The 55570-nt window shown below is 65.2% G+C and carries 58 protein-coding genes and 1 tRNA gene (1 of these 59 cut by a window edge); 30 read left to right on the top strand and 29 right to left on the bottom strand.

Annotated elements, in window-relative coordinates; translation table 11 throughout:
- Both AC0QC4_RS08775 and AC0QC4_RS08770 read right to left on the bottom strand, forming a co-directional pair.
- On the bottom strand, positions 1–286 hold the beginning of the coding sequence (locus tag AC0QC4_RS08775; RefSeq protein WP_483659444.1) for an AAA family ATPase. 2642 nt of this gene lie to the left of the window's left edge; the window shows 286 of its 2928 coding nt (coding positions 1–286); it begins with the start codon at positions 284–286; the stop codon falls past the left edge of the window.
- A gap of 8 nt (positions 287–294) precedes the next feature.
- A complete protein-coding gene (locus tag AC0QC4_RS08770) occupies positions 295–987 on the bottom strand; it encodes a Crp/Fnr family transcriptional regulator (RefSeq protein WP_483659442.1) in 693 nt (230 codons plus the stop codon).
- Positions 988–1112: 125 nt separating this feature from the next.
- Here AC0QC4_RS08770 and AC0QC4_RS08765 point away from each other — a divergent pair, with 125 nt between their 5' ends.
- The 4 genes from AC0QC4_RS08765 to AC0QC4_RS08750 are packed head-to-tail and all read left to right on the top strand — an operon-like array spanning position 1113 to position 4866.
- Complete coding sequence (locus AC0QC4_RS08765) at positions 1113–2234, top strand: hypothetical protein (RefSeq protein ID WP_483659440.1); 1122 nt, start codon at positions 1113–1115, stop codon at positions 2232–2234.
- Positions 2235–2236: 2 nt separating this feature from the next.
- Positions 2237–3235 (top strand): HlyD family secretion protein, encoded by a 999-nt coding sequence (locus AC0QC4_RS08760; protein ID WP_483659438.1) that lies wholly within the window; start codon positions 2237–2239, stop codon positions 3233–3235.
- Positions 3232–3894 carry an ABC transporter ATP-binding protein gene (locus AC0QC4_RS08755; RefSeq protein ID WP_483659436.1) on the top strand — a complete coding sequence of 221 codons (663 nt, stop codon included), beginning with the start codon at positions 3232–3234 and terminating at the stop codon, positions 3892–3894. Before AC0QC4_RS08760 ends, AC0QC4_RS08755 begins: the two co-directional genes overlap by 4 nt.
- 39 nt (positions 3895–3933) lie before the next feature.
- Complete coding sequence (locus AC0QC4_RS08750) at positions 3934–4866, top strand: hypothetical protein (protein WP_483659434.1); 933 nt, start codon at positions 3934–3936, stop codon at positions 4864–4866.
- Between the two features lie 32 nt (positions 4867–4898).
- Here the strand turns inward: AC0QC4_RS08750 and AC0QC4_RS08745 are convergent.
- A tRNA-Ser gene (locus AC0QC4_RS08745) sits at positions 4899–4988 on the bottom strand.
- A 146-nt stretch (positions 4989–5134) separates the two neighbouring features.
- Between AC0QC4_RS08745 and hspQ the strand changes: the two genes are divergently transcribed.
- Positions 5135–5506 (top strand): heat shock protein HspQ, encoded by a 372-nt coding sequence (hspQ, locus tag AC0QC4_RS08740; protein ID WP_483659432.1) that lies wholly within the window; start codon positions 5135–5137, stop codon positions 5504–5506.
- A gap of 27 nt (positions 5507–5533) precedes the next feature.
- On the opposite strand, the gene AC0QC4_RS08735 is transcribed toward hspQ, so the two are convergent.
- A complete protein-coding gene (locus tag AC0QC4_RS08735; RefSeq protein ID WP_483659430.1) occupies positions 5534–6397 on the bottom strand; it encodes an ABC transporter permease in 864 nt (287 codons plus the stop codon).
- Positions 6398–6494: 97 nt separating this feature from the next.
- Between AC0QC4_RS08735 and AC0QC4_RS08730 the strand changes: the two genes are divergently transcribed.
- From AC0QC4_RS08730 to AC0QC4_RS08715, 4 genes are read left to right on the top strand one after another with little or no spacing between them, the layout of a single operon-like run.
- Positions 6495–7223, top strand: a complete 729-nt coding sequence (locus tag AC0QC4_RS08730; protein ID WP_483659428.1) for a GcrA family cell cycle regulator — start codon at positions 6495–6497, stop codon at positions 7221–7223.
- Between the two features lie 13 nt (positions 7224–7236).
- Complete coding sequence (locus AC0QC4_RS08725; RefSeq protein WP_483659426.1) at positions 7237–7629, top strand: PaaI family thioesterase; 393 nt, start codon at positions 7237–7239, stop codon at positions 7627–7629.
- A gap of 54 nt (positions 7630–7683) precedes the next feature.
- Entirely contained in the window at positions 7684–9678 is a 1995-nt protein-coding gene (parE, locus tag AC0QC4_RS08720) for a DNA topoisomerase IV subunit B (RefSeq protein WP_483659424.1), read from the top strand.
- Complete coding sequence (locus AC0QC4_RS08715) at positions 9671–10990, top strand: serine hydrolase (protein WP_483659422.1); 1320 nt, start codon at positions 9671–9673, stop codon at positions 10988–10990. The genes parE and AC0QC4_RS08715 overlap by 8 nt, the downstream gene beginning before the upstream one ends.
- 7 nt (positions 10991–10997) lie before the next feature.
- Here AC0QC4_RS08715 and AC0QC4_RS08710 read toward each other — a convergent pair whose 3' ends face one another.
- The 16 genes from AC0QC4_RS08710 to AC0QC4_RS08635 form a co-directional block, all read right to left on the bottom strand.
- A complete protein-coding gene (locus AC0QC4_RS08710) occupies positions 10998–11303 on the bottom strand; it encodes a TM2 domain-containing protein (RefSeq protein ID WP_483659420.1) in 306 nt (101 codons plus the stop codon).
- Positions 11304–11365: 62 nt separating this feature from the next.
- On the bottom strand, positions 11366–12163 hold the full coding sequence (locus tag AC0QC4_RS08705; protein ID WP_483659418.1) for a LysR family transcriptional regulator: 798 nt from the start codon (positions 12161–12163) through the stop codon (positions 11366–11368).
- Complete coding sequence (gene apaG / locus AC0QC4_RS08700; protein WP_483659893.1) at positions 12160–12561, bottom strand: Co2+/Mg2+ efflux protein ApaG; 402 nt, start codon at positions 12559–12561, stop codon at positions 12160–12162. The genes AC0QC4_RS08705 and apaG overlap by 4 nt, the downstream gene beginning before the upstream one ends.
- Before the next feature lie 18 nt (positions 12562–12579).
- Positions 12580–13785 (bottom strand): trans-sulfuration enzyme family protein, encoded by a 1206-nt coding sequence (locus AC0QC4_RS08695; RefSeq protein WP_483659416.1) that lies wholly within the window; start codon positions 13783–13785, stop codon positions 12580–12582.
- The gene (locus tag AC0QC4_RS08690; protein ID WP_483659414.1) at positions 13782–14789 is read right to left on the bottom strand and encodes a threonine dehydratase; all 1008 of its coding nucleotides are present in this window, start codon (positions 14787–14789) and stop codon (positions 13782–13784) included. Before AC0QC4_RS08690 ends, AC0QC4_RS08695 begins: the two co-directional genes overlap by 4 nt.
- The gene (gene leuB / locus AC0QC4_RS08685) at positions 14786–15850 is read right to left on the bottom strand and encodes a 3-isopropylmalate dehydrogenase (protein WP_483659412.1); all 1065 of its coding nucleotides are present in this window, start codon (positions 15848–15850) and stop codon (positions 14786–14788) included. Before leuB ends, AC0QC4_RS08690 begins: the two co-directional genes overlap by 4 nt.
- 148 nt (positions 15851–15998) lie before the next feature.
- A complete protein-coding gene (gene recO / locus AC0QC4_RS08680; protein ID WP_483659410.1) occupies positions 15999–16592 on the bottom strand; it encodes a DNA repair protein RecO in 594 nt (197 codons plus the stop codon).
- A gap of 138 nt (positions 16593–16730) precedes the next feature.
- On the bottom strand, positions 16731–18662 hold the full coding sequence (uvrC, locus tag AC0QC4_RS08675; RefSeq protein ID WP_483659408.1) for an excinuclease ABC subunit UvrC: 1932 nt from the start codon (positions 18660–18662) through the stop codon (positions 16731–16733).
- 66 nt (positions 18663–18728) lie between these two features.
- Entirely contained in the window at positions 18729–19286 is a 558-nt protein-coding gene (locus AC0QC4_RS08670; protein ID WP_483659406.1) for a F0F1 ATP synthase subunit B family protein, read from the bottom strand.
- Positions 19279–19779 carry a F0F1 ATP synthase subunit B family protein gene (locus tag AC0QC4_RS08665; protein WP_483659404.1) on the bottom strand — a complete coding sequence of 167 codons (501 nt, stop codon included), beginning with the start codon at positions 19777–19779 and terminating at the stop codon, positions 19279–19281. The genes AC0QC4_RS08670 and AC0QC4_RS08665 overlap by 8 nt, the downstream gene beginning before the upstream one ends.
- 78 nt (positions 19780–19857) lie before the next feature.
- Positions 19858–20085 carry a F0F1 ATP synthase subunit C gene (locus tag AC0QC4_RS08660; RefSeq protein WP_483659402.1) on the bottom strand — a complete coding sequence of 76 codons (228 nt, stop codon included), beginning with the start codon at positions 20083–20085 and terminating at the stop codon, positions 19858–19860.
- Between the two features lie 39 nt (positions 20086–20124).
- A complete protein-coding gene (locus AC0QC4_RS08655; protein ID WP_483659400.1) occupies positions 20125–20937 on the bottom strand; it encodes a F0F1 ATP synthase subunit A in 813 nt (270 codons plus the stop codon).
- Entirely contained in the window at positions 20924–21271 is a 348-nt protein-coding gene (locus tag AC0QC4_RS08650; protein WP_483659398.1) for an AtpZ/AtpI family protein, read from the bottom strand. The genes AC0QC4_RS08655 and AC0QC4_RS08650 overlap by 14 nt, the downstream gene beginning before the upstream one ends.
- Before the next feature lie 353 nt (positions 21272–21624).
- The gene (locus AC0QC4_RS08645) at positions 21625–21999 is read right to left on the bottom strand and encodes a YdbL family probable chaperone protein (protein WP_483659396.1); all 375 of its coding nucleotides are present in this window, start codon (positions 21997–21999) and stop codon (positions 21625–21627) included.
- 8 nt (positions 22000–22007) lie between these two features.
- Positions 22008–22223, bottom strand: a complete 216-nt coding sequence (locus AC0QC4_RS08640) for a YnbE family lipoprotein (RefSeq protein ID WP_483659394.1) — start codon at positions 22221–22223, stop codon at positions 22008–22010.
- A gap of 17 nt (positions 22224–22240) precedes the next feature.
- On the bottom strand, positions 22241–25393 hold the full coding sequence (locus tag AC0QC4_RS08635) for an intermembrane phospholipid transport protein YdbH family protein (RefSeq protein ID WP_483659392.1): 3153 nt from the start codon (positions 25391–25393) through the stop codon (positions 22241–22243).
- Positions 25394–25503: 110 nt separating this feature from the next.
- On the opposite strand from AC0QC4_RS08635, the gene AC0QC4_RS08630 reads away from it, so the two are divergent.
- The 3 genes from AC0QC4_RS08630 (at position 25504) to AC0QC4_RS08620 (ending at position 27963) form a co-directional block, all read left to right on the top strand.
- Positions 25504–26136 carry a JAB domain-containing protein gene (locus AC0QC4_RS08630; RefSeq protein ID WP_483659390.1) on the top strand — a complete coding sequence of 211 codons (633 nt, stop codon included), beginning with the start codon at positions 25504–25506 and terminating at the stop codon, positions 26134–26136.
- A gap of 164 nt (positions 26137–26300) precedes the next feature.
- On the top strand, positions 26301–27497 hold the full coding sequence (locus tag AC0QC4_RS08625; RefSeq protein ID WP_483659388.1) for a tyrosine-type recombinase/integrase: 1197 nt from the start codon (positions 26301–26303) through the stop codon (positions 27495–27497).
- A 52-nt stretch (positions 27498–27549) separates the two neighbouring features.
- The gene (locus AC0QC4_RS08620; RefSeq protein ID WP_012115026.1) at positions 27550–27963 is read left to right on the top strand and encodes a thermonuclease family protein; all 414 of its coding nucleotides are present in this window, start codon (positions 27550–27552) and stop codon (positions 27961–27963) included.
- A gap of 18 nt (positions 27964–27981) precedes the next feature.
- Here the strand turns inward: AC0QC4_RS08620 and AC0QC4_RS08615 are convergent, their stop codons facing one another.
- The 9 genes from AC0QC4_RS08615 to AC0QC4_RS08575 all read right to left on the bottom strand — a co-directional run bounded on the left by AC0QC4_RS08615 (position 27982) and on the right by AC0QC4_RS08575 (position 37948).
- Positions 27982–28878 carry a 3'-5' exonuclease gene (locus AC0QC4_RS08615; protein WP_012115025.1) on the bottom strand — a complete coding sequence of 299 codons (897 nt, stop codon included), beginning with the start codon at positions 28876–28878 and terminating at the stop codon, positions 27982–27984.
- 22 nt (positions 28879–28900) lie between these two features.
- Positions 28901–30727 (bottom strand): UvrD-helicase domain-containing protein, encoded by a 1827-nt coding sequence (locus AC0QC4_RS08610; protein WP_012115024.1) that lies wholly within the window; start codon positions 30725–30727, stop codon positions 28901–28903.
- A gap of 9 nt (positions 30728–30736) precedes the next feature.
- Positions 30737–32533, bottom strand: coding sequence for an ATP-dependent nuclease (locus tag AC0QC4_RS08605; RefSeq protein ID WP_012115023.1), 1797 nt, complete (start codon positions 32531–32533; stop codon positions 30737–30739).
- A gap of 12 nt (positions 32534–32545) precedes the next feature.
- Entirely contained in the window at positions 32546–33562 is a 1017-nt protein-coding gene (locus AC0QC4_RS08600; RefSeq protein WP_012115022.1) for a nucleotidyl transferase AbiEii/AbiGii toxin family protein, read from the bottom strand.
- Positions 33555–34148 carry a DUF6088 family protein gene (locus AC0QC4_RS08595; RefSeq protein WP_041575670.1) on the bottom strand — a complete coding sequence of 198 codons (594 nt, stop codon included), beginning with the start codon at positions 34146–34148 and terminating at the stop codon, positions 33555–33557. The genes AC0QC4_RS08600 and AC0QC4_RS08595 overlap by 8 nt, the downstream gene beginning before the upstream one ends.
- A gap of 278 nt (positions 34149–34426) precedes the next feature.
- On the bottom strand, positions 34427–36730 hold the full coding sequence (locus AC0QC4_RS08590) for a nitric-oxide reductase large subunit (RefSeq protein ID WP_012115020.1): 2304 nt from the start codon (positions 36728–36730) through the stop codon (positions 34427–34429).
- Between the two features lie 18 nt (positions 36731–36748).
- Positions 36749–37213: a membrane protein gene (locus AC0QC4_RS08585; RefSeq protein WP_041575668.1), complete on the bottom strand. Its 465-nt coding sequence runs from the start codon at positions 37211–37213 to the stop codon at positions 36749–36751.
- Positions 37206–37499, bottom strand: coding sequence for a TehB family protein (locus AC0QC4_RS08580; RefSeq protein ID WP_012115018.1), 294 nt, complete (start codon positions 37497–37499; stop codon positions 37206–37208). The genes AC0QC4_RS08585 and AC0QC4_RS08580 overlap by 8 nt, the downstream gene beginning before the upstream one ends.
- The gene (locus AC0QC4_RS08575; RefSeq protein WP_012115017.1) at positions 37496–37948 is read right to left on the bottom strand and encodes a group III truncated hemoglobin; all 453 of its coding nucleotides are present in this window, start codon (positions 37946–37948) and stop codon (positions 37496–37498) included. Before AC0QC4_RS08575 ends, AC0QC4_RS08580 begins: the two co-directional genes overlap by 4 nt.
- 80 nt (positions 37949–38028) lie before the next feature.
- Here AC0QC4_RS08575 and AC0QC4_RS08570 point away from each other — a divergent pair, with 80 nt between their 5' ends.
- The 18 genes from AC0QC4_RS08570 (at position 38029) to AC0QC4_RS08485 (ending at position 55499) form a co-directional block, all read left to right on the top strand.
- The gene (locus AC0QC4_RS08570) at positions 38029–38478 is read left to right on the top strand and encodes an RrF2 family transcriptional regulator (RefSeq protein ID WP_012115016.1); all 450 of its coding nucleotides are present in this window, start codon (positions 38029–38031) and stop codon (positions 38476–38478) included.
- Between the two features lie 166 nt (positions 38479–38644).
- Entirely contained in the window at positions 38645–40066 is a 1422-nt protein-coding gene (locus AC0QC4_RS08565; protein ID WP_012115015.1) for an IS1182 family transposase, read from the top strand.
- Between the two features lie 157 nt (positions 40067–40223).
- Complete coding sequence (locus tag AC0QC4_RS08560) at positions 40224–41174, top strand: ArdC family protein (protein ID WP_483659382.1); 951 nt, start codon at positions 40224–40226, stop codon at positions 41172–41174.
- Positions 41174–42121: a hypothetical protein gene (locus AC0QC4_RS08555; protein ID WP_012115011.1), complete on the top strand. Its 948-nt coding sequence runs from the start codon at positions 41174–41176 to the stop codon at positions 42119–42121. Before AC0QC4_RS08560 ends, AC0QC4_RS08555 begins: the two co-directional genes overlap by 1 nt.
- A 160-nt stretch (positions 42122–42281) precedes the next feature.
- Positions 42282–44420 (top strand): ParB/RepB/Spo0J family partition protein, encoded by a 2139-nt coding sequence (locus AC0QC4_RS08550; protein WP_012115010.1) that lies wholly within the window; start codon positions 42282–42284, stop codon positions 44418–44420.
- Between the two features lie 60 nt (positions 44421–44480).
- The gene (locus AC0QC4_RS08545) at positions 44481–44702 is read left to right on the top strand and encodes a hypothetical protein (protein ID WP_012115009.1); all 222 of its coding nucleotides are present in this window, start codon (positions 44481–44483) and stop codon (positions 44700–44702) included.
- 66 nt (positions 44703–44768) lie between these two features.
- Positions 44769–45185: a hypothetical protein gene (locus AC0QC4_RS08540; RefSeq protein ID WP_012115008.1), complete on the top strand. Its 417-nt coding sequence runs from the start codon at positions 44769–44771 to the stop codon at positions 45183–45185.
- A complete protein-coding gene (locus AC0QC4_RS08535; protein ID WP_012115007.1) occupies positions 45182–45445 on the top strand; it encodes a DUF6117 family protein in 264 nt (87 codons plus the stop codon). Before AC0QC4_RS08540 ends, AC0QC4_RS08535 begins: the two co-directional genes overlap by 4 nt.
- A complete protein-coding gene (locus AC0QC4_RS08530) occupies positions 45442–45738 on the top strand; it encodes a hypothetical protein (protein ID WP_012115006.1) in 297 nt (98 codons plus the stop codon). The genes AC0QC4_RS08535 and AC0QC4_RS08530 overlap by 4 nt, the downstream gene beginning before the upstream one ends.
- A gap of 153 nt (positions 45739–45891) precedes the next feature.
- The gene (locus tag AC0QC4_RS08525) at positions 45892–50235 is read left to right on the top strand and encodes a strawberry notch family protein (RefSeq protein WP_012115005.1); all 4344 of its coding nucleotides are present in this window, start codon (positions 45892–45894) and stop codon (positions 50233–50235) included.
- Positions 50235–51290, top strand: a complete 1056-nt coding sequence (locus AC0QC4_RS08520) for a DUF7146 domain-containing protein (RefSeq protein WP_012115004.1) — start codon at positions 50235–50237, stop codon at positions 51288–51290. The genes AC0QC4_RS08525 and AC0QC4_RS08520 overlap by 1 nt, the downstream gene beginning before the upstream one ends.
- 326 nt (positions 51291–51616) lie before the next feature.
- Entirely contained in the window at positions 51617–52543 is a 927-nt protein-coding gene (locus tag AC0QC4_RS08515; RefSeq protein WP_012115003.1) for a DUF2493 domain-containing protein, read from the top strand.
- A gap of 282 nt (positions 52544–52825) precedes the next feature.
- Positions 52826–52993, top strand: a complete 168-nt coding sequence (locus AC0QC4_RS08510; RefSeq protein WP_012115002.1) for a hypothetical protein — start codon at positions 52826–52828, stop codon at positions 52991–52993.
- A gap of 142 nt (positions 52994–53135) precedes the next feature.
- The gene (locus AC0QC4_RS08505) at positions 53136–53576 is read left to right on the top strand and encodes a hypothetical protein (protein WP_012115001.1); all 441 of its coding nucleotides are present in this window, start codon (positions 53136–53138) and stop codon (positions 53574–53576) included.
- 570 nt (positions 53577–54146) lie between these two features.
- Entirely contained in the window at positions 54147–54470 is a 324-nt protein-coding gene (locus AC0QC4_RS08500) for a DUF736 domain-containing protein (RefSeq protein WP_012115000.1), read from the top strand.
- A gap of 185 nt (positions 54471–54655) precedes the next feature.
- A complete protein-coding gene (locus tag AC0QC4_RS08495; RefSeq protein ID WP_012114999.1) occupies positions 54656–54910 on the top strand; it encodes an uS8 family ribosomal protein in 255 nt (84 codons plus the stop codon).
- An 82-nt stretch (positions 54911–54992) separates the two neighbouring features.
- Positions 54993–55259, top strand: coding sequence for a DNA -binding domain-containing protein (locus AC0QC4_RS08490; RefSeq protein WP_012114998.1), 267 nt, complete (start codon positions 54993–54995; stop codon positions 55257–55259).
- A 111-nt stretch (positions 55260–55370) separates the two neighbouring features.
- Positions 55371–55499 carry a transcriptional regulator domain-containing protein gene (locus tag AC0QC4_RS08485; RefSeq protein WP_483659377.1) on the top strand — a complete coding sequence of 43 codons (129 nt, stop codon included), beginning with the start codon at positions 55371–55373 and terminating at the stop codon, positions 55497–55499.
- Positions 55500–55570 lie beyond the last annotated feature (71 nt).

Below are 55570 nucleotides of genomic sequence, written 5' to 3'. Positions count from 1 at the left end.
GCGCGATCACCGCCGCGTGCAAGTCCAATGCGGCCTCGGTAGCGCGACGGGCAGCATCTTCGGCGGCAACAGGGTAACCGAATACGCATGTCGCGCCGTCGCCATCGATTCTGACCACCAGCCCGCCATGCCGCTGCACTATCACATCCACCAGTGCGCGTAGCTGTTCGAGCAGCGCCGCAAACTGTTCCGGCTCCAGCGCGCCGGAAATACGGGTCGAGCCACACAAGTCAGCAAATAGGACCGTGAGATTGCGGCGCTGGCTGGCAGTGGCAATCGCGTCCATCCCCGGAGCTACCGCCTAAGGTCGAGCAGATGGGCCTCGACCGCCGCAACCGACGGTATGTCGAGACCGCGGTCGACACGGATGAACAGGCCGCGCTGCACCAATGCACCGAGTTCCTTTGTCACCGTTTCCCGATTGGTGCCGATGCGCGACGCGAGATCGGCATGGGTTGGCACATGGCGGATGTGCACAGCGTCCCCAACGCCATCGTGCGGTTGCCGCAGCAGCTCTGCAGCAAGCCGTCCGCCAATCGGCAGCGTCGCCATCTCGAACAGCCGTCGCGACAGATCACGAACGCGGTGGGTCAGCTGTCGCGCCATCCAGTATCCGGCTGCCGGCACCTCCGAGAGGAATAGCCGGAACTCTCTTGCATTGAGGCAGGCCAAATGGCTGTCGACGACCGAAACCGCACTGGCAGAGCGCTCTTCTCCGTCGATCGCGGCGAGTTCGCCGAGCAACTCGCCCTTCCCCATAGATCGGAACACTGTCTCTGAGCCGCCGAACGACAACACGGAAACGCGCACTTCCCCGTCGATGATGTAGAACACATCGTCGGACGTCGTGCCTTCCGAGATCAGAATCTGCCCGCTGCGCGTGTGGATCTGGCGGGAGCGCGCGAGCAAATCGACCACCAACGGCTCAGGCAGGGTGATGCGCCCCGCCCTGCCCCAGTCTTCCTGCAGCTCTTGATTCGCGCGCATTATGGCCCCTGTCGCTCGGCAAATATCGCAGCATGTGTGAAATGTCACATATTTTTCGTGGGATAGCGCACCGTCACACTCGCTAACCCACACTATTCGGCGGGCATGAATGCTGCGATGCCGTCATGACCCTGCTGAAGGCCTCACCGGTACCGGCTGCCGCGATGCTGGTGCGCGCGATCGTCTTGCAGGACGGCCGGTTTCTGCTGGTCACCCTGCTGTCATGCTCCGTCGCTGCGATTGTCGCGATGTTCCAATATTCGGTGTACACGTCCTTCCTCAATGCGTCGGCGGTGGTTCCGCGGACGTTGGGCGGCGACATCTGGGTCGCGGCGGCTTCGGTCGAGTGCTTCGATTTTCCGACCCCGTTCAGTGAGGATTATGCTGGGGTCCTTGCACGCGTTGCGCCCGGTGCCCGCTATCGCCGTGTGGTCTTCGGTTTTGCGCCTTGGCGATCACCGACGGGACAGCGGGGCAATGTGGCAGTGGTCGGCCTCGACGGCAGCGGCCTGCCGGACAATGGTTTCGCTGCAGACCTCTCCGATCTGAAACGGCTGGACCTTGTCGCAGACCTCTCCACCTATCAGGTCGCGACCATTGCCGACACCAGCCTGCATCTGGCGCAGACAACAGGGAGTCTTCCGACGTTTCTCGGCGCCCCCTATGTGCTGCTGCCGTTCGACAGGGCGCGTTCGTTGCTGCGGATGGATCCCACCAGCACCTCGTTCCTGATCTTCGACACGCCCGGCAGTACGCCCGATGTGCCTGCACTTCGCCAGGCCTATGACCGGGCTTTCCCTGACGTCAGGCTATTGTCCGCAGATGAGTTTGCCGACAGCTCGGCCCGCTATTGGCAGAACAAGACTGGGGCCGGGCTCGCCATTCTGCTCGCTGCCATCTTGGCAGGCCTGCTGATGACCATTTTGATGGCGAATGGCGTGCTGCGCTTCATGCAGCGTTATCATGCCGATATCGTCTCGCTGCTCGGTCATGGTGCAGGGCGCGGTGATGTATTGCTCATCGTCGCCATGGTGGCAGCGATCATTGCCACTTGCACACTGCTGGCCGCGCTTCTGGCAACGCCGCTGATTGTCACTGCGGTGCAGCCGCTACTGCCGTGGGTGGCTTTTCGGGCCGCAGACATTTTGGTGCCGGCGGCTGCGATTATCGGCGCGATGATCGTCGCCTTGCTGGTGGCTCGCCGCTCGGTTGCCGATTTCGCCCCTGACATCGTGTTCAGGAGCTGAACATGCGGCGCGCCATTCTCTTGCCGATCCTGGCCCTACCCGTGATCGCCGGGTGCGACGCGGCATTGGGCGCTGACGAAGGCACGACCGTTTCTTCGCCATGGGTGGCCACCGCAACCGGGCGCATCGACAGCGCCGACGAAGCACGGCAACTCGTCGCGGCTGTCGACGGCGTCATTTCGAGGGTTCTGGTCGAGCGGGGCGATCATGTCTCGGCCGGACAGATCGTGCTGCAGGTCGACTGCCGCCCGCGCGAGGCCGCAGCGCAGGCTAGCCTGGCAGAAGCAAACAGCGCCGCGATGGCGGCACGGGCCGTGTCCAGTGGTACGGCGAACGATCGGCTGGCTTTGCTCGCCGAGATCGATGCCGGCGTCGCCCGCCTCGCCAACGAAGATGCACAATTGCGTCGCGCCGAAGCGATATTGGAGCGCGGCTTCGTCGCGCGTTCGACGCTTGACGAGCGTGTCCAGTCCCGCGCTGCGGCCGAAGCGGCGCTGCGCACCAGCCGGGCGCGGCTGGCCGATCTCGAGGCGGGTCGTCGTCCTGCCGAGACGGACGAGGCCAAGGCAGTTGCCCATGCGGCCAGAAGCCAAGCCCGCACTGCGCGCACTCTGGCCGATCAATGCGCTGTTCGCAGCCCGATCGATGGTACCGTGCTGCAGATCATGCGGCGTGAGGGCGAGCATAGCGGCGCGACCCAGGGCGTGCCGCTGATTGTGGTCGGTGATACATCGCGCCTGCTGGTGCGCGCCGAGGTGATGGAGCAGGATGCCGCTGCCGTCCGGATTGGCCAGCGGGCCGAGGTATGGATCGACGGTTCGTCCCGGCGCTGGTCGGGCAGGGTCAGCGGCGCCGCCAATGTCATGGGTCGGCGGAGCGCCCGGTCGCTGGACCCGACCGACCGGTTCGACCGGGACGTGCGCGAGGTTTTCGTTACCCTCGATAGCGGCAACCCGCCCGAGCTGGTTGGACTGCGCGTCACGGTAGGGTTGCTGCCATGACCATACATGACGGCCTCACCGCCGACGGCATTTCCCAGACGCTGGTCGAAGGCGGAAGCCGCCGCACGACGCTTGCGCCGCTGTCCTGCACCTTTGGCTCCGGCAGCTTCCATGTCGTGCGTGGCCCCTCCGGATCGGGCAAGACGACCCTGCTGTCGATCCTGTCTCTGACCGTGCGTGCGGCCGCGGGACGCGTCTGCTGGGCGGGGCAGGATCTCACCCAGCTCGATCCATCGGCGCAGGCCAACTGGCGACGGCAGCATCTCGGTCTTGTTTTCCAGACCAGCCGGCTGGTTGGCGTGCTGACGCCGGTGGAACATATCCGGCTGGCGGCGGCGATCCGCAACTGCCCCGCTGCCATCGAGCACGGCCTTGCACTGCTCGATACGCTCGGGCTGGGCACCCAATTGGGCCAGCTACCGGCGCAGCTTTCCGGAGGAGAAAAGCAAAGGGTGGCCATCGCGCAGGCGCTGTGCGCTCGCCCGGCTGTACTGCTGGCCGACGAGCCGACGGCGGCGCTCGATCAGCATAATGCTGCGCTGGTGGCGCGCACATTGCGCGATTTCGCGCACCAGAATGGGGCGGTCGTCGTCTGCGTCAGCCACGACCATGTGGTGATCGATGCCGCCGACGAACTGTTGACGCTGGAGAAGGCCTGATGGCTCGCGTCGTCAAGATCGGCATCATCGAGGGGGGCCATGCCGCTGTCCACATCGCCGTACCGCAATCACCCATGCAGACTCGGGAGAAAAGCAATGGTTAGACAAAGGTTTTTCGATCAGGCCCTGGCGCTGATCGAGGCAGGTGACGTGCCTCCGGCCATGTGCATGGTCGCCGGTCAGTTGTTCGAGGCGCAGGGCGATCCGGAACGCTGGGAAAGGACCCGCGCCGCCTTTCGTTCGCACCGTCTGCACGACGTTCTCCTGGAAGACTCCTTTTCGGCCTATGCTGCAGCGAAGCCGAGAGGGTATCCAGGCGATGCCGGGCTGATCGACATGATCTACGACCGCCGGCCGGCCCCTGAAACGACCGAGCGCGGTCATCAGATGTTCGGTGTGTCCATCCAATTCCCGGTAGCCGAGGCCGTTCGGCTGCGATTGCACGCTGCAAGAAACATCGTGGAGACGGCATGGCGCAATGGCCAGCGCATACTGGTTCTGGCCTGCGGTCATTTTCGCGAAGGCGACGGGCTGCGCGGCGAAGATGTCTCCAACATCATGCTCGTCGATCAGGACGCCGAGTCGCTCGATCGCGCGCGCGCGATGCATGATGGCCGCGTCGGCACAGCGCACGCCAATGTCTTCCGTTTCCTGCGACAAGCCGCCAGCACCGGACAACGTTACGATCTTATCTACACGCTGGGCCTCACCGACTATCTCGACGCGCGCGAGATGCGGCTGCTGCACCGGCTTGTTGATGCTGTCATGGCGCCCGGCGGCCGTTTCATTCTCGCCAACTTCCTGCCTGACCATCTGGGCATCGGCTGGATGGATGCGGTCATGGACTGGCATCTCATTTACCGTGACGGCACCGAACTGGCTGAATATGCGCAGGGAGCAGGACTGACGCCGAATTGCTGGACCGACCCCACCAACTCGATCGTATGGTGCAGCATGCTCAAGCCCGAGTGAGCACGGGAGTTCCGTCCGCAGTAGCCGGATATTGGCGGAGAGGGTGGGATTCGAACCCACGGTGAGCTCGCGCCCACGCCGCATTTCGAGTGCGGTGCTTTCGACCTCTCAGCCACCTCTCCGCAGAGGTGCCGTGGTTCCGGGGGAAGCACGGCGGGTCGGGAGCGGGGCCATTAGCGAAAGCCGATGGGCTTGCCAAGTGCTGTTGCGCATGCCGCGGTGCAGCGCCCTTGTTGGATGCGGCCATTCCCCCTACATCGGGGTAACCATGAACAGGCAGCCCCTAACCGCCGTGCAGATTCCCAATTCGCCCCCGATCGTGTCCGCACGCTTCGGGGTGGGCGATGTCGTGCGCCACCGCATGTTCGATTTTCGCGGCGTCATCTTCGACGTCGACCCGGTCTTCGCCAACAGCGAGGAATGGTATGAGGCAATCCCGGCGGAGATCCGCCCGACCAAGGAGCAGCCCTTCTATCACCTGCTCGCCGAAAATGACGAATCCACCTACGTCGCCTATGTCAGCCAGCAGAATCTGGTCGGCGACGCGTCGGGCGGGCCGGTGGACCATCCCGGCATCGACGAGCTGTTCGGTGCGTTCGAGAACGGGCGCTACAACCTCAAGCCGCGCCATCGCCACTGATCGCCGGCGCCCGGCCGCCGGGTGCTATCAGGGCTTGAGCTTCCACCCCGAGCGCAGCAGCGCATAGCAGAACAGGCCCAGCGCGACATTGACGCCGAACAGGCCGAGCGCACCCAGCACGACAGGCGAATCCGCGGCGCCGATGAAGCCGTAACGGAAGCCCGAGATGGCGTAGAAGAAGGGATTGGCATGGCTAATCGCTGCGAACAGCGGGCTCAGGCGGTCGACCGAATAAAAAGTGCCTGAAAGAAGCGCCAGCGGCGCGACCACGAAATTGGTGACCGCGGCCGCATGATCGAACTTTTCCGCCCAGATCGAGGTGAGCACGCCGAGCAGCGCCAGCATCGACGATCCGAGCAGCCCGAACACCGCGACCGCCCAGAAATGGTCGATGCCGACATCGACTCCGGGCCAGAACAGCATGACCAGCCACACGGCCAGACCGACCAATATGGCGCGGGTGACGGCGGCGCCGACCATCGCCGCCAGCAATTCCAGCTCGGACAGCGGCGGCATCAGATAATCGATGATGGTGCCCTGGATCTTGCCGACAAGCAGGCTGAAGCTGGCGTTGGCGAAGCTGTTCTGGATCATCGCCATGGCGATGAGGCCGGGGGCGAGGAAATCGACGAAATGGACGCCAAGCACATCGCGCCGCCCGCTGCCCAGCGCGATGGTGAAAATGATGAGATAGAGCAAGGTGGTGACCGCCGGCGCCCAGATTGTCTGGGTTTGCACCTTGAAGAAGCGACGTACCTCCTTCACATACAGGGCGCGCAGACCTCCCCAGTTTACTTGCTTGATCGCGGCTTGGCCGGGCTCGGCGAGCTGCCGGGGGGCTGCGCTCGCGTCGGTGGACGGGATGACCGGGCTTTGGGGCTGGTTGTTCATGTGCTTTTCGACTATCGGCTTGCCCCGACCGGCGCAAGCCGCAACCTTGCAGGCCTGCACCGCGCGCCTGCCTGCTGCGATGGAATATCAGAGACATATGTCCTGGACTGACGAACGTATCGAGACCCTGCGCAAATTGTGGGAAAAAGGACTGACCGCGAGCCAGATCGCCGACGATCTGGGCGGAGTCAGCCGCAATGCCGTTATCGGCAAGGCACACCGCCTTGGCCTGAAATCGCGCCCTTCGCCGGTAAAGTCGGCCGAGGAGCCGGCGGCGTCGGCCCCTGCCCCCACCCCGCGTCCGGCGCCCGCCGAGCGGGAACCCCGCCCCGCCGCCAAGCCGGTCGCGGCCACACCGCCGGCGCCACGCGCGCCAAGCCGGGTCGAGCCCGCCGCTCCCCCGGTCGAGGCAAGCCAGGCAGCGTCCGACGACGAGGAGGCGGGCAGCACTGCCCCCGCTGAGGCAGCGGCATCGCCCAAGCCCGAAGCGCCGCGCATGGTCTCGATCGGGCCGGGCGGCTTCATCCGGCAGGGCCCGGGCGACCAGCAGGCGCCGATTCCGCCTGCCCCGCCGCGTCGCCGCGTGCCCGCCAAGCCGAGCGCGGAAATCGCCGGTAAGACCAGCCTGCTCGATCTCAACGATCGCATCTGCCGCTGGCCGATGGGCCACCCGGGCGAGGCGGACTTCCACTTCTGCGGTGCGCCGGTGAACCCGGGTTATCCCTATTGCGTCGACCATTGCGGTCGTGCCTTCCAGGCGCAGTTGCCGCGCGGCACGCGCCGTCCGCCGCCGCCGCCGCCGTTCGGCGGACCGCGGGTCCGCTGAGCCAACGGGCGCGATGTCGCCGTTCGATTCGGACTTCGGCTTCGGCTCGCTGCTCGGCCTGACGATGGTCGAGCGGGCGGACGGGCGCTGCCGGATGACCGTCGACATCGTGCGCGACCGCCATTTCAACCCGCAGGGCACGGCACATGGCGGCGTGGCCTATGCGCTGGCGGACACCGCGATGGGGGGAGCGCTGTCGACCCTGATCGACGCGAGCCACTGGTGCGCGACGCTGGAGATCAAGTTCAACTATCATGTCCGCGTGGTCGAAGGGCTGTTGAGCTGCGAAGCGACGGTGCTGCATCTCGGCAAGCGCGTCGCCAATGTCGACGCCCGGCTTTACCAGAATGACCGGCTGGTGAGCAGCGCCAACGGCAATTTTTCGATCTTTCCCGCGCCAGTATAAGCCGGACTGCCGAGGTGCTTGCGCGGGTGACTCCCGCGACCCTATAGCCGTCTCATGTCCAACGATCTTTTCGCTTCGTTGCCCAAGGGCGGGCAGGATTATGACGCTTCGGCAATCGAGGTGCTCGAAGGGCTGGAGCCGGTCCGCCGCCGGCCCGGCATGTATGTCGGCGGCACCGATGAGCGCGCGCTGCACCATCTTGCCGCCGAAGTGCTCGACAACAGCATGGATGAGGCGGTTGCCGGCCATGCCACGCGTATCGAGGTGACGCTGGAAGCGGGCAACCGGCTGACGATCAGCGACAACGGCCGCGGCATTCCCGTCGACCCGCACCCGAAATTCCCGGGCAAATCCGCGCTCGAAGTCATCCTGACGACGCTGCACTCGGGCGGAAAGTTCGAGGGCAAGGCCTATGCGACCTCGGGCGGTCTGCACGGCGTCGGCGTGTCGGTGGTCAACGCGCTGTCCAGCGAGACGCTGGTCGAAGTCGCGCGGGCCAAGCAATTGTTCCGCCAGCGTTTCGCCAAGGGCCATGCACTGGGCCCGGTCGAGCCGCTCGGCGCGACCCCCAACCGGCGCGGCACGACCGTATCCTTCGTGCCCGATGCCGAGATTTTCGGCGAACATGCCCGTTTCAAGCCGCAGCGGCTGTACCGGCTGGCGCGGTCCAAGGCCTATCTGTTCGCCGGCGTCGAAATCCGCTGGAAATGTGCCCCCGAGCTGATCGGGGACGATACGCCGGCCGAGGCGGTGTTCCAGTTCCCCGGCGGGCTTGCCGATCATCTGCGCGAGCAACTGGGCGCGCGCGAGTGCGCCACGGCCGAACCGTTCACTGGCAATCAGGAATTCGCCGACGGACCCAATGGCGAGAAGAACGGCCGGGTCGAATGGGCGGTCGCCTGGCCGCTGTGGTCTGACGGCAGCTACAGCTGGTATTGCAACACCATCCCCACCCCCGACGGCGGCACGCACGAGGCCGGGCTGAGGAGCGCGCTGACCAAGGGATTGCGCGGCTTTGCCGAACTGGTCGGCCAGAAGCGCGGGAAGGACATCACCGCCGATGACGTGCTCAACGGCTGCGAGACGATGCTGTCGGTGTTCATCCGCGACCCGCAATTCCAGAGTCAGACCAAGGACCGGTTGACCTCGCCCGAGGCCGCACGACTGGTGGAAGCGGCGGTGCGCGACCATTTCGACCATTGGCTCTCCGCGAATGTGGAGCGCGGCAAGGCCTTGCTCGGCCTGGTGCTCGAAAGGATGGACGAGCGGCTGCGGCGCAAAGCCGAGCGGGAGGTGAAGCGCAAGACCGCAACTTCCGCCCGCAAGCTGCGCCTGCCAGGCAAGCTGACCGACTGCGCCAGCGACGGGCCTGAGGGCACCGAATTGTTCATCGTCGAAGGCGACAGCGCCGGCGGCAGCGCCAAGCAGGCGCGCGATCGCAAGACGCAGGCCATCCTGCCGATCCGCGGCAAGATCCTCAACGTCGCGTCGGCGAGCGCGGACAAGATCCGCGCCAACAGCGAAATCGCCGATCTGGCGCTGGCTCTGGGCTGCGGCATGCGCAAGGATTGCGATGCGGACCGGCTGCGTTACGAGCGGATCATCATCATGACCGACGCCGACGTCGATGGCGCGCACATCGCCACGCTGCTGATGACCTTCTTCTTCCAGGAGATGCCGGACATCGTGCGGCGCGGCCACGTCTATCTGGCGCAGCCGCCGCTGTATCGGCTCAGCGCCGGCAACAAGAGCGCCTATGCGCGTGACGAGGCCCAGCGTGCCGCGCTGCTAGCGGGCGAGTTCAAGGGCAGGAAGGTCGAGGTCTCCCGCTTCAAGGGGCTGGGCGAGATGATGCCGGCGCAGTTGCGCGAGACGACCATGCATCCCGACAGCCGGGCCCTGCTGCGCGTCACCCTGCCGCAGGAATATGAGGAGCGCGCCAGCGTCAAGGATCTGGTCGACAGGTTGATGGGCAAGAACCCGGAGCATCGCTTCCAGTTCATCCAGGCCAATGCCGCCTCGGTCGATGAGGAAGTGATCGATGCCTAGCCTGCGCGCGGCGCTGCTCGCGATGGCATTGCTGCCACTCGCCGCACCCGCAACGGCGCAGGCACCTGTGGCAGGTGCTGTCACACCCGCCCTCGATTCCGCCCTGAACAGCGCCATAGACAGGCTGCCGGCGATACTGGCTGGAGGGACGGCGCTGGACGCCTATTTCGCGCCATCGTTCCTGCAGGCGATACCGGCGGCGCAGTTCCAGGCGATCACGGCGCAGTTGATCGCGCAGCATTGCGCGGTCGGCGAGGTCACGGCCCGCCGCGCCGGTCCCGTTCCGCTGTCTGCCGAGGTCGTGGTGGCCTTTGCCCGCGCAGACGTCACCATCCTGCTGCAGACCGCAACCGACGGGCAGGTCATCGGCCTGCGCATCGTCAACATCGCCGCGCGCAACGACAGTATCGAGCGGTTGACGGCGGACCTCTCTGCGCTGCCGGGCGTTTCGGGCTGGGGCCTCTATCGTATCGCCGACGACGGTTCGGCAACGCTGCTGCATGGCGCCGGCAACGATCGGCCGATGGCGATCGGATCGGTTTTCAAGCTGACGATCCTCGGCGCGCTCGACGAGGAGATTGCCGCGGGCCGCATGCGCTGGGCCGATGTGGTGACGCTCGACCGGCAATCGGTGCCTTCGGGGATCAGCATCGGCTGGCCCGACGGCGCGCCGGTGACGCTGCACACGCTGGCTGCACTGATGATCAGCCAGAGCGACAACCGCGCCACCGACGTGCTGCTGCACCATCTCGGGCGCGCGCGAGTCGAAGCCTTCGCGCGGGCCCGTGGCGGTTTATCCGGGCCACATGCCTTCCCGATACTCTCGACGCTCGAGGCGACGGTGCTGAAGAATCCGGCGATCGGCGAGCCGCGGCAGCGCTGGCTGCGCGGGACCGAGCAGGAGCGGCGGGCGGTGCTGGCGGGACCGGCGCAGGGCTGGACCCCGGCGCAGGTCGATTATTCGGCCTTCTCGGCAGGACCGGCCGACATCGACAGCATCGAATGGTTCGCCTCCGCCGACAGCATTGCCGCGCTGCTGGGCTGGTTCGGCACGCAGGGCAGCGAACAGGCGCGCGCCATCCTTGCCATCAACCCCGGCATTCCGGCCGCTGCGGCCGCCAATTGGGGCTATGTGGGCTACAAGGGCGGGTCGGAGCCCGGTGTGATCGCGCTAAGTCTGCTGCTCCGGGCGCGTTCGGGCGAGCGCTTTGTTGCCAGCTTCAGCTGGAACAATGCGGCAGCCGCGGTCGATGAGGCGCGCTTTGTCACGCTGGCATCGCGCGGTGCCGAACTGCTGCGCCCCGCCGACTGATCGGCCGTTACACGAAGGTGGTGTAGCGCTGCGCGATCTTCATATTCTCGTCGGCGGCCATTCCGGGGATCAGGAACAGATCGACGAGCAGCCAGACACCCAGCACCAGCCAGCCGAGAAACAGCGGTAGCCAGCCGAGCAGGCCAAGCAACAGTTGCGCAACGCCGGTGCCCGTCTGGTTGAGATAGAAGCGGTGAACGCCGAGACCGCCAAGAAAAAACCAGAGAAGGTAGGAAGCACCCACTGACTTCTTGTTCGCATCATACATCAGATGCGCCCGAACATCGCGGCGACTATGCTCCAACCTGTCCATGCCCCATCAATCCTTTGCCCGGGTTGGTGGCGATGGTGGCAGATTGTACGGCACGGTCAAGCTCAAGCGAGCAAGGCGGCAACCAGCGCGCGGACTTTCTTCTGACGCCATTGCGGCGTAGGCGCGACCAGCCAATAGGCGCTTGCGCGTGGCGCGGTGCCGGTCTTTCGCACCCGTCCGGCAGCAAGGTCGGGCGCGGCGAGCAGGGCTGGAACGCTGGCCGTGCCGAGCCCGTTGGCGACCGCATCGATGGCTAGACCGGCGTCGCCGACCCGCATCAACGGGCGACCGTCATCGCTGACGGCGTTGTCTTCTACGCACCAGACGATGCGGAACGCGCCAGTGCCGTCCAGCGGCGCGATTTGGGTGACCTCCCCTTCCGCCAGCGCCACGCCCTCCAGGCCGTCGGGGCCCTCGCTCCAGCGGATGGCGAGATCGAGGTTGGCCTCGGTAAAGTCGAGCGGCTGGTCCGCGGCGATCAGCGTGAAGCGCAGTTCTGGATCGGCGGCGGCGATGCTGGCCAGCCGGGGCGCCAGCCAGCGTGCGGTGATGTCGCGCGGCGCGGCGATGGTCAGCGACTTGGACGACTGGCCCGCCTGCATTGCCTCGACCGATTCTTCGAACTTGAGGAAACCGGAGCGCAGCGCATCGAGCCCTGCCTCGGCCTCGACCGTCAATTCCAGCCCCTTGGGCGTGCGACGGAACAGCACCACGCCGAGCACGTCCTCGAGCGCCCTGATCTGCTGGCCGACCGCCGCCGGGGTTACGGCCAGCTCGTCCGCGGCGCGCGTGAAGCTCAGATGACGCGCAGCAGCGTCAAACACGCGCAGGGCGTTCAAAGGCAGGTGCGTGCGTCTCACTGGCTGACCGCAGGCCCCATCAACGGAAATTGCGGGACATGGATGGGGAAGCGATGCCCCTCTGCGTCGATCATGCCGAAACTGCCGACCATCCGGCCCGATGGCGTGGTCAACGGGCAACCCGAGACATAGTCGAATGAGCCGCCCGGGGCGATAACCGGCTGTTCGCCGACCACCCCGGCGCCTTCGACGAGGTGGACGCTGCCGCGCGAATCGGTGATCTCCCAACGCCGGTTGATGAGCTGCACATCGGCCTCGCCGTGATTCTCGATCCGGATGTGATAGACCCAGAACCAGCGGCTCGCCGACGGGTCCGATGTTTCCGGTTGGAAGTTGACCGAGACACGCACGGTCAGGTCACCGGTGGTCCGGGAGTAGGGAAACAGGGCATCGAGCATCACGGGGGACAAAATCGCCTAAAGCCCCGCCACCGTCAATGCCCGGTCCAGGTCCTCGATCAGATCGTCGGCGTCCTCCAGCCCGACATTCAGACGCAACATCCCCTCCGTCACGCCCATCTCGGCGCGCGTTTCCGGGCCGACACCATGGTGGGTGGTCGACGCCGGATGGGTCATCAGCGAGCGGGAATCGCCGATATTGTTGGAAATATCGATCAGCTCGAGCGCATCGAGCAGCGCGTGGGCCTGCACCCGATCCGCTACCTCGAATGAAAAGATCGGCCCACACGCCTTCATCTGCGCCATCGCCAGATTGTGCTGCGGGTGGCTGGCAAGGCCGGGGTGGAGGATGCGCGGCACGCGGCCTTCGATGAAGCGCCCGACCCTGAGCGCATTCTCCGACTGGCGCATGATCCTGAGATCGAGCGTTTCCAGCCCTTTCATCACCACCCAGGCGTTGAACGGCGCGCAATTGGGGCCGGTGTTGCGCTGGAATGGCAGCAGCTTCTCTTCCATGAACTGGTTGGACGAGCAGACTGCACCGGCCAGCACCCTGCCCTGCCCGTCCATCATCTTGGTCGCCGAATAAGCCACGACGTCCGCGCCGAAATCCATCGGCCGCTGCAGTGCCGAAGTGGCAAAGGCATTGTCGACCACCGTCGTGATGCCATGCGCCTTGGCCAGATCGCAGACGAAGCGCAGGTCGACGATGTCCATCGTCGGGTTGGCTGGCGTTTCGAAGAAGAAGACTTTGGTATTGGGCTGGATCGCCGCTTTCCACGCGGCATTGTCCCGGCTGTCGATGGTGGTGGTGGTGATCCCCCAGCGCGGCAGCAGATTGTCGGTCAGCCAGCGGCACGACCCGAAAGCGGCGCGTGCAGCGACGACATGGTCGCCCTGGTTGAGCTGGCAGAGCAAGGCTGTGGTCATCGCCGCCATGCCGGTGGCCTGGGCACGGCACGCTTCCGCGCCTTCCATCAGCGCGATGCGTTCTTCCAGCATCTCGACTGTCGGGTTCTGCAGCCGCGAATAGGTCATGCCGGTCGCATCGCCGGCGAAGCGCGCGGCGACGGTGGCGGCATCGTCATAGGTGTAGCCGGACGTCAGGAACAGCGCCTCGCTGGTCTCACCATGTTCGGACCGCCACGTGCCGCCGCGCACCGCCTGCGTCGCAGGGCGCCAGCGGCGGGTGATGTCGCGGTTCATGCCAGTATCGCGCTTCATGCGCTTGCTTCCTCTCTGACTTGCCAGGGTTGAACGGTCGGCGTCCGCCCGGCCAAAATTTCGGCTGCCTGGCTCTGGTCGCAATTGCCGCCGGACAGGATGACCGCGACACGCTTGCCGCGCATTGCCTCGCGCTCCTGGATCAGCGCGGCGAGCGCGACCGCGCCGGCGCCCTCGGCAAGATTGTGGGTATCCTGCCAGAAAATCCGCACCGCCTCTGCAACCTCGTCATCGCTGACCGCGACGAACCGTTCGGCGCGCGGCCCGAAATAATCGAGCGCGGCCTGTACCGGTGTGCACACCGCAACCCCATCGGCAAAGGTGTGCGCGGTCGGGCTCTGCAGCAACTGCCCAGCCTCGAAGCTGCGTTTGGCAGCGTCGACATGCGCGGAGACGACGCCGACCACCTTGGTTGTGAGGCCCAGCGCATCGCGCGCGGCGATGGTGCCGCACAAGCCGGAGCCGCAGCCGACCGGCACATAGACCGTGTCGATGTCTGCCACTGCGTCGAACAGCTCCAGCCCGTAGCTCGCGACGCCACGCACCAGCTCATCATGATAGGCGGGGACCATGAACAGGCCATATTGCGCCGCCCGCGCCATGGCCTCCGCCTTGGCGCTGTCGAAATCATGGCCATGTTCGATCAACTCGGCGCCGAAGGCACGCATCGCCGCATTTTTCTCGCGGGCATTGCCGTGCGGCACGACGATGGTCGCGGACAGCCCGGCGGCCCGGGCCGCGCGCACCTGTGCCTGGCCGTGATTGCCGCGGGTCGCGGTGATGATGCCGGTAGCGTCGGGATGGGTGCGCCGTAGCCAGTCGATGTAGGTGATCGCCCCGCGCACCTTGAAGGCACCGGTCGGCGTGTGGTTCTCATGCTTGACCCACACCTCGCAGCCCAGCCGTTCGGCGAGCAGCGGCCAGGCATATTGCGGCGTCGGCGCCACCTGCTCGGCCACCCGCGCCTGTGCGGCGCGCAGCGAGGCCAGCGTGAAGTCGCTCATGCCGTCACCTGTTGCCGGGCGAGCGCCGCCAGCACCGCATCGCCCATCGCGCGGGTCGACAGCGAGCCGCCAAGATCGCCGGTGCGATGGCCGGCCTCGAGCGTCGCCGCCACGGCCGCCTCTATGCGATCCGCCGCCGCACCCTGCCCGAGCGAGTAGCGCAGCATCATCGCCGCCGACAGGATGGTCGCCAGCGGGTTGGCCTTGCCCTGCCCGGCGATATCGGGCGCGCTGCCATGGATCGGCTCGTACAGCCCGACATTGCTTTCGTTGAGCGCCGCCGAGGCCAGCAGGCCGATCGAACCGACGCACATGCTGGCCTGATCGGACAGGATGTCGCCGAACAGGTTGCCGGTGACGATGACGTCGAAAGCCCCCGGGTTGCGCACCAGCTGCATCGCGGCATTGTCGACGTACATGTGCTCGAGCGCCACGTCTGGATAGTCGCCTGACACATCGATCACCACGTCGCGCCAGAGTTGCGAGGTTTCCAGCACATTGGCCTTGTCGACCGAGCACAGCCGCCCGCGCCGCGCCTGTGCCGCGCGAAAGGCCGAATGGGCGATGCGCCGGACCTCGGCCTCGTCATAGGACATGATGTCATAGCCTTGGCGCAGGCCCGCGGCGGTGGTGCGCATGCCCTTCTCGCCGAAATATACATCGCCGTTGAGCTCGCGGACGATCAGCAGATCGATCTCGCGCGCTACTTCGGGCCGCAGCGCGCTGTGCGAGAGCAGCGCCGGGATGGCCTTGGCCGGGCGCAGGTTCGAGAAGAGGCCCAGTTCGCGCCTGAGGCCGAGAATCGCCTGCTCGGGGCGCAGATGCCGCTCCAGATGGTCGCAGCCGAAATCGCCGACCGCGCCGAACAATATGGCGTCGCTGTCGCGCGCAATCGCCAGCGTCTCGGGCGGCAGAGGGTGGCCGGTCGCCCGCCACGCGGCTGCACCGACCAGCCCCTCGGCAAGCGTCATGCCCGGCAGATCGAGCGCGTGCAGCACCCGCACGGCTTCGGCGGTAACTTCGGGACCGATTCCGTCCCCTGCGAAAACTGCTATTTTCATAACGCTCCGCGCCTAGAGATTATCGCTGCAAAATAGAAGCTCCGTCATTGCGAGCGCAGCGAAGCAATCCAGGATAGCACAGCACCGCTTCTGGGTTGGTTGGCCTGCGTCCGGCTTCGGCCGCGCCGCGTTCGCAATGACGGAGAGGTCAAGAAGCCGCGCGCATCAACCGGTCGACCAGCCGCGCCCGCACGGCGGCGATGCCATCGGCGCGCGGTCCGGAAAGAATGTGGGTGTCGATGGCATCGCGGTTGCGGCGCAGCGCCCGCCACAGGTCCAGAGTCGGCTCCAGTGCATCGCCATAGCCCAATTGTGCAAGCAGCAGCGTTTCGAAGCGTACCAGCGGTGTCGACCATCCACTCGCTGCCGGGGACAGCTCGATGGCGGTCAGAACGCCGTCGAGCGCGGCGTGAATCGCAGGATAGGGCTGGCCTTCGGGCAAGGCGACCGCAGTCAGCACAGTCACCCAGTCGATGGCCGCCGCCGCCAGCGGCTCGCCGAGCAGTTGCGCCCGGCTATGCTGGAGCTCGACGGTCAGCGCAGCCAGTTGATCCTCGGTCCGAGCGCGGAAATCGGCAGCGACGAGATTGCCCGGCACCAGCACCGGCCGCATCCGTCGAGATCGACCACCGCGGACATAGCCGGGCAATAGCCCAGCTTCGGCCGTCATCAACCGCACGACCGTGCCATGCTCACCGTGGGAACGGACTGCGCAGACGATGGCGGTGGTGGCGAGGTGCATCAGCGCTCACAGCCTGAGAAGACGGTAATGCGGCAATCAGCAACCGTAGCCCTGAGCCTGTCGAAGGGCACCTCACCGTCACAATAAGCGCCCTTCGACGAGCTCAGGGCTATGGGTTTACCCCGACACCAGTGCACATTACCCATGGTAGAAATCATACACCGCCTGCGCCGTACTCGCCGACACGCCTGGCGCGCGCTTGATGTCTTCGAGGCTGGCATTCCGGATAGCGCGCGCAGTGCCGAAATGCATCAGCAGCGCCTTTTTACGCGCCGGACCGATACCGGGCACCTCGTCGAGCGGGGATGAGGTCATCGCCTTGGCGCGTTTCTGCCGGTGCGCCCCGATGGCGAAGCGGTGCGCCTCGTCGCGCAGCCGTTGGATGTGGAACAGTGCGGGATGATTCATCGGCAGGGTGAATTCGCGGCCGCCGGGCAGGTAGAAGGTCTCGCGCCCTGCGTTGCGATCAGGCCCCTTGGCGACGCCCGCGATGGCGACGTCCTCGATGCCCAGTTCCTCCAGCGACTCCATGGCAGCGGAAAGCTGCCCCTTTCCGCCATCGACCAGCACCAGATCCGGCCAGTCGCCCTTCTCGCGGTCAGGGTCTTCGGCCTGCGCGCGGGCGAAGCGGCGGGCGAACACTTCGCGCATCATCGCGAAATCGTCCCCCGGCTCGGTCTCCGGCCGCTTGATGTTCCACTTGCGATACTGGCCTTTCTGGAATCCATCGGGGCCGGCGACGATCATCGCCCCGACCGAGTTGGTCCCCTGGATATGGCTGTTGTCATACACTTCGATGCGGCGCGGCGGCTCGCCCAGTTCGAACAGGTCGGCGATGTCCTGCAGCAGCCTGGCCTGCGTCGAGTTCTCGGCCAGGCGCCGGTCGAGCGATTCGGCGGCGTTGCGTTTGGCCTGCGCCATCAGCCTGGCGCGATCGCCGCGCTGGGGCACCGATATCTCGACCTTGCGCCCGGCCAGCTCGGACAGTGCCTGTGCCAGCACCGGGCAGTCGCACGGCTCGCGATCGGTCAGGATCAGCTTCGGCGGCGGCACGCCTTCGTAGAACTGCATCAGGAAGCTGGTCAGCACCTCGTCGACCGGCACATCGGCGGTGTGGGAGGGGAAGAAGCTGCGGTGCCCCCAATTCTGCCCGCCCCGGATGAAGAAGGCATCGATGCCGATGCGGCCCTGCTTCTCCGCCAGCGCGAACACGTCGACGTCGCCCAGGCCCTCGGCGTTGATGGCCTGCGTGCCCTGGATGAAGGTCAGTGCTTTCAGCCGGTCGCGATAGATGGCGGCCAGCTCATAATCCATCCGCTCCGCGGCCTCGGACATGGCAGCGCCGAGCTTGGCCTGCGTCTGGGTAGAGCGCCCTGCCAGAAATGCCTGCGCGTCCTCGACCAGCTCAGCATAGTCCGCCTCTCCGATTCGCCCGACGCATGGCGCACTGCAGCGCTTGATCTGGTAGAGCAGGCACGGCCGATCGCGGTTTGCGAAGAAACTGTCGGTGCAACTGCGCAGCAAAAACAGCTTTTGCAGCGCATTTAACGTCTTGTTAACCGACCCGGCGCTGGCGAATGGCCCGAAATATTGCCCTTTGGCACGGCGCGCGCCGCGATGCTTCTGGATGCGCGGATAGGCGTGGTCTTCGCGCAAGAGAATATAGGGGAAACTTTTGTCGTCGCGCAGCAGGACGTTGTACGCCGGGCGATAGCGCTTGATCAGCTGCGCCTCCAGCAGCAGCGCCTCGGCTTCGCTGTTGGTGGTCACGATCTCCATGCTGCGCGTCTGCGCCACCATGCGCTGCAGCCGCTGCGGCAGCCGTGCGATCTGAGTGTAGGCGGTGACGCGATTCTTGAGCGCGCGTGCCTTGCCGCAATAGAGCACATCGCCGCGCGCATCGATCATGCGATAGACGCCAGGAACCGGCTTCAGGGTCTTGATTACCTGCCGGATGACCGCCACCCCCGCCTCGAAGTCAGGGCGCGCACCGGCGTCGTCGCTCCCCTTGACGGTGTAGGTGGCGCGATCTTCGTTGAATCGGTCCGGAGCGCCGGGCGTGCTGGTCATGCCGCCCATGTAGAAAGGGCCGGGAGATTATCCCAGCCCTTGTTTGTTCTTTTCGATGGGGCAGCGTCAGAGCCGCCCGACGTCGGCGATGGCGCGATCCACGAGCGACTTGTCGGCGCCCGCATCATGACCATCCGCGATCAGCGTGCGCGCTGCGGCAACTGCCGCACGCGTTGCCGTCTCGCGCACCTCGGCAATCGCACTGCGTTCGGCAGCGGCGATGCGGTCTTCGGCCATCTTCTGACGGCGGGCGACCAGCGCAGCGGCATCGGCCTGCGCCTGCGACACAACCAGCGCCGCTTCCTGTTCGGCACGGGCACGCATTGCGGCGCTGTCGGCATCGAGCGCAGCCAGCTTGGTCTGATATTCGTTGCGCAGCGCCTCAGCCTCCGCACGCAGCGCAGAGGCTTCGTCGAGCTGGCTGCGGATGGCGGCGATGCGGCTGTCGAGCATGCCGACGATCATCGCCGGCACCTTCTTCCAGACCATGATGGCAATCAGCACCAGCATCGCCAGCGAGACGATGACGGTCGCGTTGAAAATGCCGGCAATGGCGGGGTCGGCGTGCGCTTCCGCGCCGCCATGCGCCGATTCGGCCACGATGAGCGTCAGCATATCAAGCATTGATCTGGGCCTTCACAGCATTGGCGGCAGCCGCCGGCGTGATGGGATTGCCGGTCAGGCGGGTGACCAGATCGGCGGCAGCCTCGCTGGCCACAGCTTCAATCTCGGTCAGCGCGGAAGAGCGTGCCTGGGCGATTTCCGCCTCGGCCGCCGCAAGACGGGCTTCGTTGGCGGCGTTGACTTCCGCAAGACGAGCTTCGGTGGCCTTGGCGGCGCTGACCTTTGCCGCCGCCAAAACCGCCTGCGCATCGGCGCGGGCGGCGTTGGTGCGGGCGACGAGATCGGCTTCAGCCGCGTCAGCGGCATCGCGCGCCGCCTTGGCAGCGGCGAGATCGCCAGCGATCTTGGCATCACGTGCGTCGACAGTCGCCTCGACCTTGGGCAGCATGCCACGACCGATCACGAGGAAGATCCCGCCGAACACCAGCACCACCCAGAACAACTGGGAGATGAGGTACCAACTGTCTTCGGTTAGCTGACCGATCTGGGGCATGAAACTGAAGTCCTTTACCTATATCGACGTTGCCGCGTTCAGGGCCGGCGGATCGTGATCCGCCGGCCCTGACAGCAATCAGGCAACGAAGATCAGGATCATCGCGACGACGAACGCCAGCAGGCCGAGAAGTTCGGCGGCGGCGAAGCCGATGAAGAGGCGGCCCTGCTGGCCATCGGCAGCGGCCGGGTTACGCAGCGCGCTCTCCAGGAACGAGCCGAAAACGTTACCCACGCCGATGGCGGCCATGCCGGCACCGATAGCGGCCAGACCTGCACCGATCAGCTTTGCTGCTTCTGCTTCCATGTTCTTAACTCCTTGGCGTAACTGGTTGATTGTAGGCGATTAGTGGAGGTTGACCGCATCGTTGATATAGAGCGAGGTCAACAGCGCGAAAACATAGGCCTGAATCCCCGCGACGAGGATTTCCAGCGCCGAGATGCCGGTCATCAGCACGAAGCTCGACAGCCCGACGGTCACGCCGGTGGCGATGCCGGCATTGGTGGCATTGATGACGAACCCGGCCAGCACCTTGAGCAGGATGTGCCCCGCGGTCATCGCCACGAACAGTCGCAGCCCGAGGCTGAAAGGACGGACGAGGAACGACAGCAGTTCGACGATGAAGATGAACGGGATCATCGGCAGCGGCGTGCCATGCGGCACGAACAGGCTGAAGAAGTGCAGCCCATGCCGCCAGAAACCGACGACCAGCACGATCGCAAAGCTGACGATGGCGAGCACGCCGGTCACGGTGAAATGGCTGGTGGTGGTGAAGGGGTGCAGGCCGACCGCGCCGAGCGGCAGCAGGCCGAGGAAGTTGCTGAACAGGATGAACATGAACAGCGAGAAGACATAAGGCGTGTATTTGCGCCCTTCCTGCCCGATGTTGGTGGTCATCATGCTGGAAATGAAGCCGGTGAAGCCTTCCACTGCCGCCTGCCAGCGACCGGGCACCAGCTCGCGCTTCATGCCGCCGAGCATGAACACCCACAGCAGCACGAACGTGGCCAGCATCCAGACGGCGCTGTTCGTCAGATAGACGGTCTGTTCACCGACGTTGAACAGGGGTGCAATTGTCTGCACCTCGAACTGGTGCATGGGGTCGATCTTGCCCGAATCCGCCACGTTATACCCTTCGTCCCTGTCAATCCCTGCCATCGTCATGCGGCTGTGTCGCCGCGCCGCTGGCAAGTCGGAAAATGTTCCTGAACGCCACCACGATCCCCAGCGCGAGGAAGATCATGAAGCCCCAGGGCCCTGTGCCGAAAAGACGGTCGATAACCCAGCCGACCAGCGCACCGCCTGCGATGCCGCCGATCAGATCGGCGATGACGCGATTGCCCAGGCGATAGTTGGGATCGGCCGCTGGCCTGTCCCGCCCGGTTCTCGCGGCCTCGCTGGCTTCCAGCTTGCTCAGACGCTCGTCGAGCGCCGAAATCCGCTGGTCGCCTTCGACCCCTGTCTTTTCCTGCTCGCCGTGCGAATCGCCCATCGTCGCGTCCTATCCTCTCGGGTGCCCGCAAGCAGCGCCGTTACCGGCTTGCCGCATTGCTCGAGTGGGAGGGAAGCGGATCGAAAAGCACCTCGACCGGCAAGGCGCGGCCCCTTTAGAAACGCGCCTTGTCCAAGTCAACCGGCGTTGCTGCAATGCAGCGTGCGTCGGATGCAACTGTGTTTGGGTGCCTCGTCCCCTGGAGCTGCCCTCCGCGCCCATACCTCCGTTGCTTGGCCCGCGATCCAGGGCCAAGTGTCTTCGAACATGGGCCAGAGAGAGCCTTGCCCCGTGTCAAGCACGGGGCGACGAGAGGCGGTTAGTCTGATGCAGCGAACTGCGCGTCAGAGGATCTAGACGCAGCGTGCGTCGCGGATCGGTGCAGCGGCCGTGCGGGTCTGCCATGCGCCGCTGGGGGTCATGTATTTTTCGCCCGGCACGGTGCGCAGGATGAGGTTGCAGCCGGTGGTAAACGCGAACTGTTCGACAGTCGAGCCGGTGAGCGCGGCCTGCCGGGTATATTCCTCCCGCCGGCGGATGTTGATGTCATCCACCAGCGCCTGCAGCGTTGCGTTGCCGGGGGTAACCACGGCGAGATAGCCGTCAGGCTTTTCCCCGACCGTCCCCGCCGCGCGCGCGGCCGCATAGGCGGGGTCACGCTGGGCAAGCGCAGGGGCGCCGATCAGCAATGCGCCGATCAGGGCGGCCGAAGCGAAAGAGCGAGCCATGCGGGTCATCAAAAAATCTCCGTATTCTGTTCGATCAGCTCCTTGGCGGCGCTGTCGAGGCGAACGACGATTTCCTGCCGGATATTGATCGTCAGCACGATTTCGATCGGCTTGTCGGGGGCAGTGACATTGATGCACCCCGAAGTCGCCAGCAGGGCGGCACCCGCCAAGGCGAGCCGACCGGCCTCCTTAAAACCGTTTCTGTCCGACCGTTTGCCGGTCATCGTTCCCATGCCACGCATTATCGCTGATCCTCGCTTTCGCTGGGCTGAACGGGTGGTGGCCCCGTTTCGGCCGACTGTCTTGCTGCCTGCGCTGCCGCCTGCGCATCGCGCTCGGCCCGCAGCAGGGAGTCCAGATTCTGGTCGATGAAGTCGGCGGGATCATAAAGCCCGCGCGCCGATGTGAGCAACTGCCGGAAGGGCGCGTTGATGCGGATGCGGAAGATGAAGGGCAGCCTGGCAATGGCTCGGGTGAAGAAATTGCGCTCCGCACCCTCGCCCTGGGCCAATCCGCTGAAATCGACCTCGGTCAGCATCTCGCCATCGATATTGCCGTTCAGCCGGATGACCAGACTGTCGTAGCGCAGCGATTTGAGCGCGCCATAGGCGAGATTGGCCATGGTCCCGAGATCGCGGTTGCTGAGCTCCCCGACATAGGCGATCGTTCCGCCGCCTTCGCGCGACACGAGCGATCCTCCGACAACACGGCCGCCGTTGGCATCGAAAATCGTCGGCACCACCCCGTCGAAGATGCCGGTCGCGGCGATGTTGTCGAACTCGTAGCGCTGCAGGAACAGCGCGGCGTCGACATTGGACACGTCGAAGGTCAGCCGACGCGGGCGGTCTGCACTGAAATCGAGCAGTGCCGGTTGCAGCAGCAAGCGACCGCCGGAAAATGGCCAGATCCCCTGCTCTATGCGCACGCGCCGTTCGGGCAGCAACTGATAATAGACCCGCCCGTCGCGCACCTCGATGCCGGGATTGACCGAGCCGAGCAGCACTTCCTGCCCCGGAGGGGTGGTCAGCGCCAGCAGATCGTCGAAACGGATCGTGCCCGAAAGGCGCTCGACCGGACCGAAAGCGGCAGCGAGATCGAGCCGGTCGGTCGAGAAGCGCCCTTCGCTGACCAAGCCGTCCGGAGACCAGCGCAGGCTGCCGGCACCATCGACGCGGCCTTCGACGTTGGCGACCACGCCCAGCGCGAGCGGGCTGACATCGACCGGCTGCAGCCCGTCCCGGGCAAAGGCGATGTCCGGCACCGTGAAACGCGCATTGCCAGTGCCGGTGGCAAACCGATGGTCGATCGAAAGGTCGACCACAGGGGTGCGGCTGACCGATTCGAGCAACCGCCCGTCGGCACGCACCACGCCATCGGCAAAGCGCACCATGATCGACTCGCCGATCAACCGCTTGAACCGGTCTTCGGCCGCGGCATCGTCGACCGCCAGGCTGGTTTCGAGTGTCAGGGCATTGTCCGCGAACGACCAGCGGCCGTTGGCCCCGCTGAGGTCGAACGGCACCGGCCCGATGCGTCCGCTGGCATCCCGCAGTTCGCCCGTCAGTCCGTTCGCGCCGCTGCGCCCGGTCAGCGCCGCCGCGACGAGGCGCGTGGCCGATTCGCCGCTGCCGATGCTGGTGTCGATATCGCGCAGGGCGAAGCCCGTGCCCGAAAGGTCGATGGTCGCGCCGGAACTGGCCAGCCGCAACGGGCTGCTGCCGCTGCGTCCGGTGAGCGCGAAGGCCGGCGCTGTGATGCCTCCGGACAGCCTGCCGCCCGACCATGCCAGCATCGGGCCACCGCCCTGCCCGCACAGCCGCAGCGCAGCGGGATCGAGCATGGTGCCGCCGATCGCGACCGCCTGCCAGCGCAGGGTCTGGCAGTCGCCAGCGATGCGCACGTCGCCGTTGGCGCCCAGCGCGCCCGACAGCGGCAGCGACACCCGATCGACCCGGCCGCCAGCGAGCGGGCCGGACAAAGTGACGTCGGTGGAGAAGCGCATGACGCCGTCCGCCGCCGCACGGAAGGCGAGCGGCCCGACATCGAGCGTTGCGCCGCCCGCCGTATAGGGCGCGAATTGTGCGCGGCCCTGCATCAGCCTGCCGCCGCCAGACCGGGCCAGTGCCACCGTCCCTTCGGGCCAGCCGCCGCCACCGACGTCGGCGGTGCCCGACACGGCCAGCCCGTCCTGCGCGTTCCAGCGGATCGCCCGATCACCCGCCAGACGCGCACGGGCGCCCGAGGCGGCGACGAAGCGCAGCGAATCGGCGGCGATGGTCAGCGCATCGAGGCTGCGGCCGGCCAGGGTGACGTTGCCATTCACAGCAAAGTCGCGACCCGCGGCGCGCGACGCAGCCGCGAATTTGCGGGCGAGTGGGCCGAGCGGGGTCGAATCGTCCAGCGCCGCGAGCCGGGCGAGCTGGCGGTCGGCGCCGCTGCCAAGCTCTCCGCCGGCCAGCGCGAAGCGGCCATCCGCAGTCAATGCGCCGGACGCCAGTCGCTTGCCGCGCCCATCGAAGGAGACGCGGGCCGCCCTGACCCACGGTTGCGCGAGTTGCGTTGCGGCCAGTTGCCAGTCGGCATCGAGAACGCCATCGACTGCCCCGCCGAGCGCCAATGTGCCGGTCAGGCCTTCCGCTGCAACGCCCGCGACGGTGCCGCTGCCGCCGCGCACGCCAAGGCGGGTACGAATCGTCGAGAGGTCCGCGTTGGTGCTGGCGTCGAGACCCAATCTGAGATCGGTAAGGGCTATGTCGCCGCGCGCGCACCGCAGTCCGGCGAGCCCGATCGGGCCGCGCAGAGCCGGCGCCCCATCGGATATCTGCACCTCCAGCCCGCCGCTGGCCGCGCTGGCGCGGCAGCCGCCGGCCTCCAGCGCAGGTGCGGCGAGACCGACATGGCCGGAAAAGCCGTCGCGCAGGTGACCCCGGCCGACGGCGCCGAGCGCGACCCGGCCCCACGGCGTTGCCACCCGTGCCGTGGCGTCGTCGATGTCGAGGGCGATGTCTGGCAGGCTGAAGGGGGTGCCGTCGGGCTCGGGCAGCAGCTTGTCGAGCTGGCCCAGCGACAGCCTATCGCCCGTCCAGCGCGCGTTGAGCCGGACGCCCCGCGCCCGCACGGCGGTGACATAGGGGCCGGTCCAGCCTACCCCCATCTTTACATCCACCGCGTCGGCGACGAGATCGGGATTGGCCGGATCGCCGATGACGATGTTGCGCAGCCTCTGCTCGCGCACCCCGATTGAGTCGATGCGGTAGCGCGCCTCGACACCGGCTTCGCGCAGGGCGGAATCGACATAGCGCGCGGTAATCGCCTCGCGGTTGAGCCACGCGACCGTGGCCACGGCGGCAACCGATCCGCCGACCAGCAAAGGGAGGATTACGCGCTTACGCATGGTGTCGATGCATGTCCTGTCACTATGGCGATGAACAGACTCTGTCGAGCAACGATGGTTGCGCAAAAATCTGAACTGCATCTGCCGGGCGGCATGCTAGGCTTCATCGCATGAGCAGCGCGAAACCCGTGAAGCCGACCGCCGAGGTCGATGACAGGGCCGGGCACCGCAGCCGGCTGCGCGACCGCCTCCTCGGCGTCGGCGGGGAGGCACTGGCCGACTATGAGATTGTCGAATTCCTGCTGATGCTGGCGCGTCCGCGCGTCGACACCAAGCCGGTGGCCAAGGCGCTGCTGCGCGAATTCGGGGGCATCGGCCCGTTGCTCGAGGCCGACATCGAGACATTGCGGCGCTTCCCGGAGATGGGGGATAGCAGCATCGCCGCGCTCAAGCTGGTCAAGGAAGCGGTGCAGCGCACGCTGTACGGTGAAATTGCCGAGCGGCCGGTGCTCGGGAGCTGGCAGGGTCTGCTCGATTATCTGCGTGGCGACATGGCGTTCCGCATCAACGAGTGCGTCCATGTCCTCCACCTCGACAACAAGAACCGGCTGATCCGCGACGAGATCGTCAGCGAGGGGACCATCGACGAAGCGGCGATCCATGTCCGCGAGGTGGTTCGCCGCGCGCTCGATTTCGGCTCGGCGGCGATCATCCTCGCCCACAACCATCCCACTTGGCCTTTTCGATCACGTTCAATCACGCCACATCACCTTGAAACACAAGAGCTTTTAGGCTTGTCGTAGAGTCGGTCATTGTGGCATATTGGGGTCGGTTTTAAGGGGATCAAGGCCCTTTTTGACCCCAGTCGCCGACCCCACGAACCCGTCGAGCGACCCCAGTTGGAAGCCGACGGAGAACCCCAGTGCCAAGCCTTACAGATGGAGAAATTCGCCGAGCCCTGAAGCAGGTGGAAACGACCGGCAAGCAGCTCAGCCTTGTCGATGGCGAGGGTCACGGAACCGGCCGGCTGGTCCTCGTGATGAAGCCTATGCCTACCCGTGTGACCGCAGACTGGATGGCGCAGCAATGGCGCGATGAGAAGCGCCTCAAGAAGAAGCTCGGCTCGTATCCCTCGATGCCCCTCAGCAAGGCCCGCGAGATATTCAACCGCGACTTCGCGGAGCTGATCCAGAAAGGCCGTAGCATCAAGGTTGCCGGCGACACGCGACCGGGAACCGTCGCCGACCTCTTCGAGGCGTATGTCGCCTACCTCAAGGAGGGCGGGAAGTCGTCCTGGAAGGAGGCGGAAAAGGGCCTCAACAAGATCGCCGATACGCTCGGACGCAACCGCCCGGCCCGCGACATCGAACCGGATGAGATCACGGCGATCATCCGGCCCATCTATGAACGCGGCAAGCGTTCAATGGCCGATCATGTGCGCAGCTACATTCGATCTGCCTTTAGCTGGGGCCTGAAATCCGAGCACGATTATCGCTCCACCGCTGCGCGCCGCTTCCGGCTGACCTACAACCCCGCTGCGGGCATACCGACGGAACCCAAGACGATCGGAACGCGCTGGTTGAGCGAGGAAGAGTTCGTTCGACTCTATCGCTGGCTCGAATGCCCCGACACGCCGGTTCATCCTTCCTATGCCCGCGCCGTCCAGATCATCATGCTGACTGGCCAGAGGGTCGAGGAAATCGCCCGTCTCCATGTCGATCAATGGGATGCCAAGGAACGGATCATCGACTGGACCAAGACCAAAAACCTTCAGCCGCACGCTGTTCCGGTGCCCTTGTTGGCCGCGGAACTGATCGAGTCGATTATCCCGAACGAACACGGCTGGTTCTTCCCCTCCGCCAAAGACCCGTCAAAGCCCGTCAGCCACGGCACACTCTACAGCTTTATCTGGCGCCAGCGGGATCGCGGCGTGATCCCCCATGCGACCAACCGCGACCTCCGTCGCACCTTCAAAACCTTGGCTGGCAAGGCGGGAGTCCCGAAGGAGATCCGCGACCGTCTCCAGAACCACGCCTTGCAGGATGTCAGCTCGAAGCACTACGACCGCTGGAACTACATGGTTGAGAAGCGTGCCGGCATGGCGAAGTGGGACAAGTTCGTCCGAGCCATGCTCGCCAAGAAGCGCATGAAAGCGGCGGCATGAGCCTCCGGCGCCTATAAAGAGGAAGTGAGAAACGACTATAATCGGCCTGGCGTTGCTGGCGACGCTGACCACGGCGACCGCGGCCAAGGCCGATCCCTGCAAGGCCATTCCCGACCGCGGCCCGATGCCGTCCTATCTCCACCGGGGCGCACACTTCTCCGGTCCCGTGGTCTATGTCGGCGACGGCGACTCGCTGTGCGTGGCCGTGGGCCAAGGGCCAGCCAACTGGGTGGAGATCCGGCTGGAAGATTTCTACGCGCCCGAACTCCACTCCCCCACCGGCCCTGCTGCCAAGGCCGCGCTGGAAAGACTTGCCATGGGTCGGAACGCGGAGTGCGTCGCCAACCATAAGTCCTACGACCGTGTAGTCGGCACCTGCCGGATCGGCGGACGCTCCATCGGGGATTTATTGAAGGCGGCCGGAAACGTCGAGGGCGGCAACGGATACGACCAGCGCAAGAGTTAGCCCGACCCTTGGTGGCGCTTAGATGCGATCTGAAAACCGATCATAGGCATCGATCCGCCGGACGGGGGGATCGACCTCATACCGATAGATCTCCGTGCTCAAGAACCGCACCTCGGCCTCGCGTTGGGCTTCGGGAACGTCGATATACCAAGCGCGGGGATGCGGGCCGGGATCGCCGTTCCAGCGGTATCCCCGCGCCTTGAGAACATCCTTGAGGTCGAAGGGCGAGTTCTCCGCCCAGATGCGCCAGGAGACAGTACGAGCACCATCCAGAAGGCGGCTAAGGCCCGTAACACCAGATCGGGGCAGCTGCATCGCCAACAGCTCGATCGTCGCAAGACAGTCGTGCATCGCGCGGTGGCGGTCATAGAAGAAGCCGGCCGCCTGAGCGAGATAGGCGAGCTTCGCGCCCTGAAATCCTTCCGCCGCCCAGTCGATCTGGCTGAGCGAGCATGCCCACGGCTTCGTCGAGAACACGTCACTGAATCGTTCAAAGAAGCGGCGGTCGAACGCCGCGTTGTGCGCGATGAAGAGTGAAGCCGGCGCCGCGAATGTGGCCACCACGGCGGGATCAATGATCTGGCCGGCCACCATCTCGTTGGTGATGCCCGTGATCGCGGTGATTTCCGGGAGGATAGGCTCGCTCGGCTGACGCAGCCCTTGGAAGCTGTCGCCCACGCTGAAAATGGTGCCATCCAAGCCGTAGCTGAATGGCGTCATGGCGAGTTCTATGATCTCGTCACGCTGGGGATCTAGCCCCGTGGTCTCGACATCCACCACCATGCCGAGTCGGACGGGCGTTGCGGGAGACGGCATATTGGATGGACGCGGCTTAAGACGCCGGATGACGCGATAATCCCCGGTAGCCTCTAGCGTCTGCGCCATGGACTCCAGATGATCAGAAGATGTCGTCATCCTTCATACCCAGAGGCTTGAGTCATGCCGGTACGGGTCTGAGCAAAACACAGACATCATCCCTTGGTGTCATGATCGTCGTGCGTGCCTTTGCGCGCGTGATGCTGACCCGAAAATTCTGACGCGCCTGAGTCATCACCCCGTCGTGGACATTGCCGAAGACGATCCGGTCAGGATTGGCCACGATTTCGCCCTTGAACCGTTTTGGCCATCCTTCAAAGATCACAACCTCGTCGAACTGCTTTCCCTTCGCCTTGTGCATGTTCATCACCACGACGCCGGATTCAGGCTTGTGGGCTGTTGCGAAATGCTCCTGAACAAACGACTGGCGGGTGATCGCAAGGGCGTTGCTATAGCGGCCGACGTCACGCCAGTCCTGCGCCAACCCCTGACGGAGCTGCGTACCGCGCTCAAGCAGACGCACGTTACGGACGTCCTTTGCGACATCCTTCAGTCGCTCACAGGCCCCAGTATCCAGAACGTCGCGCACCGAGACCCAATCTGCATCCGGATCACCTGTGAATGTCAGTGCGGCAGTTGCCTGGTGCACGGCAAAGGTTCCTTGCAAGACGCTGTTACCAGGCGTTGTTCGTCCTTTCGCTAGACATTCGTTCCACTTGGACAGCGCCTTCCGGAACCGCGCAGCCTCGTCCATGTCGCCCTTGGTCGGCGCCGTGCCTCCTCGACCGTGAAAATAGCTGCACATCAACTCGACAAATTCGTCGAAACTTCCGTCATGCCCGCACTTTTGGAGCAGGAAAGCAATGATCTCTGCGGCGAGGATCGGGCCTTCCATATCAACTGCTGCTGAGTGAGAAATCGACGGAACATTACCGAATGGCTCGCGCAGGATGTCAGACACCATCCGCGTCATTTTCTTGGTCGGCACGAGAATGGCCAACGACCAGTCACGCCGGCCAGACTCAACCAAGCGCTTCCGGGCTTGCAACACCTGGCCAACCAGTGAAGCATAAGCTTGGTTGGGGTTCGACGCGAACGGCGCGTAGCCGATACCCTGGTATTCCTTCTGCCGAAAATTGCCGGTCAGGATGTCGTTGCCGAATAGGGCAATCTCCGTCCCCTTGCTCCGATGGTTGTCACCGGCAAGGTCGTGGACCGTCGGCGCGAAATCGGCCTTGAAGTGGTTCAGCCTTTCCGGATCGGCGCCGATGAAATCGAATATGCGCTGCTCCGGGTCGGCAAGAGCGATCAACGTGCTGTTGGCGCCGAGGGCTTGGACCACTCGCCATTGATCGGCGCTGGTGTCCTGAAACTCGTCCAGGGTAATGTACGGATACATCGTAGAGACGAGCGCTCGAACCTTATCTGAGCCATGAAGCAGGGTCGCCACGCGGTCTGCGAAGAGGTCGAAGCAGACCTTCCCTTCTTCGGTCGCCAGCCGGACACGCTCCGCTTCCTCCTTCGCGCGCTTCTCAGCCTTTTCCTCGTCCGACAGATTTTTGGCCGCCTTGTAGCCGCTTCGAACCGCCGACAATGCAATCGCCTCATTCGGAGGCGTGAGGATCGTCATCCGTCGTGGAAAGCCGACAAGGTAGCCGTGCGTTTTAAGGATGCGCCAGAAGAACGAATGGTAGGTATCGACCTCGATCCGTTGCCTCTCCTCTCGCGTGATTGCGCTTTCTTCGTCGATTGCCTCCAGCACGCGCGAAACGGTTGCACGCGCGAAGCTGAGGAAAAGGATGCGCTGTCCTGGCTTCAATTCCTCCCGCGCGATCTTGGCCGCTTTGAGGATAGAGACGGTAGTCTTCCCCGAACCGGGACCGCCGGTGACGAGTTGATGCCCGACAGCTTGTAGAATTTCCTTCTGCGCTTCTGTTAGGTCGACCACAGTAATCGCCTATCCTAACAGGTCAGCAAAATCGTCTTCGGGTTCGGGCTCGGCTGGCTGTAGAGGCGGATCACACAGTGCCTTCAGGGTGACGCAGGCATCCCGTAGCCACTGCGGGATCTCAGCTTCGGAACACTGTGCCAAGAACTCAGCGATTCCCCAATTGCCTTTCGACCAGCTGAAATAGGCCCCGAGCGCGGCAGCAGCTTGAGCTTTTGGGTCGGGGTATTTCGCGAGCAGATGCTGTGGCCAATCGAGCTGATCGGCAAACCGCTCCAGGGCCGCTTGGGTGGTGTTCTTGAGGATCAGATCCTCAATACCCTTCTCGTCGTGCATGAACAGGCGTTCCACCTGGGCTTCTATGGCCACCTTGGCGGCATCCGTCTGCTTGTCGCATAACGCAAAGGTCCGTTTCCCAAGACTTTTGTACAGCGCTCCAAGGTCGGCGATCTGGGTCTCGCTTCCGGCGTCGATCACGCAGACGCCCAAGGCTTCCAAAGACGCATAAGCAGCCGGGTTGAGCTCGGCCAGTCGCCGCGCGACGACCGGGAAGGAGGTCGCCTCCGTAGCGCCTTCGGCGATGAGAACTCGGCGCGAAAGAAGCCCCTCGCAAAATCGGGTTCGGAAATCCTGCCGATAACGCTTGTGCTTGATGCTCTCAGGCAACTCGATTTTGGATTGGCTCAGTTGGCCATTGTCCGATCGCGAGAGGATGACGGTTTCGTCGAGGCTGAATTCTTCGAGCACATACGGCGAGTGCGACGTGAAGATCGACTGCGCCGACAGCTTGCGAAGCTCATGGACAATCCGCTTCTGCGCGTATGGCGGAATCGCCGTTTCGGCTTCCTCCATCGCAAAAATGACGTTCTGCTTGTCCTCGGCGATCTGTGACAGCATCGCGAGCACCAACATGTTGATCGTCCCTGTTCCCTGCCGAAAGAAGGGAGCGGCATGATCGCCCGCACCCGTGGCGATGAACGCGGTGATGACCTTGCGCAAATGCTCGCGCGTCAGGTTCGACACCTTTAGGTGCGGCTTCACTCCCCATTCGCGCGGGACGTATTTCTTCAGCGACTTGTCGATGCTCTCGAGCACGCCTGAGATGCCAATGGACGGGTCGCTCGCGACATCGAAGGCTGCGAGCGTTCCGATCGTCCCTTCCCACATCTGCGGCCGGATTTCCTTCAGCCGGAGGATGATGTCCAGCAGGCTGCCGTGTTCCAAGCTGAGCGCCCGAGATCCTGTCCTCAACGACCGCAGGAAAAGAAATCCGCAGTGCTGCTTGTCCTTCTTCGAGAACGATGCAGGTGTCTCATCCTCTGAAAGGCTGCGCGTGAAATAGCTGTTGCCGACGAAGTCATCCTCATCGGGATCGTATTGGCCGACGAATGTGACGCGCAGCGCCGCCTTGATCTCGGCAGCATCGACCCCAGCCGGGTTGGCCTCCTGATAGAAGTCTCCGGTAGTAGTATTCAGCCACTCGACGTTGGCTCCAAATCGTGCCTCCTGCTCCGGCGACAGATTGGTGATCGTCACCTCGACCGTGATTTTCGGCGCGGGGCCGGGCTCCGCGCCCTCGGGAGCATCGGGGTTTGGGCTAGGAAGATAGCGCCCCTGATAGAAATCATGCTCATCCACGGGGGGTCGCCGGCTCAGCCGGTCCGGCCCCAAGGCGAGATCGATCGCTTCGAATACCGACGATTTGCCGGTATTGTTGTCGCCGATCAGTACGGCGTGATCAGGCAGCACCAGTTTGGCCGACTGGATGCCGCGAAAATTTTCGATCCCTACCGAGAATATCTTCAACGCCGCCCCCCTTTAGGCCCCCATTCGGTTAGCCCGCGCAGCTATATCTGTACATCGCGCCATGAGCGCTTCGAACGGCTCGGCGTCATCGAAGAGCAGCCCATCCTCGACCATGCGGGCATAGTCGTCCTCCAACGCCTTTGCGCCATCGCCGACCGGCACGAGCTGCAAGCCGCCGTTGACGGCCGCTGCATAGTCGATCGGCGTGCGGTCGGCGGCCTTCTCCGCGAAGAACATCGCCTTATGCCGGGCGACAGCGTTGGCCAGTTCGCGATCGGCGAAAGCGGCGTTCGCGAAGCCGGTTTCATCCAGCCGGACAACATCGTGCCAGTGTCTTGCGAAGCGGTCGCCGCGTAGCCGTTCCTGGAGGCAGAAGACATGGATGGCGGTCGCCTTCTCCCAGAACGTCCGCTCCGCGTGCATGACGCGCGGCCGCGCCGTCGGGAATATCAGCCCGTCGATCAGGCCGGCCGCATCGCAGACGACGTCGCGCCCGCTCGCCGGTTCACCCGTCGAGCGGGCGCCGAACTCCAGCATGACGCTGGGCGCGACATAGCCGGACCCGGCTGCGGTCGCCTCATAGTCGATAAAGAGCCTCTCATCCTCGACGCGAATGACCGCAGCCAGACCTTCGGCGGCCAGCGCGTTCGCGATCACGGGCTGCACGGCCTCCGCGACCCAGACCGGCAACCGCCGGCGGACCTCGCTGGACCAGCGCTTTTCCTCGCTCCGGGTTTTCGGCAGGCCCTCACCATTGTCCCCGACCAGATCGGGCGCGATCGCCCGAATGTCGTAGGTCAGATCCACATCCTCCGAAAACCGGCGGATGACCTGATAGGCTTTCGACAGCGACGTGCCGCCCTTGAACACCAGATGTTCACCGAGCGGCGCGGCGTAGAGGGTCGCCAGCGCCCACACCACCCACACATCCTTCTCGAGAAGATGGGTCGGACGGCCCGAGCGGTCGGCGGCGACGCCCAACGCATCGCGCCGATCCTCGGCCGAAAGCTGGAGGAAGACGTCAGCCATACGCCACCCTTCCCACGCTCTGCGCGAGCCACGTCGGAAGCTGCGGCGCGGCGGCGACCAGTTCGCCGAACACGCCGGGCGGCATCTTCCGCTTCAATGTCGTGAGCGCGGCCTCCGCCCTTTCGGGGCCGAGCCAGGCCAGCGCCCGCACGGCCTCCCCCGCCGGGCGGTTGGCCAGGGCCAGTTGCCAGCGAGGCGCGTGCCGCAATTCCACGACCTGCTTGCCAAGGTGCATCTTTCGGCTGCGCCCGGAGGTCAGATAGACCGAGCGGACAGGCACCTGCGTCGTCAAGCCAAGGGCGTTCGCCGCGGCAGCGCCGTTCGAGACGATGATCTCCCCCTTTTGGGTCGCAAGGGCCTCGACAGCCTGCTCGACCGAAGGTGCGCGCGTGCCGAACCGGCTGGCGATGGGACGCAGATAGACGCCACGACCGGCGCGGATGAGCTGCCCGCGCTCCGACAGGCGCGACAATGCCTGATCCACGGCCGCCCGGTTTCCGAGGTGGAGCAGGCCCTTGGCGGACACGGGGACGCCTTCGGGCAGTCCCGTCGCATGTGCCAGAATCTGTTCGGTCAGCCGTGTCATCATCTTTCTCCTGTCGGAAATATACGCGAGTTTCTGACAGTTTTCAAGGGAACCCGGATAGGGGAAAGCCTTCCCCTGCGGCCGAGCCAGGGTCTCGGCCGACCCCTTCTGCGGGGAGAACCCCCAGGCTGTGCTAAAACCCACGGATCAGGCAAGCCTGTCCGGCGATCCTGAAGCCGTTTCACGGACAAATGGCGTTGGCCGGGAGCGACCAACGCCCGAAATTAGCCGGCCGTCCGTTGAAAACCGGGGTACAGCCGGGAAGCGGAGTGGCGGATCTAAAGCGCCGGCTTTGGAATGGCCGCCGTTTCTGGAGTCGGCTTCCTGCCGTGCATGAACGCCTGAACCATGAACCATGCGAACGCGAAAACGCCGAGAGCGAACACGACATCGCCGGGCACCCTTGCCCAAACCAGCGCCTGCATGATCGGGCTATGGATGAACTCCGCTGAGCGCGCATAGGCATAGCCGTGCTCGATGCTGGCGTAGGTCTGCAGGATGCCCTGCGGGAGCAGCGACAGGAAAGTCATCATGCCAAGGCCGATATTGAGCGACCAGAAGGAGATCCTGATCCATTTTTGGTTCCACCGCGTGACGTCGGTCAGTCCACGCATGCAATAGAGCGTCAGCCCCAGGCCGAGCATGCCATAGACGCCGAACAGCGCGGCGTGGCCATGGTTCGCCGTCGTGTTCAGCCCCTGCATGTAATAGAGCGCGATCGGCGGATTGATGAGGAAGCCGAACAGCCCGGCGCCGACCAGATTCCAGAACAGGACGGCGGCGAAGAACATAAACGGCCAGTGATAGATCCGTTCCCACTCGGCCTCATGCTCGACCTTGTGCCGCGTATAGGCTTCGAAGCCGACAACCAGCAGCGGCACCACTTCGAGCGCCGAGATCATCGCGCCGACCGCAATCACCGACGTTGGCGTGCCGCTGAAATACAGGTGATGGAAGGTCCCGAGCACCCCGCCGAACAGGAAGATGATCGTCGCGAACAACACCATCACGGTGGCGGTGGAGGTTCGCAGGATGCCCATCTGGACGAACAGCAGCGAGATGATGGCCGTGGCGAAGACTTCGAAAATACCCTCGACCCACAAATGCACCACCCACCAGCGCCAATATTCCATGATGGCGATGTTCGTATGCTGGCCCCACATCAGCCCCGCGCCGTAGAGCAGCCCGATGGCGAGCGCTGACACCAGCACGAGATAGATGAGGGACTTTCCGCCTTCCCGTCGCAGCACGGGCCAGAGCGCGCGCACCACCAGCGCCACCCAGAGGAACAGGCCAATCAGGAGGTAGATCTGCCAGAAGCGGCCGAGATCGACATATTCATAGCCCTGATGACCGAACCAGAAATTCGCCGTCAGACTGGTGAAGAAGCGGTGGACGGCCGCCCATTGCCCGGCAAAGGAGCCGATGACGATGACCAGAAGGCTGACGAACAGAAAGTTGACGCCGAGCCGCTGGAACTTGGGGTCGCGTCCCCCGAGCATCGGCGCGACATAGAGCCCGGTCGCCAGCCATGCCGTGGCGATCCACAGCACCGCGAGTTGCGTGTGCCATGTGCGGGTGATCGTGTAGGGAAGATATTCTGCAAAAGGCAGGCCATAGAGCCCTTGTCCCTCGACCGCATAATGAGCGGTGACAATGCCCAGCAGCACCTGCCCCACGAACAACGCGCAGACGACCCAGAAATATTTCGCGGTAGCCCGCATCGACGGTGTGATGACGGCCTGTCCCAGAAGATCAGAGGTCGCCATGCCGCCCTCGGGCAGGATGTCGCCGCGCCAGACGTCGAACTGCTTGGCGTAATAGGCGATGAGTGCGCCTGCCGCCGCAAGCAGCAGGATGACCGACGCAAGGCTCCACAACAATGTACCGGTGGTTGGGCTATTGCCCACCAGGGGTTCGTGCGGCCAGTTGCTGGTATAAGTGATGTTCTGGCCCGGACGATCGGTGGTCGCCCCCCAGGCCGTCCAGAAATAGAAGGCGGTAAGCTGCCGGGCTTCCGCGGCCGACAGCTCGCCATAGACCGGGAAGGCATAGTCGCGGCGGAGCTTTAGCGAGGCAGGATCGCCGCCATCGTACAGGCTTACGAAATGCTGCTGTACCTGCCGGATCGCGCGCGCGCGGGTGTCGCTGACCGTGATGACGCCGGATGCAGGGTCGTAGGTGTTCCTACGCATCTCCTCCTGCAGCCCGGCCCTTCGCATAGCCTCCGCCTGCGTCGCGGACACGCCTGGGAGAGGTTGCGAGGCCGACAGGGCGAGCAATGCCTCCGCCTCGCGGTGCAGCCAGTCGGCGCTCCAGTCGGGCGCCAGATAGCTGCCATGGCCCCAGATCGAGCCCTGTTCCATGCCGCCGATCGACTGCCAGATATTCTGGCCGGTCTCGATGTCCGCGCGCGTGAACAATGTCTCGCCGCTTTGGGATTTCACCGCTTCGGGAATGGGCGGCGCCTGCTGGTAGATCTGCTGGCCCAGCAACAGTAGGATTCCGAACATGACCACCATGCCGACCGACAGGATGATCCACAGCCTTTTGATGCTGAATGTCGTTTGATAGCTCTTCATGCCCCAAACCCCCTCCGTTCAGAATAGTCCGTGACTACCGCCTACCGCGCCCAAAATTGTTATGATGCTGACGGCAAGTAATAACTGATGCAGCCGGATCATTCGAGCGAAATCCGCCTCTGGTGACTGTGTATTGGCGAGGCGGCGATGGAGATGCAGCGGCTCGATGACGAGCAACATCAGCGCAAACACGGTCCAGAGTGCGACCATCAGGTGCATCCACCAGAACCGGCCGTCGAGGAAGCGGCTCCACAGATCGGCGCGCGCCACCAGCCACAGGCCACTTGCGCCGGCAAGCAGAACCCACAGGCGTGCCTGCCAGGCAAAGCGCGCCTCCATCTGCTGAAAACGGCGCAAGCGATCCTGCGGCAGTTCCGTTGCCTTAAGCGTCGGCATCAGCACCCAGGTGACGAAACCGACGCCGCCTATCCAGAACAGGACCGCGACGACATGCACCGTGCGAGCAAGGGCGAAGTCATCCACGGTCCGCGTCTTCGACAAGCTCTGGGCGTTCCCGGTAGAACTCGACCTGCATCGTCATGGGGCCGAGCGGAACGACATGATGGGTTGCTTGCGGCGGGATGATCGCGGGCCTGTCGGGCGTCACGAGCTGCTCGCTCGGCGGATCGACGAAAACGAGCCGCACTTCGCCCTCCAGCATCCGCAGGAGGCCCCAGGTGCCTGCTTTGGTGCGATGATCGTTGCGCAGCGCGTCGGGTAGGCTTTGCTCATCGAAGATCGGCGATGCGCCGTAGGGGACCGGTGTCACGACGCGGCCCTCGCGGAAATGGCGGCCAGGCCGCCGCGGTCGATCTTGATGCCGGTCAGCAAGCTCTCGCCAATGCGCAGTGCCGCTTCGCGAAACCGATCCGCGACCGCAGCGTTCGGCGCGATCCGAGCAAGCGTCTGGTCCCAGAGCGACTGCCAGCGCGCGAAATGCGCCTCATCAAGCTCGCCGATCGCGATATGCTTGCGCATCGGATTGCCGCTGAACCGACCGGATTCGAGCATGATCGAGGCCCAGAAATCCTTCATCCGCGTCAGATGATGCGGCCAGTCGCCGATGCGCTCCGCAAAGATCGGGCCGAGCGTGTCGTCCTGGCGGACGGTGTCGTAGAAACTCTCCACAAGCTGCGAAATAAACGCATCATCGATCCCGCAGGCGAGCGCATCCGCCATCTTGCGTGCCCGCGCTTGCTCGGCATGGTTCGACGTCATTGCCTGCCTCGACTCGATTAAGATGTGTGCATGGTTTACGCGCCTTGGCGGATAAAACCAATATATGATATGCATCTTTTATGAGATTGTCCGTCCAGACCGACTATGCCCTTCGCACATTGATGTTCCTGGCCGTGAAGGACGGCCATCATTCGATCGCCGAGATCGCACACGCTTATGGCATCTCGAAGAACCATCTGATGAAAGTGGCGCAGCGACTGGCCGCGGAGGGATTTGTCGAGGGTGTGCGGGGCCGGAGCGGGGGCCTCAAGCTGGCGCGGCCCGCCAATGCCCTGAACGTCGGTTCGATCATGCGCATCATGGAAGACACCGGGACATTCGTCGAATGCTTCGACGCGGCGACCAACAGCTGCGTCGTGACGCCCGCATGCGGCTTGCGCCATGCCTTGGCAGGCGCGCTGGAAGCTTTCGCGCGACACCTCGATCAGTTCACCATCGCCGATCTCGTACCGGATTCCAAAAGCTACGGGTGGCAGCTCGACGCGCAAGCGGCCACTGCTTCGACGTAACGGAGAACCCGGCGATTCTGACCTCATCCTTCTCGGAAGCCCGCAACATCTGTAATGAGTTATTACGCCGCCTAGCGCAGATGTTCAAAGCCAAGAACAAGCTTTTACTAATGAACCTGTCAGTGTAGAATCCAATTATCTTCCCATCTTCCGCGCCGGGGTGTGCATGAGTTTTATTGAGGGACTCGCGCGAGATCAGGTCAACCTGCTTCCTCCTTGTGTTGATGACTATGTTTCCCCGGACGCATTGGTCCGAGTCGTCGATGCTTTTGTTACCAGCTTGAACTTGGCTGAGCTTGGCTTCGGTCGCGCTATCGCTGCGGTCACCGGCCGCCCTGGATACCATCCAGGCGATATGCTCCGGCTGTACATCTGGGGCTACCTCAACCAGGTACGGTCCTCACGCCAATTGGAACGAGCGTGTGTCCGCGACCTCGAAGCGCTTTGGCTAATGCGCCGGCTCGCCCCGGATTACCGAACGATCGCCTCCTTTCGTCATGACAATCCGGAAGCCATTGTCGGCGCCAGCGCTGCATTCATCCAGTTCTGCCGCGAAACCGGCTTGATCAGCGGTCGATTGGTCGCGCTGGACGGGACGAAGATGCGCGCGGTCGCGAGCCCAAAGAACATCGCTGGCGCCGACCGGCTGGCCCGTGACGTTGCGCACACCGAAAAGGAGATCGCCTACTACCTTGAACGGCTCGACATCATAGATGAGGCAGTGGCCCAGGGGTTCGACGATCAGCCCAAACATCGGGAGGCGTTCACCACTGCGATGGAGACCCTCGGGCGCCGCAAAGACAGGCTCGTGCGCCGGCAGGACATCCTGAAGGATCGCGACGAGACGGCTTTGGTCTTTGGCGAGTCCGACGCGCGGCCGATGGGCTATGGACGTTCTCCCAAGACACCCTGCTACAACATGCAAAGCGTGGTCGATGTAGATAGCGGCCTGATCATACATCACGACGTGACCAACGAGGCAAACGACAGCCAGCTCCTGCATCCAATGTCGATGGCGACGATGGAGGTGCTTGAGGTTGACGAGCTCAAAGTCCTGGCCGACGGCGGTTACTCCAACGCCCAGGCGGTCGCGCAATGCGAGCGCGACCATATTGAGGTCGCGGCGCCGATCAAACGCGGCGCCATGAGCACCGACTTTTTCCGGCCAGCGCAGTTCGTGTATGATGAGGAGACCGACACAATCCGGTGCCCCGCCGGCAAGACGTTGAGACCATCCGGCAAACATACCCGCAACCGTGCGATCCGATATAGAACGCCCGCATGCAAAGACTGTCGGCTGAAGAGCCGATGCACGTCCGGCGCCCAACGGACCATCCATCGGTTGTTCGATCAGGCGGCGCTGGATCGTATGGAGGCCAGAATCTACGCGGATCCGAGCTTGATGGTGACCCGCCGATGTACTGTAGAGCACCCCTTCGGCACGATTAAACGGATGTCCGGCGGCGGAAGGTTCCTCACGCGAGGTCTCAGAGCGGTAAAGGCCGAAGCGGCTCTCTCGATTGTCGCCTTCAACATCCTCCATGCAGTAAATGCCTTCGGTGCCGAGCGACTGACGCCAGCGGGGTGAGACGCGCGTCGCGGTGCTGGCGGCGGCGGATTAGACGAATGAGTTTTTGCACAGCCTGCCCCGCAACGCCCCCTGGAGAGTGAGAGTGCGGACGGGGTTTCCGTGACGGGTTGAGGGCTGGAGAAGAGGTCTCCGGCGCCCGTCGCGGAGAACCGCGATGTTCAGGAACGACCGCAACGGGCGTGCCGGCTCCGGCCGGACGAACCTTTACGACGACATCACCAGCAAGATCATCGCCGAGCTGGAGGCGGGCCGCTTCCCCTGGGTCCAGCCCTGGGGATCGGCCTCGGTCAAGGCGCCCCTCGCCATGCCGAGAAACGCCGCGACCGGGCGGCACTATTCGGGGATCAACGTGCTGATCCTCTGGGGCGCGGTGATCCAGCACGGCTTTCCCGGCCAGAGCTGGCTCACCTTCCGCCAGGCCCTGTCGCTTGGCGGCAATGTCCGCCGCGGCGAACACGGCACCACCGTCGTCTATGCCGACCGTTTCACGCCGGAGGACGAGAAGCGCCGCGCCCGCGAGACCGGCGAGGAAGCCGCCGCGATCCCGTTCCTCAAGCGCTTCACGGTGTTCAACGCGGCGCAATGCGACGGACTGCCGGAGGATGTCGCCATTGTGGCCCCACCGCCTCCGCCCGGCCTCATCGAGCCACGGGTCGAGACCCTAATCCGGGCGACCGGCATCGACTTCCGCATCGGCGGCGACCGCGCCTTCTATGTGCCGGCGCACGACTTTGTGCAGGTGCCGCCGCCCCAGGCATATTTCGAGCCGATCAACTGGCACCGCACGGCCCTGCACGAGTTGGGGCACGCGACCGGCCATGCCTCCCGGCTCGGCCGTGACCTCACCGGCGGCTTCGGCTCGAAGAAATACGCCTTCGAGGAGCTGGTCGCCGAGATCAACGCCGCTTTCTGCTGCGCTTCGCTCGGCATCACGCCCACCGTCCGACATGCCGACTACATCGGCTCCTGGCTCGAAGTGCTGCGCGAGGACAATCGCGCCATCGTGCGCGCCGCGTCCCAGGCCAGCAGGGCGGCCGACTGGCTGCTTGGCTTCCTGCCGGACGCCGACGTCGGCATGGCCGACGACGAACGGGAGGCGGCGTGATGAACGCCCCCGTCTTCCCCGCACTGGCGCCATCCCCCGAACAGCAGGCGTCCATCCGCCTGCGTGTTCTCAGCCTGGGCGCCGGCGTCCAGTCCACCACGCTCGCCCTGATGGCCGCGCATGGCGAGATCGGCCCCATACCGGATTGCGCGATCTTCGCCGATACCGGCTGGGAGCCGAGGGCCGTCTATGAGCATCTCGCCTGGCTGCGATCGCCCAACGTCCTGCCCTTCCCGGTCCATATCGTCTCGGCCGGAGACCTGCGCGCCGACCTTCTCGCCGGCGCGCGCGGCGAGCGATGGGCCTCGATCCCGGCCTTCACCCGCACCGTGACGCCGGCAGGCGCGGAGCTGCCCGTCTATGATGAGGACGAGAACGGTGATCTCGTCGCCATCGGCTCCCGCATCGTGCCGACCGAACGGGTCGGAGTCGGCATGATCCGCCGCCAATGCACCGGCGACTACAAGATCGCGCCAATCCGCCGGAAGGTCCGCGAGCTGCTCGGCATCGCCGGCCGGCGCTCGCCAAAGGCTCCCATCGCCGAACAGTGGATCGGGATCTCGCTCGACGAGGTGCTACGCATGAAGCCTTCGTTCGAGCCGTGGCAGATCAACCGCTGGCCGCTCATCGAGCAAGGCATGACCCGTCTGGATTGCCTGCGCTGGCTGGATCGGCACGATTACCCCCTGCCACCCAAGAGCGCCTGCATCGGTTGCCCGTTCCATTCTGACGATCACTGGCGGCGGATGCGAGACCGCGATCCCGAGGCTTGGGCCGACGCCGTATCGGTCGACGCCGCCATTCGCACCGGATTCCGGGGGATTCGTGGTGACGTCTATCTCCACCGTTCCGCGGTGCCGCTCGACCAGGTCGACCTGTCGACCGATGGCGATCGCGGCCAGCTCGATCTCTGGCCCAACGAGTGCGAGGGCCTGTGCGGCGTGTGATGATCCTGAAAACCGGAAAGGCGGAGAGGCGGGCTTCCGGCTTCACGCTTTTCCGCCCGCCCGGCGCGGCCCTCCTGAGAGTGAGAGGGCTGCGCTTCGCTTCGTGACGGGTCGGAGGTCGAGAGAGAGGCTCTCGGCCGCCCGTCGCGGAGTAACGATCATGGCGACTGCCATTCAGAAGATCACCCTGTCGTCGGCGCACGACATCCCCTTCAACAAGCTGGTGCTGAGCCAGTCCAACGTCCGGCGCGTCAAGGCCGGCGTCTCGATCGAGGAGCTGGCCCAGTCCATCGCCCGGCGCGGCCTGATCCAGAGCCTGCATGTCCGTCCCGTCCTCGACGCCGATGGCGCCGAAACCGGGATCTTCGAGGTGCCCGCCGGCGGCCGCCGCTATCGCGCGCTCGAATTGCTGGTGAAGCAGAAGCGTCTGGCCAAGACCGCGCCGGTGCCCTGCGTCGTCGGCGACGCCAACAGCGGCATCCTGGTCGATGAGGTCTCGCTGGTCGAGAACATCGAACGCGCGCCGCTGCATCCGCTCGATCAGTTCCGCGCCTTCCAGGCCATGCGCGAGAAGGGCATGACCGAGGAAGCCATCGCCGCCGCCTTCTTCGTCGGCGTCAATATCGTGAAGCAGCGCCTGCGCCTCGCTTCCGTCTCGCCGGTATTGCTCGAGATCTACGCCGACGACGGCATGACGCTCGAGCAGCTCATGGCCTTCACCGTCAGTTCCGACCATGCACGCCAGGAGCAGGTCTGGGACGCGATCAAGGATGGCTGGCAGAAAGAGCCCTATCACATCCGCCGGATGCTGACCGAGACCACGGTGCGGGCTTCCGACAGGCGGGCCGTCTTCGTGGGCGTCGAAGCCTATGAAGCGGCCGGCGGCATCGTGTTGCGCGACCTCTTCCAGTCCGACGACGGCGGCTGGCTGCAAGACCCGGCCCTGCTCGACCGCCTGGTGGCCGAGAAGCTCAAGACCGCCGCCGACGAGATCGCGGGCGAAGGCTGGAAGTGGGTCGAGGCCGCCCTGAGCTTTCCCTACGGCCACGAGCACGGGCTTCGGGAGCTTGCCGGAACGGCGGTCGACCTGACCGACGAGGAGCGCGCCACTCGCGAGGCGCTGCGTGACGAGTATGACCGGCTCGAGGCCGAATATGCCGAAGCCGACGAGCTGCCAGACGAGATCGACGCGCGTCTCGGAGAGATCGAGCAGGCGCTCGACGCCTTCGAGCAGCGCCCGGCGATCTACGATCCGGCCGACATCCCCACCGCCGGCGTCTTCGTCAGCCTCGACGCCGACGGCTCGCTGTCGGTCGACCGTGGCTATGTCCGCCCCGAGGACGAGCGCCCGGTCGCCCCCGAAGGAGACGACACGACGGAGACGGACGGCGACACCGGCCATTCGGCCACGCCCGCCGTTCAACGCGCCGTCGTCACCGTCGGCGGCCAGGCCGCGGAGCCGGAAGACGACGAGGAGGACGGCATCAAGCCGCTGCCCGAGCGCCTCGTCATCGAGCTGACCGCGCATCGCACGCTGGCGCTGCGTAACGCGCTCGCCGAGCATCCCGACGTCGCCATGACCATGCTGCTGCACAAGCTGGTCAGCGATACCTTCCGGCGACCCGCGCCGACGGGCTGCCTCGAGGCCAGCGTCCGCCACGTCTTCTTCTCCGCCCAACCGGAGGAGCTGAAGGACAGCGGCACGGCGCACGAGATCGCCGAGCGGCACGGGCGCTGGGGCGATCACGTTCCCGCCGACGACCAGGCGCTGTGGGACTGGCTCACCGATCTCGATCCGGGCACGCGCCTCGATCTGCTCGCCCATTGCGTCAGCTTCGGCGTGAACGCGCTGTTCGAGCGGCCGAACCCCTACGGATCGGGCGTCAGCCAGCATGGGCTGGATGTCCGCCTCGCCCAGGCCGACCGGCTGGCGCGCGCCACTGGCCTCGACATGGTGGCGGCGGGCTGGCGGCCGACGGTCGGCAACTATCTCGGCCGCGTCACCAAGCCCCGCATCCTCGAAGCCGTCCGGGAGGGCGCCGGCGAACGGGCCGCCCAACTCATCGACCATCTGAAGAAGGGCGACATGGCCAAGGAGGCCGAGCGCCTGCTGGCCGACACCGCCTGGCTGCCCGAGCCGCTGCGCCTGATCGATCCCCATGACGGGGAGGTCATCGAACCGGGCGCGGAGGCCGACGCCGACGAAGAGGCCGCCTTGCCGGCCTTCCTCAGCGAGGACGGCGACGAGGATGCCGAAGAGATCGAGGACGAGGACGCCCTGACGATCGCTGCCGAATGACCCTCACGGCGGGGGAGCGGCGAGAGGTCGCTTCCCCGCATCTTCGCAAGGAGACCTTCCATGATTGAACCCGACCCGTCGGCCACGCGCCGCGTCGTCTTTCAGTATCTCGTGCCCGTCCACGTCGAGGTCGAAGACGGTCTCGTCGTTTGCGTCACCGTCATCGACGAAACGCCGGTGCGCGATCCAACCCTGGTCGAAGGCGATGGCGGCTATCTGCCGGAAGCCGTCGCCGCCGCCGACGATGGCCAGCCCTGGCCATCCTGGCGGTTCGGCTACTGACCCCTTCGATCATCCCTCAACCGAGCCCGGCCATCGCGCCGGGCTTTCTCGTTTCAGGAGCCTGTCATGGCCAACTATTTCACCCATTTCTCGTGCCTGCTCGACGTCGGCACGCCCGAGAACGCCGCCCGCGCGCTCGATCTCTACAACACGCTGTCCGCGGAAGGCGCGTCGGAGGAACCACCCTCCGAGGGCTTCCTTCTGTCGATCGAGCCGCAATACGGCGGCACCGAACTCTGGATGCGCGACGACGTGACCGGCGATCCCGAGCGCCTCATCCAGTTCGTGAAGCGTTGCGCCGCCGATTTCGGCCTCACAGGCAGATGGGGCTTCCAATACGCCAACACCTGCTCGCGGCCGCGTCTCGACGGGTTCGGCGGCGGCGCCCATGTCCTCGACTTCGCCACCGGCGAGACCGTGGACTGGATCTACACCGATGGCTGGCTTGCCCAGACCCTCTCCGACGAGGGAGGTCCGCTGTGAGCATTCCCTCCCATGCCCGGAGCAATTTCCAGACCCTGCTGCGCGCGGCGGGCGACGGCAATCTCGCCCTCATGGAGTGCCTCGACGCGGTGACGGGCAGCCCCCGCTACGTCATCTGCGCCGTGGGGCGGGACAACGGCGACTATGTCTTCACGCCCTTTGGCCATCTCGCCGACGGCAATCCCTACGACGCCTATCTGCCGCCCGATCCCGACGATCCCGAAGGCTTCGTGCGGCCCGAGACGGGAGAGGCGTCATGACCGACATCGACGCCATCTTCGCGGCGGATCGCCAGCATCCGCCGCATGAACGGTCTCTGCCCTGGCCGGAGACCAGAGGCGGCCTCACCGTCGTCGTCGAGCCCAAGCCTCACTGGGCCGACGACATGCGGGCGTTTCGATCCGATGCTCGGGAATATTGCGCCTATGCCGACTGGACCGCGAACGGCGCTCGTGCGCGGTTCTTCGGCCATGTCGATACCTGCGGCGATGACCTGATCCGCAAGGCCCGCACGCTCGTCGCCTCCGAGATCGCGGACGGGCTCTGGAACTGATCCCCTTGAAAAGCGCCCCACCTCACGGTCGGGCGCTTTTCCCGTGCGGGCGCCTTGAGAGTGAGAGAGCCGCCGGGACGGGTTTGAGCTGGTGCGGTCGAGAGAGAGCGCCGCACGGGCTCGCCCTTTTCCGCTCTCCTTGAGGTTCCCACCATGACCATGATTTCCGCATCCGCGGCGGCGACCGCCGCGCCGCTTCCGCTCGGCTCCAATCCCGAACCCGCAGCCGCCCTCCTCGCGGCCGCCGGCCAGCTCCTGCCTCATCTCGAACGCGGCGAGCGCGTCGACGCCGCCGCCCTGCGTGCGGCGATGGAGACCGCCTTCGGCGCGCCGGACACCACCGGCGCCTGGGACTGGAAGACGGCCTATGACGCCTGCGAGGCGGCGACCGTCCTGTTCCTCCGTAAATACGGACGTGCGCTTTTCCGCAAAGCCGGGTCTCCGACGGCCCGCCTTTCCGCGCTGTCGAAAATCGCAAACCTGCTGCCGACGCATACGCGGCGTTCGGCGGAGAGCCAGACCTTCCAGCAGTTCTCGACGCCGATCCCGCTCGGCCTGGTCGCCGCCCACGCCGCGGCCATCACTCCGGCCGACCGGGTGCTCGAGCCGTCGGCGGGCACCGGCCTGCTCGCCATCCTCGCCGAGATCGCGGGCGGCGCGCTCGTTCTCAACGAGCTGGCCGACACCCGCGCCAATCTGCTGTCACTGCTCTTCCCGGCCATTTCCGTCACCCGTTTCGACGCGGCGCAGATCGACGATCATCTCGATCCCGCCGTGATGCCCAGCGTCGTGCTGATGAATCCGCCCTTCTCGGTCATGGCCAATGTCGAGAGCCGCATGGCGGACGCCGCTTACCGCCATGTCGCCTCGGCCCTAGCGCGTCTGGCCCCCGGCGGCCGGCTCGTGGCGATCACCGGCGCCAGCTTCGCACCCGACAATCCGGCCTGGCGGGACGCCTTCGTCCGGTTGCAGGCGCGCGGGCGCGTCGTCTTCTCCGCCGTCATCGACGGCTCCGTCTATGCCAAACACGGCACCACCATCGAGACGCGCCTGACTGTCATCGACAAGCGGCCCGCCGACGATCCCGCCGTGTTTCCGGCAGCGCCCGGCGTCGCGTCGGACGTCGCCACGCTGCTGGGCTGGATCGACGAGCAAGCGCCGGAACGGCTCGCCGTCGATCCCTCCGTCGTGGTCCCGGCCATCGCGCCTGCCACCCCTCGCAACGTGCGTGGCTATATCAACCGCGCCGCCAAAGCCGTCCCGGCGACTGCGCCGATGGCCGAACCGGAGGGCCTGCCGCTCGCCTACGAGACCCAGGACTGGCTCGCCGGCGAAGGCGGTCGCCTGTCCGAGGGCATCTACGAGGAATACGGATTGCAGGCGATCCGTATCGCCGGCGCCCAGGCCCATCCGACCCGGCTGGTGCAGTCGGCCGCAATGGCTTCGGTCGCTCCGCCCAAGCCGAGCTATCGGCCAAGCCTGCCGCCCAACATCCATGAGCTGCTGTCGGACGCCCAACTCGAGACCGTGATCTATGCGGGCGAAGCGCACGCGGACCATCTCGCCGGATCGTGGACGGTGGACGCCACCTTCGACATCGTCACCGCCGCGCGCGAGGATGCGGAGAACGCCGCCCGCTTCCGGCGCGGCTTCATGATCGGCGACGGCACCGGCGTCGGCAAGGGCCGTCAGTCCGCCGCGATCATTCTCGACAACTGGCTCCAGGGCCGCCGCAAGGCGGTGTGGATCAGCAAGTCCGACAAGCTGATCGAGGACGCGCAGCGCGACTGGTCGGCGCTCGGCATGGAACGCCTGCTGGTCACGCCGCTGTCGCGCTTCCCGCAGGGGCGGCCGATCACGCTGCCGGAAGGCGTCCTGTTTACGACCTATGCCACGCTACGCTCCGACGACCGCGGCGAGAAGGTTTCGCGCGTCCGGCAGATCGTCGAATGGTTGGGCTCCGACTTCGATGGAGTCCTCATTTTCGACGAGGCGCACGCGATGCAGAACGCCGGTGGCGGCAAGGGAGAACGCGGCGACGTCGCCGCCTCGCAGCAGGGCCGCGCCGGCCTGCGCCTCCAGCACGCGCTGCCGAACGCCCGCGTCGTCTATGTCTCCGCGACCGGCGCCACCACGGTCCACAACCTCGCCTACGCCCAGCGGCTCGGCTTGTGGGGCGGCGAGGATTTTCCGTTCTCGACGAGGGCCGAGTTCATCGAGGCGATCGAGGCTGGCGGCGTCGCGGCGATGGAGGTGCTGGCCCGCGACCTGCGCGCCCTCGGCCTCTACACCGCCCGCTCGCTCTCCTTCGACGGCGTGGAATACGAGTTGGTCGAACACGCCCTCAGCCCTGAGCAGACCCGCATCTACGACGCCTATGCCGGGGCCTTTGCCGTCATCCATAACAATCTGGATGCGGCGATGGAGGCCGCCAACATCACCGGCACGTCCGGCACGCTGAACCGGCAGGCCAAGTCCGCCGCCCGCTCGGCCTTCGAGAGCGCCAAGCAGCGCTTCTTCGGCCATCTGCTCACCAGCATGAAGACGCCGACTCTGATCCGGTCGATCAGCGGCGACCTGGAAGCAGGCCATGCCGCTGTCATCCAGATCGTCTCGACTGGCGAGGCGCTGATGGAACGCCGCCTGGTCGACCTGCCGACCGAGGAATGGAACGACGTTCGCGTCGACATCACGCCGAGGGAATATGTTCTCGACTACCTCGCCCATTCCTTCCCGGTGCAGCTCTACGAGCCCTTCACCGACAGCGAGGGCAACCTCTCGTCGCGGCCGGTCTATCGCGACGGCCAGCCCGTCGAAAGCCGCGAAGCCGTCGCGCGCCGCGACGAGCTGATCGCGCAGCTCGCCTCCCTGCCGCCCGTGCCCGGCGCGCTCGACCAGATCGTCCAGCATTTCGGCACGGAGCTGGTGGCCGAGGTGACGGGCCGCTCGCGGCGCATCGTCCGCAAGAGCATGCCTTCCGGCGGCGATCGCCTCGTCGTCGAGAACCGCGCCGCAGCCGCCAATCTCGCCGAAACCCAGGCGTTCATGGACGACAGCAAACGCATTCTGATCTTCTCGGACGCCGGCGGCACCGGCCGCAGCTATCACGCCGAGCTTTCGGCGCGGAACACCCGGCTGCGCGTCCACTATCTGCTCGAACCCGGCTGGAAAGCGGACGCCGCCATCCAGGGCCTCGGTCGCACGCACCGGACCAACCAGGCGCAGCCGCCGCTGTTCCGGCCCATCGCCACGGACGTCAAGGCGGAGAAGCGCTTCCTTTCCACCATCGCCCGGCGGCTCGACACGCTGGGCGCCATCACCCGCGGCCAGCGCCAGACCGGCGGCCAGGGCCTGTTCCGCCCCGAGGACAATCTGGAAAGCCCCTACGCCCGCGATGCGCTCCGCCAGCTCTATCTCCTGCTGGTGCGCGGCAAGGTCGGAGGCTGCTCGCTCGAACGCTTCGAGTCCGCCACCGGCCTGAAGCTGATGGACGCGAACGGCATCAAGGACGAACTGCCCCCGATCACCACCTTCCTCAATCGGCTGCTGGCCCTGACCATCGAGCTTCAGGGCATCCTGTTCACCGCCTTTGAGCAGCTTCTCACCGCCAAGATCGAGGGGGCCATAGCCGCTGGCATCTACGATGTCGGGCTGGAGACGCTGACGGCGGAAGGCTTCACCGTCACCGGCCGCCAGACCATCTATACGCATCCGGGCACGGGCGCCGAGACCCGGCTCCTCACCATCGCGCAGCGGACCCGAAACCGCCCGGTCACGCTGGACGACGCGCTCGCCCATCTCGGCGAATCCGGCGCCAGGCTGCTGGTCAACGAACGGTCGGGCCGCGCCGCGGTGCAGATCCCCGCCACCTCGGTCATGCTCGACGATGGCGAGATCGAACGCCGTGTCCGGCTGATCCGGCCGATGGAATCCCACACCGTTCCGGTGAAGATGATGGGCGAGACCCATTGGGCCGAGGCGGAACGGATCGACTTCGCCTCAACCTGGAACGCCGAGGTCGCGGACGTGCCGGCGTTCTCCGACAGCACGATCCATGTCGTCGCCGGCCTGTTGCTGCCGATCTGGAAGCGGCTACCGAACGAGTCCACCCGCGTCTATCGGCTCCAGACCGACGAGGGCGAGCGGATCGTCGGCCGCAAGGTCTCACCCGCCTGGGCGGCCAATGCGACCACGACCGGCGCAGCCACTCTCGCGCCCGCCGACGCCTTCATGGCGCTGATGGATGGTCGCACCATCCTCGACCTCGCCGAGGGGCTTCAACTTCACCGCGTCCGTGTGATGGGCGCCAACCGCATCGAACTGTCGGGTTTCACCGACACGATGCGCGAGCGGCTCACCGCCTACGGACTGTTCCACGAGATCATCTCCTGGAAGCTCAGGATGTTCGTGCCGACCGATAGCGCCGGTCTTGCGGTGCTGGAGCGAGTGCTGGGCCGCTATCCGGTCCAGCGCATCGGCGAACGCGAGGCGGCGTGATGACACGTCTCGACGCTTCCGATCTGGCGCAGCGTCTCGGCCGGGAGGCCGAGGCGGTGTGCCGCCACTATCTCGACGCCGGCCATCGTCAGGGCAATTACTGGCAGGTCGGCGATGCGCGCAACACGCCCGGCCGCTCGATGTTCGTCCGGCTCAAGGAGACGGCGAAAGGGCCGGCGGGCAAATGGACCGACGCCGCCACCGGCGAGCATGGCGATCTGCTCGACGTGATCCGGGAGAGCTGCGGCCTCACCGACTTCGCCGATGTCGTCGAGGAAGCCCGCAGCTTTCTCAGCCTGCCGCGTCCGAAACCCGCGCCGGCGAGCCCGAAGCGACCGAGCACGCCGGCCCCGTCAGGCTCGGCCGAGGCGGCAAGGCGGCTGTTCGCTATGTCGAAGCCGATCGGCGGCACGCTGGTAGAAGCGTATCTCCGCAATCGCGGCATTACGGCTTTGCACGGAACCGGAAGCCTCCGCTTCCATCCGCGCTGCTATTATCGACCGGACGATCATGGCCCGACCGAAACCTGGCCAGCGATGATCGCCGCCGTCACCGATCTTCGGGGCACGATCACCGGCGCACATCGCACCTGGCTTGCCCCTGACGGCCCAGATCCTATCCGGGTTGGCAAGGCGCCGATCGACACGCCGCGCAAAGCGATGGGCGACCTGCTCGGACACGCCGTCCGCTTCGGGAACGCCGGCGCGGTGATGGCGGCGGGCGAAGGCATCGAAACCATCCTGTCCGCACGTCAGGCGCTTCCGCACATGGCGATGGCGGCCGCCCTGTCCGCTGCCCATCTGGCCGCCATCCTGTTCCCCGACGATCTGCGCCGGCTCTATATCGTCCGCGACAACGACCCGGCAGGTGACGGCGCACGCGACAGCCTTGTCGAACGGGCGAACGCGGCCGGGATCGAGGTGATCGTGCTCTCGCCGGTGCTCGAGGATTTCAACGAGGATCTCCGGCGCCTCGGCCTCGATGCGTTCCGGGCCAATCTCAGGGTGCAGCTCGCACCGCAGGACATCGCCCGCTTCTGGCTCCAAGCCGCATAGTCGCCGGCATGGGGATGGCGGGGCCACCGTCATCATGCCCGCAGGATGCGTCCTTCCATCGGAGAGGACCGCGCCTCGGCCTTCGAGAGGGCGATCGGCCGTCAGCCAGGCCGGATCGGCAATGGCTGCGACCGACGATTTTCCGGCGCGGTCCCCCAAAAAGAGAAAGGGGGGACCGCTTTCCATCGCGAGGCAAAATCGCCGGCCTCCGCCATCCTCCGCTGCGCTTCGGCCCTGCGCTTCGCTTCGGGTGCAGGTCCGTCCCGCCCGACGGCTTCGTCGCCATGAAGGCCGCGACGGTCACGGTCCAACCGACGGAGCATCCCATGAACGGGCATGACGACTACGAACCCGAACACGCATCATCACCAACCGACCATATCGTGCAGGAGCTTCAGCTCTACGGCTACCGACCTTCGGAAGACGAAGCCGATCCCCGGCCTGTCCCGGAAGACCGCATCATCGAAGGCGCCGTGGCCGACATCTTCGACGCCCTGATCGCCACGGTGGCCGAAACCAGCCTCGATCCCGACCTCGACGATCTCCTCTGGTCGACCGTCAATATGTTCCACCGCGCCGTCGAACGGGCCGACCGCAAGCTCGACGACAACGAGCAGGAACAGAAGCGCCTCCAGCGTGAACAGGACGGCTCCGAGGTCAAATCCGTCCAGCTCGAACGCCTGATCGACCTGGGGCAATCACTGATCGAACGGCGCGACAGCCTGGAAGTCTTCCGCGACAGCGCCGCCGATCACTATCTCCGCGCCACCGGCTCCCCCTGGTCCCAGCGTAACGGATCGCGCGTCAACCATCGCCACCTTACCGCCGCGATGATCGACAGCCGCGATTTCATCGCCGCCAAACGCCGCGCAGAAACCGAGGTGCTCGTGCCCGCAGGCCCGAAGATCGCCTTCTCAGGCGGCGACACCGCCGATTACAGGCTGATCTGGGCCAAGCTCGATCAGGTTCATGCCAAACACCCGGACATGGTGCTGATGCACGGAGGCTCCCCGAAAGGCGCCGAAAAGATCGCCTCGCGCTGGGCGGAAACCCGCAAGGTGCCGCAGGTCGCCTTCAAGCCCGACTGGACGAAGCACGCCAAAGCCGCCCCGTTCAAGCGCAACGACGCCATGCTGGCGATCATGCCGATCGGTGTCTTCGTCTTCCCTGGCACCGGCATCCAGGACAATCTCGCCGACAAGGCCAGAAAGCTCGGCATCCCGGTCTATCGGTTCAGCACGGGCGGCGCGTGAGCGCCGTCCGCATTTCCATCGACACGCCAACACGGCCGCGAGGCAATCCGGCATGGACGCCATCGGACAACGACCGCTCCCGTAGCGAGTCTCCACCCCGCTTCAAATGCGCTGATCCTTGGTCCCGCCAAGGGCCTGACGCCATCAACCCATAAAGGGTCGGACTACGCTGCGCGTGCCGCCGCTTCGGCTTCACCTGCGCGGTGATCGCGGCCCTCGGCCGAACACATCGGGCGCCTGTCAGCGGGGGATGGACCTCCGCTCGAAACAGGAGCCGGTTCGATGTCCTTCAACGACGCACACGCCTTCGCCTTCAGCCTCGCCACCACCCTGATGGCCGTCATCGTCATCTTCCGCGCTGGCGACGGGACGCTCTCGGTCACGCCCGCCAGCGAATATGACGGCGACCTTTCGCAGATCGTCCGCGAGATCGACCCCTTCGGCCCATGATGGGTCGAAGATCATCGCCTGCGGGACTGGAACCTCATCGGTTTCCGCTCCCGCCGGCGTCGATGTTCTGCTATAGTTCTCGATGCGCCGTGGTGGTGGTGGAAGGCGCGACCGTCAGAACCGTTCTTTCGGAGACACCACCATGATCTTTCTGGGCACAATCCTATCCATCGCAGCCATCGGCTTCTTCTGCTGGCTGCTGTTCACGCTCGCCGTCTTTGCGCTGCCCCTCTTCGCGGGCGCCACCGCCGGCGGCTGGGCCTACCAGACCGGCGCGGGCTGGCTAGGCGCGATCCTGATCGGCACGCTCGCGGCCGGGCTAACGCTCGGCGCCGGCCAGCTCCTGCTTGGGCTGGTCCGCCCGCTCTGGGCGCGGCTGTTGATCGCGCTCGCCTTCGTCGCTCCGGCCGCTATCGCCGGCTACCACGCCACGCACGGCATCGTGAAACACACCATGCCATCTGAGACCTGGCAGTTGGTATTCTCGGTCTTCGGCGCGGTCGCGGTCGGCGTCACCGCGTTCGCGCGCGTCACGGGCATGGCGGCCACCGGCCCGTCCGGCCAGAGCCAGGCTCGGGCCTGATCACCCCGCCGGGATAGCGGGACAGAAAAGCGCTTCCGTTCTGTCCACACCATCGTCTTGAGAGGGCGACGCGGACGACAGTGCCCGGATCACGCAGAGAACCACGGCTCAATCATCCCCTCGGGACACGCCTGGACCGAGCGCCGATCCCGGCGCAGCCCATCGATACTGACCGGCGGAGGTTTTCGTCCGTGGCAGGTCGGGCGAACACGAGAAACGCAAGGCCCGCCGACAAGGGGGAGAGATACGCCGGTGAATATCGCGCAGGTCTTGGCGCCGGTCTCGACAGGGCCACCATCATCTCCGCTTCTGCCCGCCTCCAGACCGCTCCAAACGGCCTCTCCAATGGCTTGATCTGGCCGAAGGCCGGCTGCGCCTCGATCGCCTGTGGCGCAACAGCCGCGTCAAACTTTCTTCCCCTGCCGGCTGCGCCGTCATTCCTCGCGGGACAACAAAGTCCTCCTTAGCTGTCAGGCCCCTTCGGGGTGCGCTGTCGATCGCCTCCGGCCCGTCGATCGCCATCGAGGCCGCAATGGTGCGGGCTCGAAAACGACAAACGGAGATTTGAAAATGGCGACCATCGGCACCTTCAAGAAGACCGCCTCGAACGAGTTCAGCGGCGAAATCGTCACCCTCAGCGTCCAGGCCAAGGGCGTGCGCATCGTCCCTGACCAGCGCGCCACCGGCGAAAACGCCCCCAGCCACCGGGTTCTGGTCGGCCGCGTCGAGATCGGCGCCGCCTGGTCCAAGCGCTCCAACGAGGGCCGCGACTATCTGGGCCTCAAGCTCGACGATCCGAGCTTCAACGCCCCCATCTACGCCAACCTCTTCGACGACGAGGACGGCGATGGCTACTCGCTGATCTGGTCCCGCCCGAGCCGCCGGGCGGACTGACCCACCGAGCAAGGCCCCGGCCGGACAGGCCGGGGCCTTTGTCTTGCCTACGCGCGAATCAGTGGCGCCGTCGAAGACCTAAAAGAGCGGACGACAAGTTTTCGAGCCCCCCTCGCGCCGCCAAGAGCGACTAAAATAGTCGTAGTTCTGGCAGGTAGTTATTGGCCGGTGGGAGGTGGTCATTTATGATCACCGCCCGACAATCACGGGCCGCACGCGCGTTGCTGGGATGGACACAGGAGACGCTCGCTGACCAGGCTCGGACATCGCTGACTGCGCTCAAGCGCCTCGAATCCGAAAGCGGCCTCGAGGTCTATGAGTCGACGCGCGATCTCGTGCGCAGGGCGCTGGAAGCCGCAGGGATCGTCCTGCTATCGACCGATAAGGGCGAAGGCGTGTTGTTGCTTCACGACAGGAAGGATCTCTCGCCAAAGCGCTAGTCGGCTGCCCCGCCTCAAGCGCTGCGCTAGAATTTCCCAAGATCCTGTTAACGAAACGCCATTAAGCGATTATAGTCGCTCTATGGGCCAGAAAACGTCGTCGTTCCTCGACGAGCCACCAATCAGCCAGTCGCTCACATCTTATGACCGTGAGCACATGGCTCTTTATCTGCGTTTGCTCGACTCGGCCCGCGACGGCGCGGCTTGGCAGGAGGCGGTCCAGGTCATCTTCGGCCTCGATCCCTCCCACGACCCACAGCGTTGCCGCCATGTTCACGACACGCATCTGGCGCGGGCGCGCTGGATGACGGAACAGGGCTATCGCGAGTTGACCCGCCCCCCGCATTGATTGCCCGATGCCGGCGCGGCATCGCTCTTTGCCTATAGTCCAGCTTCCGCCGGACGGTTCCGTCAGGAATCCTTCCTCCTCCACAAGCACATAAGCGAAGGGAGGATCGCAATGACACCCAGCGCAGCAGGCTGGCGCTCTTCTGCCGCCTATGAACATCTCGCCGAGATGAGCGCGTCCGATCTCGCCTGGGAGTGGCTCCGGCGCAATGACGCCTATGACGAAGACTACCAGGTGTAGATTTCCACTGAGAAGTGACCCGGTATTTCCATCGAGAATTGACCCGGGTGATGGTATGTCCCGCAGAGCGG

It is taken from the genome of Sphingomonas sp. jy18 (assembly GCF_056931895.1).
This window is presented reverse-complemented; position numbering and strand designations above follow the sequence as displayed.

What these genes read in the sequence shown, in the direction of transcription:
- AC0QC4_RS08715 (WP_483659422.1), top strand. Translation starts at nt 9,671, where the DNA reads ATGCCTAGCCTGCGCGCGGCGCTGCTCGCGATGGCATTGCTGCCACTC.
- AC0QC4_RS08650 (WP_483659398.1), bottom strand. Translation starts at nt 21,271, where the DNA reads ATGGGCGATTCGCACGGCGAGCAGGAAAAGACAGGGGTCGAAGGCGAC.
- AC0QC4_RS08545 (WP_012115009.1), top strand. Translation starts at nt 44,481, where the DNA reads ATGATTGAACCCGACCCGTCGGCCACGCGCCGCGTCGTCTTTCAGTAT.
- AC0QC4_RS08500 (WP_012115000.1), top strand. Translation starts at nt 54,147, where the DNA reads ATGGCGACCATCGGCACCTTCAAGAAGACCGCCTCGAACGAGTTCAGC.
- AC0QC4_RS08750 (WP_483659434.1), top strand. Translation starts at nt 3,934, where the DNA reads ATGCCGCTGTCCACATCGCCGTACCGCAATCACCCATGCAGACTCGGG.
- AC0QC4_RS08490 (WP_012114998.1), top strand. Translation starts at nt 54,993, where the DNA reads ATGGGCCAGAAAACGTCGTCGTTCCTCGACGAGCCACCAATCAGCCAG.
- AC0QC4_RS08665 (WP_483659404.1), bottom strand. Translation starts at nt 19,779, where the DNA reads ATGCCCCAGATCGGTCAGCTAACCGAAGACAGTTGGTACCTCATCTCC.
- AC0QC4_RS08590 (WP_012115020.1), bottom strand. Translation starts at nt 36,730, where the DNA reads ATGAAGAGCTATCAAACGACATTCAGCATCAAAAGGCTGTGGATCATC.
- AC0QC4_RS08520 (WP_012115004.1), top strand. Translation starts at nt 50,235, where the DNA reads ATGACACGTCTCGACGCTTCCGATCTGGCGCAGCGTCTCGGCCGGGAG.
- AC0QC4_RS08595 (WP_041575670.1), bottom strand. Translation starts at nt 34,148, where the DNA reads ATGACACGGCTGACCGAACAGATTCTGGCACATGCGACGGGACTGCCC.
- AC0QC4_RS08485 (WP_483659377.1), top strand. Translation starts at nt 55,371, where the DNA reads ATGACACCCAGCGCAGCAGGCTGGCGCTCTTCTGCCGCCTATGAACAT.
- AC0QC4_RS08515 (WP_012115003.1), top strand. Translation starts at nt 51,617, where the DNA reads ATGAACGGGCATGACGACTACGAACCCGAACACGCATCATCACCAACC.
- AC0QC4_RS08550 (WP_012115010.1), top strand. Translation starts at nt 42,282, where the DNA reads ATGGCGACTGCCATTCAGAAGATCACCCTGTCGTCGGCGCACGACATC.
- AC0QC4_RS08670 (WP_483659406.1), bottom strand. Translation starts at nt 19,286, where the DNA reads ATGCTTGATATGCTGACGCTCATCGTGGCCGAATCGGCGCATGGCGGC.
- AC0QC4_RS08540 (WP_012115008.1), top strand. Translation starts at nt 44,769, where the DNA reads ATGGCCAACTATTTCACCCATTTCTCGTGCCTGCTCGACGTCGGCACG.
- uvrC (WP_483659408.1), bottom strand. Translation starts at nt 18,662, where the DNA reads ATGACCAGCACGCCCGGCGCTCCGGACCGATTCAACGAAGATCGCGCC.
- AC0QC4_RS08660 (WP_483659402.1), bottom strand. Translation starts at nt 20,085, where the DNA reads ATGGAAGCAGAAGCAGCAAAGCTGATCGGTGCAGGTCTGGCCGCTATC.
- AC0QC4_RS08710 (WP_483659420.1), bottom strand. Translation starts at nt 11,303, where the DNA reads ATGGACAGGTTGGAGCATAGTCGCCGCGATGTTCGGGCGCATCTGATG.
- AC0QC4_RS08510 (WP_012115002.1), top strand. Translation starts at nt 52,826, where the DNA reads ATGTCCTTCAACGACGCACACGCCTTCGCCTTCAGCCTCGCCACCACC.
- AC0QC4_RS08645 (WP_483659396.1), bottom strand. Translation starts at nt 21,999, where the DNA reads ATGGCTCGCTCTTTCGCTTCGGCCGCCCTGATCGGCGCATTGCTGATC.
- AC0QC4_RS08565 (WP_012115015.1), top strand. Translation starts at nt 38,645, where the DNA reads ATGAGTTTTATTGAGGGACTCGCGCGAGATCAGGTCAACCTGCTTCCT.
- AC0QC4_RS08615 (WP_012115025.1), bottom strand. Translation starts at nt 28,878, where the DNA reads ATGACGACATCTTCTGATCATCTGGAGTCCATGGCGCAGACGCTAGAG.
- AC0QC4_RS08640 (WP_483659394.1), bottom strand. Translation starts at nt 22,223, where the DNA reads ATGACCGGCAAACGGTCGGACAGAAACGGTTTTAAGGAGGCCGGTCGG.
- AC0QC4_RS08560 (WP_483659382.1), top strand. Translation starts at nt 40,224, where the DNA reads ATGTTCAGGAACGACCGCAACGGGCGTGCCGGCTCCGGCCGGACGAAC.
- AC0QC4_RS08600 (WP_012115022.1), bottom strand. Translation starts at nt 33,562, where the DNA reads ATGGCTGACGTCTTCCTCCAGCTTTCGGCCGAGGATCGGCGCGATGCG.
- leuB (WP_483659412.1), bottom strand. Translation starts at nt 15,850, where the DNA reads ATGAAAATAGCAGTTTTCGCAGGGGACGGAATCGGTCCCGAAGTTACC.
- AC0QC4_RS08735 (WP_483659430.1), bottom strand. Translation starts at nt 6,397, where the DNA reads ATGAACAACCAGCCCCAAAGCCCGGTCATCCCGTCCACCGACGCGAGC.
- AC0QC4_RS08725 (WP_483659426.1), top strand. Translation starts at nt 7,237, where the DNA reads ATGTCGCCGTTCGATTCGGACTTCGGCTTCGGCTCGCTGCTCGGCCTG.
- parE (WP_483659424.1), top strand. Translation starts at nt 7,684, where the DNA reads ATGTCCAACGATCTTTTCGCTTCGTTGCCCAAGGGCGGGCAGGATTAT.
- apaG (WP_483659893.1), bottom strand. Translation starts at nt 12,561, where the DNA reads ATGCTCGATGCCCTGTTTCCCTACTCCCGGACCACCGGTGACCTGACC.
- AC0QC4_RS08635 (WP_483659392.1), bottom strand. Translation starts at nt 25,393, where the DNA reads ATGCGTAAGCGCGTAATCCTCCCTTTGCTGGTCGGCGGATCGGTTGCC.
- recO (WP_483659410.1), bottom strand. Translation starts at nt 16,592, where the DNA reads ATGCACCTCGCCACCACCGCCATCGTCTGCGCAGTCCGTTCCCACGGT.
- AC0QC4_RS08495 (WP_012114999.1), top strand. Translation starts at nt 54,656, where the DNA reads ATGATCACCGCCCGACAATCACGGGCCGCACGCGCGTTGCTGGGATGG.
- AC0QC4_RS08755 (WP_483659436.1), top strand. Translation starts at nt 3,232, where the DNA reads ATGACCATACATGACGGCCTCACCGCCGACGGCATTTCCCAGACGCTG.
- AC0QC4_RS08505 (WP_012115001.1), top strand. Translation starts at nt 53,136, where the DNA reads ATGATCTTTCTGGGCACAATCCTATCCATCGCAGCCATCGGCTTCTTC.
- AC0QC4_RS08690 (WP_483659414.1), bottom strand. Translation starts at nt 14,789, where the DNA reads ATGAGCGACTTCACGCTGGCCTCGCTGCGCGCCGCACAGGCGCGGGTG.
- AC0QC4_RS08530 (WP_012115006.1), top strand. Translation starts at nt 45,442, where the DNA reads ATGACCGACATCGACGCCATCTTCGCGGCGGATCGCCAGCATCCGCCG.
- AC0QC4_RS08575 (WP_012115017.1), bottom strand. Translation starts at nt 37,948, where the DNA reads ATGACGTCGAACCATGCCGAGCAAGCGCGGGCACGCAAGATGGCGGAT.
- AC0QC4_RS08770 (WP_483659442.1), bottom strand. Translation starts at nt 987, where the DNA reads ATGCGCGCGAATCAAGAGCTGCAGGAAGACTGGGGCAGGGCGGGGCGC.
- AC0QC4_RS08555 (WP_012115011.1), top strand. Translation starts at nt 41,174, where the DNA reads ATGAACGCCCCCGTCTTCCCCGCACTGGCGCCATCCCCCGAACAGCAG.
- AC0QC4_RS08525 (WP_012115005.1), top strand. Translation starts at nt 45,892, where the DNA reads ATGACCATGATTTCCGCATCCGCGGCGGCGACCGCCGCGCCGCTTCCG.
- AC0QC4_RS08695 (WP_483659416.1), bottom strand. Translation starts at nt 13,785, where the DNA reads ATGAAGCGCGATACTGGCATGAACCGCGACATCACCCGCCGCTGGCGC.
- AC0QC4_RS08630 (WP_483659390.1), top strand. Translation starts at nt 25,504, where the DNA reads ATGAGCAGCGCGAAACCCGTGAAGCCGACCGCCGAGGTCGATGACAGG.
- AC0QC4_RS08765 (WP_483659440.1), top strand. Translation starts at nt 1,113, where the DNA reads ATGACCCTGCTGAAGGCCTCACCGGTACCGGCTGCCGCGATGCTGGTG.
- hspQ (WP_483659432.1), top strand. Translation starts at nt 5,135, where the DNA reads ATGAACAGGCAGCCCCTAACCGCCGTGCAGATTCCCAATTCGCCCCCG.
- AC0QC4_RS08655 (WP_483659400.1), bottom strand. Translation starts at nt 20,937, where the DNA reads ATGGCAGGGATTGACAGGGACGAAGGGTATAACGTGGCGGATTCGGGC.
- AC0QC4_RS08730 (WP_483659428.1), top strand. Translation starts at nt 6,495, where the DNA reads ATGTCCTGGACTGACGAACGTATCGAGACCCTGCGCAAATTGTGGGAA.
- AC0QC4_RS08760 (WP_483659438.1), top strand. Translation starts at nt 2,237, where the DNA reads ATGCGGCGCGCCATTCTCTTGCCGATCCTGGCCCTACCCGTGATCGCC.
- AC0QC4_RS08570 (WP_012115016.1), top strand. Translation starts at nt 38,029, where the DNA reads ATGAGATTGTCCGTCCAGACCGACTATGCCCTTCGCACATTGATGTTC.